General features: G+C 71.2%; 45 protein-coding genes. 22 read left to right on the plus strand and 23 right to left on the minus strand.

All coding sequences use genetic code 11. The features are described 5' to 3' along the window. Positions 1-120: 120 nt before the first annotated feature. The 4 genes from ACFP3V_RS25180 to ACFP3V_RS25195 are packed head-to-tail and all read right to left on the minus strand — an operon-like array spanning position 121 to position 3208. On the minus strand, positions 121-732 hold the full coding sequence (locus ACFP3V_RS25180; RefSeq protein ID WP_380587775.1) for a catalase family protein: 612 nt from the start codon (positions 730-732) through the stop codon (positions 121-123). A gap of 51 nt (positions 733-783) precedes the next feature. Further along, a complete protein-coding gene (locus tag ACFP3V_RS25185) occupies positions 784-1218 on the minus strand; it encodes a catalase family protein (protein WP_380587778.1) in 435 nt (144 codons plus the stop codon). Positions 1219-1242: 24 nt separating this feature from the next. Continuing rightward, on the minus strand, positions 1243-2586 hold the full coding sequence (locus tag ACFP3V_RS25190; RefSeq protein WP_380587781.1) for a Dyp-type peroxidase: 1344 nt from the start codon (positions 2584-2586) through the stop codon (positions 1243-1245). Between the two features lie 13 nt (positions 2587-2599). After that, positions 2600-3208, minus strand: coding sequence for a hypothetical protein (locus ACFP3V_RS25195; RefSeq protein WP_380587783.1), 609 nt, complete (start codon positions 3206-3208; stop codon positions 2600-2602). A gap of 209 nt (positions 3209-3417) precedes the next feature. Here ACFP3V_RS25195 and ACFP3V_RS25200 point away from each other — a divergent pair, with 209 nt between their 5' ends. From ACFP3V_RS25200 to ACFP3V_RS25220, 5 genes are all read left to right on the plus strand, one after another. Further along, positions 3418-4590 (plus strand): DUF4331 family protein, encoded by a 1173-nt coding sequence (locus ACFP3V_RS25200; RefSeq protein WP_380587786.1) that lies wholly within the window; start codon positions 3418-3420, stop codon positions 4588-4590. Then, complete coding sequence (locus tag ACFP3V_RS25205) at positions 4587-5639, plus strand: tetratricopeptide repeat protein (RefSeq protein WP_380587789.1); 1053 nt, start codon at positions 4587-4589, stop codon at positions 5637-5639. Before ACFP3V_RS25200 ends, ACFP3V_RS25205 begins: the two co-directional genes overlap by 4 nt. Positions 5640-5670: 31 nt before the next feature. Continuing rightward, complete coding sequence (locus tag ACFP3V_RS25210; protein WP_380587792.1) at positions 5671-6264, plus strand: TetR/AcrR family transcriptional regulator; 594 nt, start codon at positions 5671-5673, stop codon at positions 6262-6264. Between the two features lie 231 nt (positions 6265-6495). Beyond that, positions 6496-7245, plus strand: coding sequence for an LmeA family phospholipid-binding protein (locus tag ACFP3V_RS25215; protein ID WP_380587795.1), 750 nt, complete (start codon positions 6496-6498; stop codon positions 7243-7245). 47 nt (positions 7246-7292) lie between these two features. Then, positions 7293-7898, plus strand: coding sequence for a TetR/AcrR family transcriptional regulator (locus tag ACFP3V_RS25220; RefSeq protein ID WP_380587798.1), 606 nt, complete (start codon positions 7293-7295; stop codon positions 7896-7898). A gap of 166 nt (positions 7899-8064) precedes the next feature. Here ACFP3V_RS25220 and ACFP3V_RS25225 read toward each other — a convergent pair whose 3' ends face one another. Next, positions 8065-8703: a TetR/AcrR family transcriptional regulator gene (locus tag ACFP3V_RS25225; RefSeq protein ID WP_380587801.1), complete on the minus strand. Its 639-nt coding sequence runs from the start codon at positions 8701-8703 to the stop codon at positions 8065-8067. Positions 8704-8809: 106 nt separating this feature from the next. Between ACFP3V_RS25225 and ACFP3V_RS25230 the strand changes: the two genes are divergently transcribed. Further along, a complete protein-coding gene (locus ACFP3V_RS25230) occupies positions 8810-10414 on the plus strand; it encodes an MFS transporter (RefSeq protein WP_380587803.1) in 1605 nt (534 codons plus the stop codon). 197 nt (positions 10415-10611) lie between these two features. On the opposite strand, the gene ACFP3V_RS25235 is transcribed toward ACFP3V_RS25230, so the two are convergent. The 8 genes from ACFP3V_RS25235 to ACFP3V_RS25270 form a co-directional block, all read right to left on the minus strand. Beyond that, positions 10612-12081, minus strand: a complete 1470-nt coding sequence (locus ACFP3V_RS25235; protein ID WP_380587805.1) for an arabinofuranosidase catalytic domain-containing protein — start codon at positions 12079-12081, stop codon at positions 10612-10614. Positions 12082-12307: 226 nt separating this feature from the next. Beyond that, on the minus strand, positions 12308-14680 hold the full coding sequence (locus ACFP3V_RS25240) for an RICIN domain-containing protein (RefSeq protein WP_380587807.1): 2373 nt from the start codon (positions 14678-14680) through the stop codon (positions 12308-12310). 177 nt (positions 14681-14857) lie between these two features. After that, positions 14858-15193 (minus strand): L-rhamnose mutarotase, encoded by a 336-nt coding sequence (locus ACFP3V_RS25245; RefSeq protein WP_380587810.1) that lies wholly within the window; start codon positions 15191-15193, stop codon positions 14858-14860. Beyond that, positions 15190-16056 (minus strand): amidohydrolase family protein, encoded by an 867-nt coding sequence (locus ACFP3V_RS25250; protein WP_380587813.1) that lies wholly within the window; start codon positions 16054-16056, stop codon positions 15190-15192. Before ACFP3V_RS25250 ends, ACFP3V_RS25245 begins: the two co-directional genes overlap by 4 nt. After that, positions 16053-17996: a DUF8034 domain-containing protein gene (locus ACFP3V_RS25255; RefSeq protein WP_380587816.1), complete on the minus strand. Its 1944-nt coding sequence runs from the start codon at positions 17994-17996 to the stop codon at positions 16053-16055. The genes ACFP3V_RS25250 and ACFP3V_RS25255 overlap by 4 nt, the downstream gene beginning before the upstream one ends. A 95-nt stretch (positions 17997-18091) precedes the next feature. Beyond that, on the minus strand, positions 18092-19042 hold the full coding sequence (locus tag ACFP3V_RS25260) for a carbohydrate ABC transporter permease (RefSeq protein ID WP_380587818.1): 951 nt from the start codon (positions 19040-19042) through the stop codon (positions 18092-18094). Next, positions 19032-19946, minus strand: coding sequence for a carbohydrate ABC transporter permease (locus ACFP3V_RS25265; RefSeq protein ID WP_380587821.1), 915 nt, complete (start codon positions 19944-19946; stop codon positions 19032-19034). The genes ACFP3V_RS25260 and ACFP3V_RS25265 overlap by 11 nt, the downstream gene beginning before the upstream one ends. Then, positions 19943-21265, minus strand: coding sequence for an ABC transporter substrate-binding protein (locus tag ACFP3V_RS25270; protein ID WP_380587824.1), 1323 nt, complete (start codon positions 21263-21265; stop codon positions 19943-19945). The genes ACFP3V_RS25265 and ACFP3V_RS25270 overlap by 4 nt, the downstream gene beginning before the upstream one ends. A 347-nt stretch (positions 21266-21612) precedes the next feature. Here ACFP3V_RS25270 and ACFP3V_RS25275 point away from each other — a divergent pair, with 347 nt between their 5' ends. The 8 genes from ACFP3V_RS25275 to ACFP3V_RS25310 all read left to right on the plus strand — a co-directional run bounded on the left by ACFP3V_RS25275 (position 21613) and on the right by ACFP3V_RS25310 (position 28890). Then, on the plus strand, positions 21613-22434 hold the full coding sequence (locus tag ACFP3V_RS25275) for a FadR/GntR family transcriptional regulator (RefSeq protein WP_380587827.1): 822 nt from the start codon (positions 21613-21615) through the stop codon (positions 22432-22434). Between the two features lie 236 nt (positions 22435-22670). Continuing rightward, positions 22671-23717: a zinc-dependent alcohol dehydrogenase gene (locus ACFP3V_RS25280; protein ID WP_380587830.1), complete on the plus strand. Its 1047-nt coding sequence runs from the start codon at positions 22671-22673 to the stop codon at positions 23715-23717. Further along, on the plus strand, positions 23714-24475 hold the full coding sequence (gene kduD, locus ACFP3V_RS25285; protein WP_380587833.1) for a 2-dehydro-3-deoxy-D-gluconate 5-dehydrogenase KduD: 762 nt from the start codon (positions 23714-23716) through the stop codon (positions 24473-24475). Before ACFP3V_RS25280 ends, kduD begins: the two co-directional genes overlap by 4 nt. After that, the gene (locus ACFP3V_RS25290; RefSeq protein WP_380587836.1) at positions 24472-25101 is read left to right on the plus strand and encodes a bifunctional 4-hydroxy-2-oxoglutarate aldolase/2-dehydro-3-deoxy-phosphogluconate aldolase; all 630 of its coding nucleotides are present in this window, start codon (positions 24472-24474) and stop codon (positions 25099-25101) included. Before kduD ends, ACFP3V_RS25290 begins: the two co-directional genes overlap by 4 nt. 26 nt (positions 25102-25127) lie before the next feature. Continuing rightward, positions 25128-26165: a sugar kinase gene (locus ACFP3V_RS25295; protein ID WP_380588063.1), complete on the plus strand. Its 1038-nt coding sequence runs from the start codon at positions 25128-25130 to the stop codon at positions 26163-26165. Between the two features lie 33 nt (positions 26166-26198). After that, on the plus strand, positions 26199-27068 hold the full coding sequence (locus ACFP3V_RS25300; protein WP_380587839.1) for a fumarylacetoacetate hydrolase family protein: 870 nt from the start codon (positions 26199-26201) through the stop codon (positions 27066-27068). Between the two features lie 22 nt (positions 27069-27090). Further along, a complete protein-coding gene (locus ACFP3V_RS25305; protein WP_380587842.1) occupies positions 27091-27846 on the plus strand; it encodes an SDR family NAD(P)-dependent oxidoreductase in 756 nt (251 codons plus the stop codon). A 36-nt stretch (positions 27847-27882) separates the two neighbouring features. Next, positions 27883-28890: an aldo/keto reductase gene (locus tag ACFP3V_RS25310; protein WP_380587845.1), complete on the plus strand. Its 1008-nt coding sequence runs from the start codon at positions 27883-27885 to the stop codon at positions 28888-28890. A 506-nt stretch (positions 28891-29396) separates the two neighbouring features. On the opposite strand, the gene ACFP3V_RS25315 is transcribed toward ACFP3V_RS25310, so the two are convergent. Both ACFP3V_RS25315 and ACFP3V_RS25320 read right to left on the minus strand, forming a co-directional pair. Continuing rightward, on the minus strand, positions 29397-29648 hold the full coding sequence (locus tag ACFP3V_RS25315) for a tautomerase family protein (RefSeq protein ID WP_380587847.1): 252 nt from the start codon (positions 29646-29648) through the stop codon (positions 29397-29399). A gap of 188 nt (positions 29649-29836) precedes the next feature. Further along, complete coding sequence (locus tag ACFP3V_RS25320; protein WP_380587850.1) at positions 29837-30637, minus strand: SDR family oxidoreductase; 801 nt, start codon at positions 30635-30637, stop codon at positions 29837-29839. A gap of 133 nt (positions 30638-30770) precedes the next feature. Here ACFP3V_RS25320 and ACFP3V_RS25325 point away from each other — a divergent pair, with 133 nt between their 5' ends. Further along, on the plus strand, positions 30771-31628 hold the full coding sequence (locus ACFP3V_RS25325) for a helix-turn-helix domain-containing protein (RefSeq protein ID WP_380587853.1): 858 nt from the start codon (positions 30771-30773) through the stop codon (positions 31626-31628). 203 nt (positions 31629-31831) lie between these two features. On the opposite strand, the gene ACFP3V_RS25330 is transcribed toward ACFP3V_RS25325, so the two are convergent. The 4 genes from ACFP3V_RS25330 to ACFP3V_RS25345 all read right to left on the minus strand — a co-directional run bounded on the left by ACFP3V_RS25330 (position 31832) and on the right by ACFP3V_RS25345 (position 33969). Further along, positions 31832-32209, minus strand: a complete 378-nt coding sequence (locus ACFP3V_RS25330; protein ID WP_380587856.1) for a nuclear transport factor 2 family protein — start codon at positions 32207-32209, stop codon at positions 31832-31834. Positions 32210-32495: 286 nt separating this feature from the next. After that, positions 32496-32696, minus strand: coding sequence for a hypothetical protein (locus tag ACFP3V_RS25335; RefSeq protein ID WP_380587859.1), 201 nt, complete (start codon positions 32694-32696; stop codon positions 32496-32498). Positions 32697-32740: 44 nt separating this feature from the next. Then, positions 32741-33004, minus strand: a complete 264-nt coding sequence (locus ACFP3V_RS25340; protein ID WP_380587861.1) for a hypothetical protein — start codon at positions 33002-33004, stop codon at positions 32741-32743. A 386-nt stretch (positions 33005-33390) separates the two neighbouring features. Continuing rightward, positions 33391-33969 (minus strand): TetR/AcrR family transcriptional regulator, encoded by a 579-nt coding sequence (locus tag ACFP3V_RS25345; RefSeq protein ID WP_380587864.1) that lies wholly within the window; start codon positions 33967-33969, stop codon positions 33391-33393. A gap of 89 nt (positions 33970-34058) precedes the next feature. On the opposite strand from ACFP3V_RS25345, the gene ACFP3V_RS25350 reads away from it, so the two are divergent. Further along, positions 34059-34940 carry an SDR family oxidoreductase gene (locus ACFP3V_RS25350; protein ID WP_380587867.1) on the plus strand — a complete coding sequence of 294 codons (882 nt, stop codon included), beginning with the start codon at positions 34059-34061 and terminating at the stop codon, positions 34938-34940. A 164-nt stretch (positions 34941-35104) separates the two neighbouring features. Here ACFP3V_RS25350 and ACFP3V_RS25355 read toward each other — a convergent pair whose 3' ends face one another. The 3 genes from ACFP3V_RS25355 to ACFP3V_RS25365 all read right to left on the minus strand — a co-directional run bounded on the left by ACFP3V_RS25355 (position 35105) and on the right by ACFP3V_RS25365 (position 37577). Continuing rightward, positions 35105-35293 (minus strand): GNAT family N-acetyltransferase, encoded by a 189-nt coding sequence (locus ACFP3V_RS25355; protein WP_380587869.1) that lies wholly within the window; start codon positions 35291-35293, stop codon positions 35105-35107. 297 nt (positions 35294-35590) lie between these two features. After that, positions 35591-36436: an oxidoreductase gene (locus ACFP3V_RS25360; protein WP_380587872.1), complete on the minus strand. Its 846-nt coding sequence runs from the start codon at positions 36434-36436 to the stop codon at positions 35591-35593. 265 nt (positions 36437-36701) lie between these two features. Next, a complete protein-coding gene (locus tag ACFP3V_RS25365) occupies positions 36702-37577 on the minus strand; it encodes a LysR family transcriptional regulator (protein WP_380587875.1) in 876 nt (291 codons plus the stop codon). 92 nt (positions 37578-37669) lie between these two features. Between ACFP3V_RS25365 and ACFP3V_RS25370 the strand changes: the two genes are divergently transcribed. Next, on the plus strand, positions 37670-38407 hold the full coding sequence (locus tag ACFP3V_RS25370) for an SDR family oxidoreductase (protein WP_380587878.1): 738 nt from the start codon (positions 37670-37672) through the stop codon (positions 38405-38407). A 22-nt stretch (positions 38408-38429) separates the two neighbouring features. On the opposite strand, the gene ACFP3V_RS25375 is transcribed toward ACFP3V_RS25370, so the two are convergent. Beyond that, on the minus strand, positions 38430-38933 hold the full coding sequence (locus ACFP3V_RS25375) for an ArsI/CadI family heavy metal resistance metalloenzyme (protein ID WP_380587881.1): 504 nt from the start codon (positions 38931-38933) through the stop codon (positions 38430-38432). A gap of 92 nt (positions 38934-39025) precedes the next feature. On the opposite strand from ACFP3V_RS25375, the gene ACFP3V_RS25380 reads away from it, so the two are divergent. From ACFP3V_RS25380 to ACFP3V_RS25400, 5 genes are all read left to right on the plus strand, one after another. Next, positions 39026-39391 (plus strand): metalloregulator ArsR/SmtB family transcription factor, encoded by a 366-nt coding sequence (locus ACFP3V_RS25380; protein ID WP_380587884.1) that lies wholly within the window; start codon positions 39026-39028, stop codon positions 39389-39391. Next, a complete protein-coding gene (locus ACFP3V_RS25385; protein WP_380587886.1) occupies positions 39388-40140 on the plus strand; it encodes an aquaporin in 753 nt (250 codons plus the stop codon). Before ACFP3V_RS25380 ends, ACFP3V_RS25385 begins: the two co-directional genes overlap by 4 nt. Then, the gene (locus tag ACFP3V_RS25390; RefSeq protein ID WP_380587889.1) at positions 40137-40583 is read left to right on the plus strand and encodes an arsenate reductase ArsC; all 447 of its coding nucleotides are present in this window, start codon (positions 40137-40139) and stop codon (positions 40581-40583) included. Before ACFP3V_RS25385 ends, ACFP3V_RS25390 begins: the two co-directional genes overlap by 4 nt. A 168-nt stretch (positions 40584-40751) precedes the next feature. Next, positions 40752-41549: an SDR family oxidoreductase gene (locus ACFP3V_RS25395; protein ID WP_380587892.1), complete on the plus strand. Its 798-nt coding sequence runs from the start codon at positions 40752-40754 to the stop codon at positions 41547-41549. Positions 41550-41851: 302 nt separating this feature from the next. Beyond that, positions 41852-42682 (plus strand): GNAT family N-acetyltransferase, encoded by an 831-nt coding sequence (locus tag ACFP3V_RS25400; RefSeq protein WP_380588066.1) that lies wholly within the window; start codon positions 41852-41854, stop codon positions 42680-42682. Positions 42683-42771 lie beyond the last annotated feature (89 nt).

The raw sequence follows: 42771 nt of genomic DNA on the forward strand, positions 1-42771 counted from the left end.
CCCCTGAGGCGTATCCGTGGGAGAGCGCAGAAGCCGGAGGGCAACCCCGAGGTGATCCACGGGGTGGCCCTCCGGCTCCGGTGCGGGCAGGGGACTTGGGCGCAGGGCCCGGGCAGGGGCTCAGGCAGGCAGCTCCTTGATGTCGGACGGCTCCTGCGGCTCGACCCCGTTGAGGCGGTGGCGGAACTCGCTGGAGCTGGGGTAGGCGGCCCGCCGCGAGCGCATGATCGAGCCCAGCGGCCGGTGGGCCTCCAGCGCGTGCCACGGGCTGAAGGACAGCACGTCGTCGGCGTAGCGGCGGCGGGCGTCGCTGTACGCGTCCTGGGCGGGCAGGTGCAGGGTGGCGACGACCTGATGGGGTGACAGGTCCTCCGGCCACAGGACCGACGCGTCCTCCACGGGCATCCGCTCCTCGTCGACGCACAGTTGGGCCCGGAGGTCGTACTCGGCGCCCTCGTGGGCGAAGAAGTCGACGACGAGGTCGCGCAGGGCCGACTCGCCGGCCTTCCTGGGGACGGGCCGGCCGGTGAGGGCTTGGACGTTCGCCGAGCGGGGGGCGGCCGAGATCTTGGCCACGTACTCGCCGTAGCGGAGCGCGGCCATGGAGTGGAAGGTCTCGCCGAGGATGTGGTGGTTGGCTGCGGCCAGGGTCTCCACGGCCGGTGGGAGCGGACGTCCCACCCGGGTGAGGGCCTTGGCGGCGGCGCGGGCCGCCAGCCCGGTCAGCTGCACCTGCTGGTCGCTCTGGCGGGGTTGCTTCTCCAGCAGCCCCTGCAGCTTGGCCTATGCGGCGATGTCGCCGAACGGCAGGGTCGGGTGGTTGACCAGCAGGAAGTCCTGCGTCGTGAAGCCGTCGTCCAGCGCGCGCGGGCCGGGCGCGCCGATGACCTTGATCGCCATGCCGCGCTGGACGGCCACCTGGTCGGAGCGCAGGTCTCCCGGCGCGGAGGAGAACCTGACGATCACCGGGTACACGGCCGGCTCGGCGAACAGGCCCTGGGCGAGGGGGCCGGGAAGATCCGGCCGGACGTGCAGCTCTCCGGCGAGGACGCCGTGGCTCTTGGCGTGGGCGTCGCGCAGGCCGTGCCGGTGCTTGTCGGCGACCTGCTGGTTGGCCTTGCCCATGGCCGCGACGACCTGGCGGACCAGTTCGTCCTCGTCCGGGAAGGGGTGTTCGAGATCGGGGCGGTAGCGGACGTACGACGGGGTGGGGCTCATGGGGGCTCCCGCGGGGTGTGGGGGTCAGTGGGCGCTGCCGAGCCAGCGGATGGCGGAGAGGCTGGGCATGAAGAAGTACTCGCCGCCGAGCAGGGTGTTGAAGGACTGGATGTTCTGCACCCGCCGCGGCGGGGTGCCGGGCACGGTGAAGTAGGCGCCCTTGTCCTGGAGCGAGATCATCGGGTCCTTCTCCTTGCCCAGGCCCATGAAGTTGCCGGAGCTGACCCATTCGCTCTGCAGGAACTCGACGTTGTCGATGGCCCGGGCGCCGAGGGCGATGAAGTCCAGGCCGCGCGCCTGGCCGTCGTCCTTGAGGCGGTCCGGGGGCAGCGGGGTGCCGTAGGAGGTGCCGCGCCGGATGATCCGGCGGATGTTGACGTCGGTGAGGACCGTCAGCTTCGTGTCGCGCGGGTTCATCCGGCGGATGTGCGAACCCAGCGGTGTGCGCAGTCCGCGCGGGTCGGCGGAGTAGTCGAAGTCGTTGATCCGGCGGGGGTCTTCCCCGATCGCCGGGTTGTCGCGGTCCGGGGCCAGGGCCAGGGGTGCGCCGCTGCGCCAGCGGCCCACCAACTTGGCGGCCAGCAGCTCGCGTTCGGCCTCGGTGGAGGCGTTGTCGTGCAGCCACTTGTTGAAGGCGGCGACGTGGGAGTGGTACTTGCGGAAGACGACGTAGGTGCCGTTGCGGCCGAGGACGTCGGGAGCGGGGACGGGCAGCGGGACGCCCGTCTCGCTCGGGTGGCCGAGCACGAACTCGCCGGCCTTGATCGGCCTGCCGTCGCCGGGCAGCGGCTCGGCGCCGCTGCCCTCGACGACGGGCTGGCTGAACCCGTCCCGGTAGCCGAACACGTTGAAGCCGTCGGCGGCGAAGTCCTGGTGGGACAGCAGGTTCACGCCGGAGACGGTCTTCAACTCCTGCTCGTATCCCGCGACTTCGGCCTGCCAGTCGTCCTTGTTGTCGGCGTAGACGCTGACGGCGACGTGCACGCGCGGCGTGCCGAACGGGAACTCCCAGCGCTCCGGCGCGTTCGGGCCGGTGTCCCGCAACCGCTCGGCCCGGGCGGCCATCCCGGCACGGAAGTTGGCCGGGAAGGAGGCCAAGGAGGCCTCCGGCAGGCCCAGGGCCACCAGCCCCTGGTAGCTCAGGGCGAGCGCGAGCCAGGACGGCTGCGGTTCGTCCCAGCGGGCGGCCGAGGTCACCCGGGGGGCCAGGCGGCGCAGCAGCTCCCGGCCCGCCGCCGGGTCGGTGATCTCCAGGATCGCGTGGGTGCCGAAGTAGGGCTCGGGCCTGGCCCGCAGCAGCGTGGCCTGGATGTCGTCGAGGTCCAGGGTCGGGGGCCGGCGCAGCCGCCGGAACAGCGGGGAAGGCATGGTGGGCCTGCCTTCAGTTGAGGTCGGACAGGAAGCGCTGGACGGCCACCTCCTGCCGCTTGAGCCGGTCGGCCTCGGCGACGGTGAGGTTCGGGTGGGCGACGAACCAGGCCTCCGCCGGGATCTGGTACTTGACGATGAAGTCCTTGACGTCGGGCGAGGTGATGCCGGGCCAGCCCTCGACATTGCTGAACAGGTAGTCCATGAACTCGGGGATCTTGGTGGCGAAGTCGTCGATGTAGGGGTCCCACTCGCCGTCGAAGGCGGTCGCGAACAGCAGCTTCGTGTCGTTGTCCAGGAACACGAAGCGCATGTTGTGCAGCGTGCCGACCTGGCCGGCGCCCGCCAGGTTCCCGTCCACCAGCTTGAAGAACTTGCGCAGCCGCGCGGCCCCGTTGGGCTTCAGGGGCAGGATGGTCGTCAGCTCGGAGACCTCGCCGCTCTTGGCGCCGATCCGGCCGGCCCTGGTGACGGCGTGCTCGGCCATCTCCTGCTTGTCGGCCAGCAGTTCGGCGATGCGCAGCTTGAGCGCGATCTTGGCGTCCGCCAGCGCGGAATCGACCTTCTCGCGGACGGTCTCGGGCAGCTTCTGGAACCTGGCCTGCAGGTCGATCTCACTCATGGCATTTCTCCTTGGGATTCGGGGCGCACAGCCATTTCTGACGGCTTCAGCACAACTGATTACATCATCAGCTTGCCCACAGGGTGTGTCAACGCGCAGACGTACCCGCGGCACATGAGCCATATCACTATGAGACAGATTGACTCACAGTTGACTTGTGAGGCAGCGTGTCTCACAGATCGGCCCTTCTCATCCCCCAAGGAGCCCTCATGGCGGATCACTTCTCCGGACCGCGCATCCTCTTCGACCCCGCGTCCGACATCGCCGACGTCTTCGCCTTCCCGAGCCCGGAGCGGCCCGGCCACCTGGTCCTCGTCCTCGACGTGTTCCCGGCCGCCGCGCCCACCGCGCTGTTCTCGGACGCGATCCGCTACCGCCTCCGGATCCGCCCCGTCACCAGGGCGGCCGACGCCGCCGCGTTCACCGTCGACGAGACCGAGTACGCCTTCGACTTCACCTTCGGCACCCCTGGTCGGGTCCCCGACAGCGAGGAGCCGACGCAGATCGGCACCTGCACGGCGCCCAACGGCGACCAGGTCCTCTTCCAGGTCGGCGACGAGACGCACACCGGAGCCGACGGGCTGCGGATCTTCGCCGGACCGCGGCTCGACCCGTTCTTCATCAACCTCGCCGGCGTCCTCGCCGCCGACGCCACGGAGCAGCTGGCCTTCCATCCGGGCGCGGTAAACGTCCTCGAGGGCATGAACGTCCTGAGCATCGTCGTCGAGGTCGACATCGAGACGGTGTTCGGTCCGGGCTGGGGCCCGCTGCTCGGCATCGTCGGCGAGACCGTCACCTCCGGCGGCCGCCCCGTCCGCCTGGAACGCATGGGCCGCCCCGAGATCAAGAACGTCATCCTGGCGAGCAGGAAGTTCGACCCGGTCAACAGCGATCTGGAAATCCGCGACCTCTACAACGAGGAGGACGCCTTCGCCCTGCGACCGGACTACGCGGGGGCCTACCGGGCACGGTTCGACGCCAACCTGGCCTTCTTCGACCGCCTCGACGACGCGACGGTCTGGCCGTTGGACGACCGCGGCGCGCACCCGCTCACGGACTTGCTCCTGGCCGACTTCCTCGTCGTCGACACCTCCAAGCCGTTCAGCGAGGAGAGCTGCTGGGAGATCGAGACCGCCATGCTCGCCGGACGCGAGCACAGGACCTGCGGCGGCCGCGCGCCCAACGACGACATCGTGGACACCCTCTACACCCTCCTGGTGCACGGCGTCGACGGAGCCCGCATCAGCGACGGTGTCGACCGGGCGACCCTTCCGGCCACGCACCGGTTCCCCTACCTGGCCGAGCCCAACCTGAATCCGCCCGACCTGATGACCGTGCTCGCCGCCCTGACGGCGCCGGTGCCGGAGGAGGAGACGGCATGACCGTCCACGCGGTCCGCATCGCACATGAGCCGGTCACCACGGACGGCAGCATCGCCCTGCTGAACCTGTCGGCCCAGATCGACAGCATCGCAGCCCGGGCACGCACTGCCGTTTCCCCCACGCCCTTCGCCGTCGCCCGGCAGGCGGCCCTGGTCGACCTTCTCGTCCTGCGCGGACACCTCATGGGCTGGATCGCCGACTACGAGCGGGCCGCACAGCTCGCCGAACGACTGGCGCGTCACGCCCCCGAGGACGGCAACGCCCTGCTCGCCCGGGCCCGCGCACGCGCGACCCTGCACCGGTTCGCGGACGCCATGGCCGACCTCGACGCCGCCGGCCGCGCCGGTGCGGTACAGGCCGACCTGGACGCCGAGCGGGCCGCGATCCTGCAGGCCGTCGGCTGCCACTCGGAGGCCCGCGTGCTGCTGCGGAAGTCAGCCCCACGCCGCTCCGACTTCGCCGCCGTCGCAGCCTCGGCCGTCCTTCTCGCCGAGCAGGGTCGCACTGCCCACGCGGAGCACGAGTTCGACCGGGCCCGGCGTCTGCATCGCGGGGTGTCCCCCTTCCCGCTGGCCCAACTCGACTTCCGCCGTGGCCTGTTGTGGCTGCGCGAGGGCGATCTGCCCGCTGCCCGGACGTGGTTCGAAGCAGCCCGGCGCCGCCTCCCCGGCTACGCGCCCGCGACCGGCCACCTCGCCGAGGTCGACCTCCTGCTGGGGGACGCCCAGGCGGCGATCGACCGCCTGCGCCCACTGGCCGAGACGAGCGACGATCCCGAGTACGCCGCACAGCTGGTGTGCGCGCTGCGGGCCGCCGGCCGCGACCAGGAGGCACGGCCCTGGCGGGACCAGGCCGCACGGCGCTACGACGAGCTGGTGCTGCACCACCCGGAGGCGTACGCCGACCACGCCGCAGACTTCTGGCTCACCGCCGGAGGGGACGCCGAGCGCGGGCTGCACCTGGCGCTGCAGACCCTCGTCATGCGGCAGACCAACCGCTCGTACAGCCTGGTCCAGCGCGCCCACACGATCAGCGCGGCTAGCATCTGAGCCAGACTGTCTCACAGAAGAGGTGTGCCGCATGCCGGAGGAGCGAGCCGATCCGCGACAGGTGCGCAGCCGCGAGGCCATGGTCGGCGCCGCCACCGGACTCCTCGCGGAGGGCGGCCTCGAAGCGGTCACGCACCAGGCGGTGGCCGCCCGCGCCGGCGTCGGCCGCGCCACGGTCTACCGCCATTGGCCGGACCTGCTCGCCCTCCGCCTCGCCGCGCTCGAGGCCGGCATGCCCCCGTTGGAGCCGGCGCCGGAGGAGCTTCGGTCCGAGGCCGGCGTCGAGCCGCGTGCCGAACTGGTCCACTACCTGCGCCAGCTCGGCACCCGACTCGACGACGCCCAGGCAGGCGCCGTCCTGGCCGCCGTCCTGGGCGCGGCCCAGTACGACGAGGGCATGCAGCACCTGCGGCAGACACTGCTGGTCCAGATCGTCGACTCGCTGCGCCCGGCCGTCGCCGCAGCTGTCGAGCGCGGCCAGCTCCGCCCCGGCGTCACGGCCGAGGACATCGCCATGTCGACCGTCGGCCCGCTCGTCTACCAGCGCTTCCTCGTCGGCTCCCGACTGGGCCACGAAACGGTGGACGCCATCGCGGACGCGGCACTGCGAGCTTGGGCGCCGTAACCGTTCGGCGCAGTTCGCCTCACCCGGCCCCCTTTCACCCGGCCCCCTTCTCCCGGCCCGCCTCCTGGCGGCGAGGAGCTGACGTGTGCCGGTTGTTCCGGGCTTCGGGATGCCCTCAGCTCATACTTGCACTTTGGCATGCAAGTATCTAGCCTCCATGGTGGCTGCCCCGTCGCCCCCGGGCCTTCGCCGCCCCCGGGCGTGCGCCAACTCCCTTGAAAGGAAACGCAGATGAAGCTGCGTCAAATATCTGCCTCCGACGGCTCACGCCGGGCGCGCCTCCCCCTCGTGCTGTCCGGCGCGCTGCTGGCGTCCGCCCTGACCGTCCTCGGCGGCGACCGGCTGGTGGCCGCCTGGGCGGAGCACCGCGCCGCCCAGGCGTTCCAGCAGGCCACCGGGGCCGCCTCCGCCCCCGGCGTCCGCATCAGCGGGTTCCCGGTCACCGGCCAGGTCCTCGCCGGGCACCTGCACCGGGTGGACATCCACGCCGGGCACATCCCCGCCGCGGGCGACCACCCGGTCCCCCTCACCCGTCTCGACCTGAGCATGACCGACGTGCGCGCCTACGCGAACGCTCACACCGCCCGTGCGAGCACGGTCACCGGCACCGCCCTGCTCTCCTACGCGGACCTCTCCGACGCCCTGGGCGTCGGCATCAGCGCCGACACCGCACCCGGCCGGATCACCGCCCGCACGCTGATCCCCCTCCTCGGCGACGTCTCCGCCTCGGCCAGGCCCACCGTGGCCGGGCCGACCAGCATCGCGTTCCGCGACGTACGGCTGGACGCGCACCTTCCCGCCGCCGCCTACGACGCCGTCGTCCAGGCCCTGCAGCAGCCCGTCACGCTCCAGGACCTCCCGGCCGGCATGACATTGGCGGACATCCGCGTGGACGCGCGAGGCGTGCGCGGCGACGTGACCGGACAGGACGTCACCTTCGCCCCCGACCAGGCCGCGAACACGTCTTCCCGGAGCGTGTGATTCGGCGGCCCGGGCCCGCCGTGATCGCACAGCGAGGGAGCAGACCGATGAACACGACCACCGCCAAGCCGCCGGTCCCCCGGCGCGGCCGCCTGTCCGCGGACCGGGAGCGGGAGATCCTGGAGGCGGCCCTGGCCCTGGTCGCCGAGCGAGGGTACGCGCGCGTGACGATGCAGGACATCGCGACCGCCAGCCGGTCCTCGACCGCCACCCTGTACCGCCGGTGGAGCAACAAGGCCCATCTGGTCGCCGCCGCCCTGGAACGCGAGCGTCCGCTCGCCCCGCCGGAGGTGGACACCGGCACCCTGCGCAGCGACCTCGAGGTGCTGTGCCACCACATCCGGCAGTCACTCCACGGAATGGCGGCCGGCATCGGCACCCTCACCCACCAGGCCCTGGCCGAACCGGAGTTGGGCCAGGCCGTGCACCGGTCCCTCGTCGAGTCCGCGACCAGGTCCCTGCGGACCGTCCTCGCGCGCTACGTGCGGTCCGGCGTCATCGCGGCCGACAACCCCTCGCTCGACCTCGTCGACGGCATCCTGCTGGGCTCCGCCCTGACCGAGCAACTGCGCCTGCACCGCGACCCGGAGCTGTGCCGCCGGATCGTCCAGCACGTCCTGCTGCCGCTGCTGACACCCCAACAGAACCCGTGACGGGACACCGCCGCCTTCCCTGAACGAAACTCCCCTGTCCGCAGGACACTTCGTCGCCTCGTTTCGCGAAGGCCCTGGACGCGCTCCGGTACTCGGCGAGTTGGGCGGCCAGGCGCGAGCCGCGGCCGCCCTCGTGGCAGGTACGCGCACGGCGCATCCGCGCCGCCTACCCGGCTCGGCCCGCACTGTCGAGCACGGCTCGGACCAGATCGTGAGCCTTCGAGCGGGAGACCCCGGAGGCGATCAGGAGGGCGACGGCTACTGCTTCGCCCGAGGGGCTGGTCCAGTCCGGGCTGTCCTGCTCCTCGACAAGGGCCAGGGTCAGCGCTTCCAGCGCCCGGGACAGCACCGGGGCGGGGAGGACGTCGGCGAACACGCCGTCCTGCTGGCCGCGGCGGATGTTGGCGGTCGCCTCGGCGCGGGCCGGTTCGAGTGCGGCGCGGACGCCCTCCTCGCCGATGTCCCGGCGCGCGAGCGAGATCAGCATGCGGTAGCGGTCACCGACCGTCCACATCGCCAGGGTCATCCGGACCATGGCGGTCGCGGCGTCGTCCCCGGGGCGGCGGGCGGCGTCCACGGCCTCCTCGATCGACTGCGTCGCCTCCTCGGCGAGAGCCGCGATCAGGGCCTGCCGGTTCGGGAAATGGCCGAAGAGCGTGCGCCGGGCGACGCCGGCGGCCCGGGCCAGCTCGTCGAAGGTGGCGTCCGGGTTGCGTCCGAACTCCTCGCGGGCGGTGGCGAGGATCCGGGCCCGGTTGGAGCGGGCGTGGCTGCGCTGGGGGGCGGGCAGCTGGCTGGCGGTCATGGATGCGGCTCCCTGTCTCGCGGACGCACCCATACTTGCACGATCGCGTGCAGGTTTCTATTGTTGCACTCGTAAATGCAAGTTTCTCTGGCGGAGGTCTGCTGCCATGCCCCTGATCGCCTCGGTCCCGGTGGACCGGATGAAGACCCCTTATCCGCGCAGGTGGTGGGCGCTGCTGGTGCTCTGCCTCAGCCTCCTGATCGTCGTCATGGCGAACACCTCGCTGATCGTGGCCGCACCCGACATGACCCGGGACCTGTCGCTGAGCAGCGCGGATCTGCAGTGGGTCGTCGACGGCTACACGGTCCCCTACGCGGCGCTGATGCTGATCCTCGGCGCGGTCGGCGACAAGTACAGCCGCCGCGGCGCACTCATCGCAGGCCTGCTGGTCTTCGCCGGCGGGTCGGTGATGGGCAGCCTGGTGCACAGCGCCCACGCGGTGATAGCCGCGCGCGCCGTCATGGGCGTCGGCGCCGCGATCGTCATGCCGGCGACGCTGTCCCTGCTGGTGGCCTCCTTCCCGCGGGCCGAGCGCGCACGGGCGATCGTCGCCTGGTCCGCGACCTCGGGCCTGGGCATCGCCATGGGTCCGCTGCTGGCCGGCGTGCTGCTCAAGGACCACGCGTGGGGCTCCACCTTCCTGATCAACGTGCCCATCGCCGCGGTGGCCGTCCTCGCCTCGCTGGTGCTGGTGCCGCCGTCCCGCGCCGAGGGCATGGGCCGTCTCGACCTGGTGGGCGGACTGCTGTCCGTGGTCACCGTCGGCGCGCTCGTCTACGCCATCATCGAGGGCCCGCACTTCGGCTGGCACACCGCCGCGATCACGGCCGCGGCGATCGGCGCGGCCGGCATGGTCGCCTTCGTGGCCTGGGAACTGCGCCACCCCTCCCCGATCCTGAATGTCCGTAAGTTCCGCGACCGTGCCTTCAGCGGCTCCGTGCTGGCCGTCCTGCTCTTCTTCCTCGGCGCCTTCGGCACCGTCTACTACGCCACCCAGCACCTGCAGTTCGTCCTCGGCTACGACGCCCTCGCCACCGGCGTCCGGCTGCTGCCGCTGGCCGGCGGCACCTTCCTCGGCGCCGCGCTCACGGGCCTGTTGACGCCGAGGCTGGGCATGAAGCCCGTCGTGATCACCGGCATGGCCATCGGCACGGGGGCCATCCTGCTGCTGTCCCGTCTCGGCGACGGCTCCACCTACTCGGCCTTCGTGCCCACCCTGGCCCTGCTGGGCTTGGCCATCGGTCTCAGCACCTCGCCGTGCACCGACCTGATCATGGGCTCCTTCCCCGAGGCCGAACTCGGCGTCGGCGGCGGCATCAACGACACGGCCGTGGAGTTCGGCGGCTCGCTCGGCATCGCGGTCCTGGGCTCGATCCTGGCCACCAGCTACAAGACCAAGGTGGGGTCGGCCCTGGCCGGCCACCTGCCCACGCAGGCCCTCGACACCGCCAAGGACTCCGTCGGCGGCGCCCAGGCCGTGGCCGAGCAGGTCGCCCACAACCCCGCAGGCGGCGCCCAGCAGGCCCAGGCCCTGGTCGCGGCGGCCGACCACGCCTTCACCCACGCGGTCGCCCACACCAGCCTGATCGGCGGCATCGTCCTGGCCGTCGGAACCGTCCTCGTCGCCTTCATCCTCCCCAACCGCCGCCCGAACGCGGTCGCCGAGTCGCTGGACTCCGAGCCCGAGCCCGCCACCGCTTCGACGCGCTGATCCTCTGCGGCCCCAGGGGGCCACAGAGTTGACGCGACGCGAGACCGCGCCGTCGCCCTCACGGAAGAGCTCAGCGACAGCGCGGTCGGCAGCCACCTCCAGCTGATGGCGGATCAGCTCGACAAGGTGCGGTCCATCGCGATCCGGGGTGCCCTCGTCGGCCTTGCCGACGAGGGCACCCGCTGGTCAGGGGCGCGTCATTTGAGCGTCCACTGCTGGTTGCTGCCGCCGTTGCAGGTCCACAGTTCGACGGGGGCGCCATCGGCGGTGGAGGCTCCCGTGACATCCAGGCAGAGACCGGACTGGACGCCGGTCACGGTGCCGTCGGCGTTCAGGTTCCACTGCTGGTTGGCCTGCCCGTTGCAGGTCCAGGTGATCACCTTGGTGCCCGCGCTGGTGCCCCGTCCGCTGGCGTCCAGGCACAGGGTGGTCCCCGAGTCCGTGACGGTCAGCTGACCGGCGGCGGTGTGCGTCCAACTCTGGTTGGACTGGCCGGTGCAGGAGCGAATGTCCAGCTGCACCCCGGGCGTGGTCGAACTGTTCGGCACGTCCAGGCACTTGCCTGCGCCCGCGGCGTGCAGGGCTCCGGTGCCGCTGCCGGCCGTGCTGGTGGCGTAGCCGGCCGCGGTGATGTTGGCCTGGACGGCGTCCTCGGTGCTGTCGGAGGGGTAGCCGGAGGTCATGACGCCCTCGTAGAAGGTGCCGGCGGACCACTTGCTGTTGTCGCCGCCGATGCCGAGGATGATCGCGCCCTGCTTGCGCATCGGGTTGTAGCCGGTGTCGCTGGGGCGCACGCCGCTGTAGCCGGTGGTCAGGCCACCGGACTGGGCGTTGCCGGCGCGGATCGCCCACTGGTTCGGTCCGCCCTTGACGATGGCGGTCACGAACCGGTCGTTGACGGTGGGGTCGCCCGCGTTGTAGCCGCGGCCGGCCCCGGAGAAGAGGCCGTTCTCCAGGTCGGCCATCACCCAGGGGCCGTTGCCGCTGCCGTAGCCCCAGGTCTTGCTGTTGCCGAAGTAGATGGCCTCCATGGTGCCGTTGCCGTCGGCGGTGTTGTCGGTCTCGGCGTTGCCGTAGTCGAAGCAGCAGCCGTTGTTGAAGTGGGTGCCGTCGAAGATCGCGTACAAGCCCTCGGGCTGGTCCCCGGTGGCGATGCCGCTGGTGTGGTCGTCGCGGTAGCCGGTGCCGGGTGCGATGAAGACGCCGTACGCCTTGTGGCCGCCCACGGTGACGGGTGCGGCGGTGGCGTCGGCGAGGTTGTCCGGCCCGCCGGAGCGGCTGCCCGCAGGGGCCTGGGTGAGGTCGTTGCCCTTGCCGGACTGGTCGTAGATCACGGTGATCACGCACGACGTGCCGGCGCAGAACGTGTCCTGCGCGGCGGCGTCGGCGTAGCCGCCGGCGCTGAGTACCCCGATGTTGGCGGTGGCGCCGTCCGACGCGCGCTTCACCTGGTAGAGCGGACCGTTGTACGAGCCGTACAGCGCCCGGGTGGTGGAGTGGGCCGCGACGCACGGCGTGCCGCCGGCGGCGTAGAGGTCGCACGGGCCCTGGGCGGCCGCCTGCGAGGTGGTGGCCGTGGCGGTGAGCACGCCGGCGGCGAGCGCGGCGGTCGTGCCCGCGGCGAGGAGGGCGCGCCTGACGCGGCGAAAGACGGATCGGCTGAGCAAGGCGAACTCCTGACAGGGTGGAGGGTGGTGGGCCTCGCCGGGCCCGACGTCCGACAGAACGGGCCGCGCCTGGGAGCCGCCCGTCCGGTGGGTGGTGCGGGACGGTGCGGAGCCGGGCTGTGCGGGGCGGGCCCAGGCCGGCAGGATCCTGCCGGCGCGGTGGAGCGCGGATGTGGCCGATGGCCGGTGCCGTCGGCCACACCCGCGGCTCACTGTCGGCTGACGCTCAGCCCAGGTTCCACTGCTGGTTCGGCTGGTTGTTGCAGGTCCAGAGCTGGACCTTGGTGCCGTTGGCGGTGCCGGCGCCGCTTACGTCGAGGCAGAGGCCGGACTGCACTCCGGTGATGGTGCCGTCCGGGTTGAGCTTCCATTGCTGGTTGGTCCCGCCGGTGCAGGTCCAGATGACGACCGGGGTGCCGGCGGTGGTGCCCTGTCCGGAGGCGTCCAGGCACATCTGGCTGCCGCCGCTGAACAGGGTGATCTGGTTGGCCGAGTTGTGCGTCCAGGTCTGGTTGGTCTGGCCGGAGCCGCAGTCCCAGATCTGCTGCTGCGTTCCCGGCGTGGTGCTCCAGTTGTTGTCGTCCAGGCACTTGTTCGCGCCGACGGCGTGGATCACGGCGGTGCCGTTGCCGCCGTTGGTGGTGACTCCGGCCTGGGCGATGACCTCCTGGGCGCCTGCGGGCCAGTTCGTGCCGCTCACCTGGACGTTGCCGCTCAGCACGTTGTTGTGCGGGGATCCCGTCGCGACGTTGGTGGCGCCGCTGTTGTACCAGTTGTTCGCGAAGGTGCTGTCGTCGGTGTTGTTGTTGGCGTTGGCGTTGGTGAAGGCCCACACGCCGTTGTCCTGCAGGACGTTGTTCTGCAGCGTGAGGTAGCGCGAGCCCTCGTCGAGGTAGAGCCCGACGGTGTTGGCGTTGTCGTAGACGTAGTTGTCGGCGACGAAGCCGCCGGGGTTGGCGGACAGGTTGTAGATGCTGCCGCCGTCGTGGAAGACCTTCTTCGTGCCGTGCACCTTGTTGTAGGTGACGATGGTGTTCTTGAGCGTGGTCGGCGTGGTGTAGGTCGGCTGGTAGTTGTAGGTGCCGCGGTTGACGTAGTCCTGGCTGCCGCCCGGGTCGTTGATGCCCCAGCCCCAGCCGACGTCGATGCCGTCGTAGGCGAGGTTGGAGACCTCGTTGTGCGTGATCACGGCGTGCGTGACGTAGGTGGACAGGATGCCGGGCATGTCCTTGTAGTCCTGCGCGACGCCGGTCACCGTGTTGTTGCTGATGGTGATGTTCTGGTTGGTCATGGCGGCGTTGGAGGGGTGGTGTGCGTCGGGCTGGACGCCGCCCACGACGATGCCGCTGCCGGAGTCGTTGGTGAAGGTGTCGCCGTTGACGGTGATGTTCGAGGCGCCGAGACCGGTGCCGGAGGCGACGGCGTCGTTGTCCTGGCCGATGCCCAGGCCGACCTGACCGAGGTCGGTGAAGGTGTCGCCGCTGAAGCTGATCCCGCTCGCGGCGGAGACCTGGACGGCCGCGGGGGCCTCGCCCCAGCTGTTGCGGGTGGACTCGAAGGCAGGGCAGCCGGTGTTGCAGGCCGTCAGGAAGTTCGAGGGCTCCTTGGAGTAGCTCTGGTTGAGGAAGGTGCCGGTCTGCTGGTCGGCGTAGCCGATGTTGCTGCTGGGCGCCAGCCAGGTGGTGTGCTCGAAGGTGATGCCCTGGAAGGCGAGGTTGTGCGCGGGGCTGCTGTAGCTGCCGCTGATGTCCAGGAGCGAGGTGGTCTGCGGCAGTTCGACGTCGTGGGCGCTGGGGTTCCAGCCGGACGGCGCCTTGTAGTAGAGCTGTCCGGCGCTCGGGTCGAGGTACCACTGCCCGGCCGAGTTCAGGAAGGAGTAGGAGTTCTCCAGCTTGAGCGTCCCTCCGGCGAAGGGGCTCTCCATGGTGTCGTAGCCCCAGCCGTTGTTCTTCCAGGCCGGCTCCTGCATCGTGACGTTGGTGCCGCTGATGCTCTGCACCGGCGTGAAGCGGTCGGTGAAGGAGTTCTGGGCCTCCAGCTCGATCCGGTTCTGCTGCGGCAGGTTGGCGATCCAGTTGAGGCCGGAGTTCTGGATCGTCAGACCCGTGCTGGTGAAGGCGACGTCGCTGCGGGCGATGGAGAGCGAGGCGCGCGGTGCGAGGGCGCCGTCGACGAAGAGCTGACGCGAGTCGACGCCGGTGGGCACCGAGGCGGCGTAGATGTTGTTGGTCGAGTCGTGCAGGGTCCAGCCCGTGACCTGACGGCCGCCGGAGATCACCGGGGTCTGCCCGGGCGCGGCCTGCCAGTACACGGTGTGCCCGTTGCTGCCGGAGTCGGCGGTGCCGAGGCTGAGCGGCGCGGTCAGCCGGTAGGTCCCGCCGGCGAGCTGGACGACGATGTCGCCGCTCATGTTGCCGTCGATGGCCTCGACGTTCGCCTTGGCCTGGGTGAGTGAGCAGGGTGCGGCCGCGCTGCACGCCGTCCCGCCTCCGGTGGGGGAGGCGTAGACGGTGGTGGACACGGCGGCACGGGCCGTTGTGGGGACGGCGAGAGCCGCGGCGAACGTGATGACGGCCGTCGCCGCGATCCTTGCGGGCATGCGCGGGCGTCCCCGTCCTGGGAGCTGCGATGTCACTTTCTGTTGCCCTTTCGCTCGAGGTCTTCCTCTGGTGGCGGTGCGGGCGGTGCAGGGTGGTGCACCGCCGGCCGCGCGCGGTCGCGGCACGGCCGGCGGGGGCCGGGTGGGTGGGGTGCGCCGGGTGTCCCGGCGGTCAGGTCAGGACTGCGGCTCGCCGAGGTGCCAGATCTCCGGCAGGTCCGTCCAGCGGCTGCCTTCGGGGGCGTCCGGCCAGGGGTCCTGGCAGGGGTCGGTGAAGGTCCACCAGCGCTGCGTCTCCGGGTCGGCCTTGACGGTGGCGAGGTCGGCCTCGAAGTCGTCGCCGTGGTACTCGTAGTAGGCGAACAGGGTGTCGCCGTGCAGGAAGATGCTGTAGTTGCGGATCTGCGCGGCGTGCAGGGCGGCCTCCACGGCCGGCCAGACGGCGCGGTGCAGGGCCAGGTACTCCTCCCGGCGTTCGGGAACCAGGCGGGTGGTCTGGGCGATGCGCTTCATGGGGCTTCCTTCGGGGACGGGGCCGGTCGGTAGACGCGTTCCGCGGTGCCACGCAGCACCGCGTCGGTGGCGGCGGGCGGGTGCTCGGCGAGCGCCTCCCGGACCAGGTCGAGCCAGCTGCGGTAGTCGGTGGCGAGTTGCAGCAGCGGCCAGTCGCTGCCGAAGAGGCAGCGGTCGGGGCCGAACACCTCCAGTGCCTCGCGCAGCAGCCCGAGGCCGAACCCGGCCGGTGCGTGCGGTCCCAACTCCGTTGCCAGGCCGGAGAGTTTGCAGATCACGTTCGGCTGTTGCGCGACCTGGCGCAGGTCCTTCGACCATTGGTCCGTTGCCTCCGGCTGGGGCTTGCCGAGGTGGTCGAGGACGATCACGGTGTCCGGGCACGCGGCTGCCAGCCTTGCCAGTTCCGGGAGTTGATGCCGGCGCACGCAGGCGTCGAAGGGCAGGCCGGCCTCGCCGAGCAGCTGGAGGCCCGAGCGGAACCCGACGCCCTCGGTGAAGCCGGGGGCCTCGTCCTGGAGGTTGCGGCGCACCCCGACCACGAAGGGGTCGGCGGCGTACCGCCGGATCGCGTCCAGGGCCTCGGCAGGACGCTCGAGCGGGACGTGGGCGACGGCCCCGCGGATCCACGGGTGGTGTTCGGCCTGCGCGCGCACCCACGCGAGCTCGTCCTCGGCGTGCCGGTCCTCCCGCCCGGCCTCCATGAAGATCACCTCGACGGCCGCCGGGCGGACCTTCGCGAACTCCTCGGCGGTGAACGGGTGTTGGAGTGCGGGGAGCTCTGCCAGCCAGGGGTAGCTCAGCCTGCGCGGGTCCCAGAGATGGACGTGGCAGTCGAGGACCGCAGGGCCGGCGTCGGTGCTCACCGGACGTCCCCGTCGGCAGCCGCGTCGGCCGGGGCGTCGAAGGGGGTGCGGTAGGAGGCGGGCCGGGTGCGCAGGGCGAGTTCGAGGGTGAGCCGGATCCGGGTCGAGTGGGGCAGGTGCACGCGCAGCCAGGGCCCGTCCACCGCGTGGGCCTCGGAGGTCACCTCGACCGGCTCGGTGTGACCGTAGTCATAGAGGTCGCCGATCCAGGCGTCGTCGCGGCTGCGGGTGTGGCGGACGCTGCGGATGTCGTGCTCGGCGAACGCACCGGCCTGGACGATCACGGTGCGGTCCTCGGTCGGGTGCAGGTTCACCAGCTCCACCACCGTGGCCTGCGGGTCGATGCTGGAGACCAGTGCCGCGACGGAGGGCGGCAGGCCGGGGCGGCGGGAGTCGGCGTCGCAGTAGCGCACCCGCGCCTGCTGGAGCCCGCCGCCGTAGAGCACCTGCGGGCCGCCCCAGGTCAGCTGCACCAGCGCCTCGGTCACGACCGGGTTGGACAGCTGCCACAGGTGGATGTCGGCCTCCTCGACCTCCAGGCCGCGGTAGCGCTCCATCCGGCGCAGCCGGTGCCGCACCTGGGCCTGAGCGGTGGCGAGGATGCGCTCGGGGTAGTCCGGGTCGTCACCGGACAGGAAAGCGAACCAGGCCTCCTCGTGGTGCGCCTCCTCCTTGCTGCGGAAGGGCACCAGCGTGCGCCAGTCGATCCCGCTGGCCTCGCGCAACTGCTCGATCCGGGCGCGGTCGGCTGCGTCGGCGGTGTGGTGCCACAGCGCGACGGGCACCGGCAGCGTCATCGGGTTGTAGTCGAACCAGCCCTCGTCGCCGCGCCGGAAGGGGACGTGGAAGGTGGGTGTGTGCACGTTCTCGCGCAGCTGGGCTGTCCACTTGGAGCGCAGGCTGGAGTCGGCCTCGGTGAACGGCATCACCTTTCCGTGGGCGAACATCTCGTCCATGGCGGGCCGCACCAGGTCCAGGTAGGAGTCGTCGCCGGTCGCCTCGGCGGCGGCGAGTGCCGCGACCGCGGCCGCGTGGCCGACGCTGTGCCAGCCGTGCGGCCAGGACCAGCCGTAGTGGCCGCCGTAGGGGCGGCCTTCGTGCAGTCCGCCGACGGTGCCGTCCGGGGCGACGTTGTCCGGGAGCACGCCGCCGGCGGCCTCGGCGCGCTCGCGCCAGGCGCCGACGTACTCCGCGATCCAGTCCCGGTAGCGCTCGTCGCCGGACAGGATCAGGGCGTTCAGCACGAGCCCGGCGGCGGCGAGGTTGACCGCGGTGTCGCCCTGGCCCATGCGGCGGCGCATCTCCTCGCCCAGGCGCGGGTCGGCGTCCAGCGGCGGCTTCTCGCCGTCGGCGAGGATCCAGTTGAGCGGGAAGCCGTACATCTCGGCTTCCTTGGGCAGCCAGGGGTAGTACTCCCCGTCGGACAGGCCGGTGCGCTCAGGGTCGCTGCCGTTGTGCGGGCGGGTGATGATGCGGTGCTCGGGGTCGTAGTTGCCGTGCGCCGGGTCCACGTACAGCTCGGCGAAGCGCAGCGCGCGCTCCTTCCACCGCTCCGGGGCGGCCATGCACAGGAAGTAGAGCAGCAGCAGGCTCTCGCCCTGGTGGAACCAGTCGTAGCCGCGCTCGTACTCGTCCTTGAGCATGCCCAGCTCGGTGAGCTGGCGGGTCACGCCCTCCCAGTGCCGCTCCGACTGGGCCAGCAGGTCGTCGGCGCCGCCGAGCAGGTACAGCTGCGGCCAGTTGAAGAAGGTCTCGTAGAAGTCGTCCACGCCGTCACGTGTGGTCAGCCGGCCTTCGTAGTTCAGACGTCCGTCCGGACCGGTGAAGTCGCGGGCGAATTGCCGCCAGACCTGGTCGAGCAGGTCGAACAGCTGACGCTGCGCGATGGCCCAGCCGGGCGGTTCGAGCAGCGGCACCGAGGCTGTGAGGTCGGGGTCCATGGGACGGTTCTCCGTTTCGGGCAGTGCGGGGCCCACGCCCGGCGCAGCTGCGGGCGGGCGTGGTGACGCGGTGGCTGGTGTCGTGGTGGAGGCGGTCAGTCCTTGGTCGCGCCGGCGAGCATGCCTGCGACCAGGAAGCGCTGCGAGAAGAGGAACACCACGAGCACGGGGGTGATCGCGAGCAGGGTGGCGAGGGCGAGCTCCGGCCGCTCGACGGAGAGCGTGCCCACCGTCGGGTTGAACTGCGGCACGGAGTCGAGCAGGGTGCCGAGGCCCACCTGGACGGGGAACTGGTCGTCCTGCGGCAGCAGCACGTACGGCAGGAAGTAGTTGGTCCAGTTGGCGACGAAGCTGAAGAAGCCCACCAGCGCGACCACGGGCATGGCCAGTGGCAGGGCGACCCGGCGGAAGGTGCCGAACTCCGAGCAGCCGTCGAGCCGGGCCGCCTCCAGCAGGGACCGGGGGATGGCGGTGCTGAAGTAGATGTAGGCCAGGTAGACCCCGAAGGGGTAGAACGAGTACGGCAGGATGACCGACCACATCGAGCCGATCAGGTGCAGGGCGTTCATCTCCAGGAACAGCGGCACCACCAGCGTCGCGCTCGGCATCAGCATGACCACGAGCGTCGCCACCAGCAGTGCGTGCCGGCCCGGGAACTCGGTCAGCGCGAGCGCGTAGCCTGCGGGGATGACCACCACGAGGGTGATCAGCAGCGCCAGGAAGGTGTAGAGGGCGGAGTTGCGCAGCCACAGCATGATCGCGTCGCTCTGGTAGCCCGTCAGCGCGTCCCAGTTGGCCCGCAGGGCGTGCCAGGAGCCGAAGGAGAGCGGGTTGGCGTGCACGAGCTGGTCGTCGGTCTTCGTCGCGGCCAGCAGCAGCCAGATCACCGGCAGCACGAAGAAGACCGTGAACAGCAGCAGCACCAGGGCGGGCAGCGGGTTCTTCAGGCCGCGACGTGCGCGCCGGGTCGGCCCGCGGGGGGCCTTGACCGGTGCCGCGGCGGGCGCGGAGGCGGGCGGGGCGGGGCTGCGGAAGTCAGTCGGCATCGAAGAACCCCGATCGGGCGACGAACACGGCGGCGGCGACCAGTCCGAGCAGGAGCAGTTCGACCGAGACGGCGGCGGCGGTGTTGACGTTGTTGTTCTGGAAGGCGAAGTCGTAGGAGAGCTGGTTGAGCGAGTAGTCCCGCCCGGCCACTCCGTTGCTCGCCTGCGACAGCAGCTCCGGCTCGACGAACAGCTGCGTACCGCCCGCGAAGGCGAGGATGCACATGTAGACGATCCACTTGCGCAGCATGGGGATCTGGATCCGCCGGGCGATCTGCCAGGGACCGGCGCCGTCGATCCGCGCGGCCTCCAGGATGTCCGGGGAGATGTTGTTGAGCGCCCCGTACATCACTAGGATCCAGCCGCCCGCGCCGGTCCAGAAGGCGATCAGCGTGAACAGGATCGGCAGCCCGCCGGGGGCGACCACCTGGTCGAAGGTGGTCAGGCCCAGCGCCTTGAGCAGGAAGGCGACCGGACTGACCGTCGGGTCCAGGACGAACAGCCACACCATGACGCTCGCCGCCCCGGCCAGCGCGCCGGGGATGTAGAAGAGGAAGCGCAGGGTCTTGCTGACACCCCGGGACGCCAGCCGGTGCAGCAGCAGGGCCAGGCCCACGACGAAGACGACGAGGGAGGCGAGCCACAGGACCAGGTAGAGCGCCACGTGCCCGACGGCCGGCAGGAAGCGGAAGTCGGCAGCCGCGTCGGTGAAGTTGGCGAACCCGGCGAAGGTGTCGCCGGCGGTACTGAAGGCGAAGTAGATCGCGTAGACGGTCGGGACGACCCCGAAGGCGATCAGCAGCGCCACGTAGAGGGCGACGAAACCGTGTCCGGCCCGGCCGGGCCAGAGCGTGCGCCGTGTGGCGCGCTCCGACCCGGCCTGGTTGCGTGCGGAGATGCTCACTGGCTGACCTTGTATCCGTCGGACTGGGCGTAGTTCGCGATCGCGGTCTGCCAGGTCGGCAGCAGCGAGGCGATGCTCTTGCCCGCCGTCATGCCCGGGGTGACCTTGGCCGCCCAGATCGCCTCCTGGCTGAACTGGGGGTAGCCCCAGCCGGACCAGATCTGGTTGGCGGCGGCCTGGAGGGTCTGGGTGATGTCGCTGGCGTAGTAGCCGGAGCTGATCTGGCCCGACATCCAGGTCATGGCCGCGGCGGAGTAGGCCGGGTAGCCGGGGGCGAGCTTGCCCTGGTAGTCGTTGGAGGTCGTCACCCAGGTCAGGAACGCGGTCGCGGCCTTGAGGTTCTTGCTGTGGGAGGACAGCAGCCAGGTGCCGCCGCCGACATTGCCGACGGACGGGGTGTCGTCGCCGGCCCACTGCGGCATCGGCGCGACCGCGATCTGGCCCTTGGGGGTCTTGAAGCCGCCCTGGAAGAGGGCGCCGCCGAACCAGGACGGGCCGGGCATCATCAGGACCTTGCTCGCCAGGTTCTTGTTGAAGTCCGTGCTGAACACGCTGCTGGTGGCCATGGCCTTGGCCTTGATCAGGGTGTCCAGGAGCGAGGCCATCTTGGTGCAGCCGGGGCCGGAGGTGTTCACCGTGACCGCCTTGGGGCCGGTGACCTGGTTGGCGCCGCACTTGCTCGCCCACATGTAGATCTCCGGGGTGAAGGTGTCACCGGCGGAGCCGACCAGGTAGCCGGGGTGCTCGGTGGCGACCTTCAGGCCGAGCGCCTGGTACTGCTCCCAGGTGGTCGGGACCTGGTAGCCCCACTGCTTCATCAGCTTCGCGTTGTACCAGAGGACGGTCTGCGACAGGTCGTTGCGCAGGCAGTAGAGGGTGCCGTTGACAGTGCACGGCGCGTTGGCGCCGGTCGCCCAGCCGTCCAGGGTGGACTGCGGGATCAGGCCCTTGTTCAGCGGAGCGGTGAAGCCGGCCTGGACGGCCCAGCTGGTCTCGTTGTTCTGGGTGCTGAAGACCACGTCCGGCCAGCCGCTGCCGGTGCGGTTGAACAGGCTCACCTTGGTCTGCAGGTAGTTCGAGCCGTTGGCGTCGCCGTCGTAGGTGACGATCTTCATCTTCACCTGGGGGTTCTGCTGCTGGTACAGCTTCGCGGCGGCCAGCCGGGTGGCGTCCACCCACACGGTGATGGGGCCGTCGCCCTGTGCCGCGGGCTTGAAGCTGGCGGCCCCGCCTGCGGTCCCGGTGGTGCCACCGCCGCAGGCGGTGAGGGCGCCGAGCGTAAGAGCGGTGACCGCGGTGGCAAGGGTGATGCGTCTCATGGGGACTCCACTGCGTTGTGGGTGTGCACGTCTCCGACTGGAATGGCGGGCCGTGGCAGACAGAATGTGTATGACTTAATGTGCGCCCGCTGCTGCTGCCGCGGGGGCGGCTCCGACCGACCGCAGGCCAGCAGGTCACCGTGATGTGACATCAGACCCGGTGAGCCAGCCGTGCGTCAAGAGGATGAGCATGCCTATTTCCAGAACATTGCGGCCACATGTCCTCAGCTCGTGGCATCTGGCGAGGTCAAAGCCCATCACAGTCCCCCCTTGCTGAAATGAGTCTGACTTAATAGAGTCAGCCGCAGGCGGAGAGTACGCTCTTCCCCGGCGAAGGGAATCCGGTCATGCTGAACGTGGCCCAGACAGAGGAGGAGCATTCGGTGGACGGCGCGCCCGCACAGACGGCATCGGACCCGCGATCCGGGGAGACGGTGGCGAACGGCGCTCCCTACCGGCCCGGCTACGAGCTCGTCTCGGAGCAGATCCTCAAGCTCATCGCCGAGCGGCAACTGCGGCCCGGCGACCGGATGCCCACCGAGAACGAGCTGGCCGCGTCGCTCGGCACCAGCCGCACGGTCGTGCGCGAGGCGGTGAAGATCCTCTCGGCGATCGGCCGGGTCCGCGCCCAGAAGGGACGCGGGCTCTACGTCGCCGACGACGAGGGCATGCTCGGCGCCTCGCGCTGGGGCGGGTTTTTCATGCCCACGGACCTCGACCAGATCTACATGCTCTTCGAGTTCCGCCGGATCCAGGAGACCGCCGCCAGCCGGCTCGCCGCGACCCGGGCGACCCCGGCGCAGCTGAAGGCGATCAAGGACGGCATGGACCTGTGCCGCGAGGGCCACGAGACCGGCCGGAACCCGCTCTTCGAGCAGGGCGACGACGCCTTCCACCTCGGTATCGCCGAGGCCTCGCACAACCCCTTCCTGGTGGCCTCCGTCCGCGAGGCCCGGCGGCTGCAACGTCAGGCCAACACCATCGGCATGCACGGAGCCATCGGCGACCACGCCAGGGACGCGGTCGCGGAGCACGCCGCCATCTACGGCGCGATCCGGGACGGCGACGCGGAGGCCGCCGCCGAGGCGACCAGCGTGCACCTGGACAAGACCCTCGAGGAGTACCGGCGCGAGATCCAGCGCCGCGTCTTCGGCGCGGGCCAGCCGTAGGGCACGTCGCCGGCCGCCTTCACACCCGCACACCCGCACACCCGCACACCCGATCCGGGCGGCAGCCCGAGCACCAGTGAGGCCGCTCAGCCGTGCCCTGCGCACGGCGCCCCGGCCCGGCACCGAACGGGCCCCGGCCACACACCGGCGAGCCGCGCATGCCCGCATGCCCCGCCCCGGCCTCTCCCCCACCCCTTGCCAGCACCGCACGCACACAGAGAGGACCTCGAGTCCCCATGAGCACGATCGCGGTCTCCTACACCGCGGCCCGGACCCTGACCACAGGTCCGGCCGACACCGCCCCGCCCGGTCCGGGCGAGGTCGAGATCGAACCCGCCTACGTCGGAATCTGCGGCACCGACCTGCACATCTTCCACGGCGACATGGACGCGCGGGTCACCACGCCCGCCGTGCTCGGCCACGAGATGTCCGGCCGCGTCCTGCGCGTCGGCCCCGGCGTCCGGGGCTGGCAGCCGGGCGATCCGGTCACGGTGATGCCGCTGCGCTGGGACGGCACCTGCCCGGCCTGCCGGCGCGGCCACCAACACGTCTGCCAGAACCTGGACTTCATCGGCATCGACTCGCCGGGCGCCATGCAGCAGCGCTGGGTCGTCCCCGCCGAGACCCTGGTCGCACTCCCCTCCGGCCTCCCCCTGGACGAGGCCGCCCTCGTCGAACCGACGGCGGTCGCCGTCCACGACGTCGCGCGCGCCCAAGTCGCCGCCGGGGAAAGGGTGGTCGTCGTCGGCGGCGGCCCGGTCGGCGTCCTGATCGCACTCGTCGCCCGGGCGGCGGGAGCCGAGGTCCGGGTCGTCGAGGTATCGCCGAGCAGGCGGCGGATGGCCGGTGAACTGGGCCTGACCGCCTGGGACCCGACCGGCTCCGACATCGCCGAGCTGGTGTCCGCCTGGACCGAGGGCGCCGGAGCGGACGTCGCCTTCGAGGTCTCCGGCGCGGCGGCCGGCGTCACCACCGCCGTGGACGTCCTCGCCGTGCGCGGCCGGCTGTGCCAGGTGGCCATCCACCCGGCGCCCCGCGAGGTCAACCTGCACCGCTTCTTCTGGCGCGAGATCACCCTGGTCGGCGCACGCCTCTACGACCGCGGCGACTTCGAGCAGGCCGCGGCCCTGGTGGCCGAGGGCACAGTCCCCGCCAAGGCGCTGATCTCCTCGGTGGTGCCGCTCGGCGAGGCCGCCGCCGCCTTCGAAGAACTGGAAGCCGGCGGCGAGGTCATGAAGATCCTGCTGGACTGCTCCGACACGACGGCCGGAGGTGCGCGGTGAACCCCTTCGACCTCACCGGCAAGCAGGCGGTCGTGACCGGCGCCCGTCGCGGCATCGGCCGCGCCATGGCCCGCGCCCTGGCCGAGGCCGGCGCCGACGTCATCGGCGTCAGCGCCCAGCTGGAGGAGAGCGGCAGCGACGTCGAGAAGGACGTCACCGCCGCGGGCCGCTCCTTCGAAGCGATCCGGGCCGACCTCGCCGACCCGGCAGCCGTCGCGGCCCTGGTCGGCCAACTGGCCGAGCGCGACCGGCCGGTCGACATCCTGGTGAACAACGCCGGCACCATCCGCCGCTCCCCCGCCGCCGAACATCCTTCCGCGGACTGGGACTTGGTCCTGCAGGTCAACCTCACCGCCCAGTTCGCCCTGACCCAGGCGGTCGGCGGGGCCATGGTCCGACGCGGCCACGGAAAGATCATCTTCACGGCCTCGCTGCTGAGCTTCCAGGGCGGCATCACCGTGCCCGGCTACACCGCCGCCAAGCACGGCGTCGCCGGCCTCACCAAGGCGCTCGCCAACGAGTGGGCCGGACGCGGCGTCAACGTCAACGCGATCGCCCCCGGCTACATCGCCACCGACAACACCCAGGCCCTCCAGGACGATCCGGCGCGCAGCGCCGCCATCCTCGACCGCATCCCGGCCGGACGCTGGGGCCGGGCCGACGACCTCGCCGGCGCGACCGTGTTCCTCGCCTCGCCGGCGTCGGACTACGTCCACGGCACCGTCCTGCCGGTCGACGGCGGATGGCTGGGCCGATGAGCCGGGAGTTCGACGCCCTTCTGTCCGGGACGCGCATCATCCCGGTGATCACCCTGCACTCGGCGGCGTCCGCCCAGCCGCTCGCCCAGGCCCTGTCCGACGGGGGCATCAGGTGCGCGGAGGTGACCCTGCGCACCCCCGCCTCCGAGGACGCCCTGCGCGCCATGGCAGAGCACCCGGATCTGGTGGTGGGCGCGGGCACGGTGCTTGACGCGGCCCAGGCCGAACGGGCCGTCGAGGCAGGCGCCCGCTTCGTCGTCTCCCCCGGTCTCGACACCGGCATCGCCGATCGGTGCCGGTCCCTCGGCGTTCCGTACCTGCCCGGCACCGCCACCGCCGGCGAGCTGATGCACGCCCTCAAACTGGGGCGGACCGCCGTCAAACTCTTCCCCGCCGAGCAACTCGGCGGGCTGGACCTCCTCAACGCCCTGGCAGCGCCCTTCACACAGGCCCGCTTCATCCCCACGGGAGGAATCAGCCCCGAACGCATGCCGCACTACCTCGCCCACCCGGCGGTCCTGGCGGTCGGCGGCAGCTGGATCACCCCGGCCGCTCTGCTCGACAGCGGCGACTACGACGGCATCCGACGCCTCGCCGCGCAGGCGGTGGAACGGAGCCGACCATGACGACGCGCCCGCTCGCCACCCGACCCGTGGGCGACGTCATCGCCCTGGGCGAGGTGATGCTGCGCCTCGACCCCGGCGAGGGGCGCATCCGCACCGCCCGCAGCTTCCAGGTGTGGGAAGGCGGCGGCGAGTACAACGTCGCCCGAGGCCTGCGCCGCTGCTTCGGCCTGGAGACCGCGGTGGTCACCGCCCTGGTCGACAACGAGATCGGCCGACTGGTGGAAGACCTCATCCTGCAGGGCGGGGTGAACACCTCGCTCATCCGCTGGGAACCGGCCGACGGCGTCGGCCAGAAGGCGCGCAACGGTCTCAACTTCGTGGAACGCGGCTTCGGCGTGCGCGGGGCGCTCGGCGTCAGCGACCGGGCGAACACCGCCGTCTCCCAGCTGCGGCCCGGGCAGATCGACTGGGACTCGATCTTCGCCACGGGACCGCGCTGGCTGCACACCGGCGGCGTGTTCGCGGCCCTGTCCGACTCCACCGCGGAGGTGGCGGAGGAAGCGATGACCGCGGCGAAGCGCTGCGGCCTGACCGTCTCCTACGACCCCAACTACCGGCCCAGCCTGTGGCACGGGCGAGGCGGGGCGCCGCGGGCACGGGAGACCGACCTGCGCCTGGCCAGGCACGCCGACGTCGTGGTCGGCGCACTCCAGCTCGCCGACTCCCCCGCCGACGGGCCCCGCATCACCGCCGCCGAAGTCCCGGATGCGTTTGCCGAGATCGCCAAGCTCCTGCCCGACGCCCGCATACTGGCGACCACTTTGCGCACCGTCCGCTCGGCCGGCGTCAACGACTGGTCGGCGGCCGCCTGGTCGCCGGAGACCGGTTACCTCACCGGACCCGACCTGCGCGGACTGCAGGTCCTCGACCGGATCGGCTCGGGCGACGGCTTCGCCGCCGGCCTCATCTACGGGCTGATCACCGGTGCCGGTCTCGCTCGCGCACTCGCCTACGGCACGGCACACGGCGCGCTGGCGATGACCACGCCCGGCGACACCTCCATGGCCTCCCTCGCCGACGTCGAGGCCCTCATCACCCAGACGCCCAGCAGCGTCAGACGATGACCCACCCCCCATCTCCCGCGAAGAGGATGCTCGATGAAACTCCTGCGACTCGGGCCCCCCGGGGCTGAACGGCCCGCCGTACTGGACGCCGCCCCGGACGGACGCGACCGGTACCTCGGCCTCGACGGCATCACCGACGACATCGACGGCGCCTTCCTCGCCTCGGACGGACCCCGCCGCGTACGGGAGGCGCTCCCCGCGGGCTCCCTCCCTGAACTGGCCGCCCCCGCCGACGGCTGGCGGATCGGCGCTCCCGTGGCCCGGCCGGGCAAGGTGATCTGCATCGGTCTGAACTACCGCGACCACGCGGAGGAGACCGGGGCGACGATCCCCCAGCGGCCGGTGGTGTTCATGAAGGACCCCGCAACCGTGGTCGGCCCCTTTGACGACGTGCTCATCCCGCGCGGCTCCCGGAAGACCGACTGGGAGGTGGAGCTCGCGGTCGTGATCGGCCGACGAGCCCGGTACCTGGACTCCCGGCAGGACGCACTGGCCTGCGTGGCCGGCTACGCGATCAGCAACGACGTCTCCGAGCGCGAGTTCCAACTCGAGTTCTCCAGCCAGTGGGACCTGGGCAAGTCCTGCGAGACCTTCAACCCGCTGGGCCCCTGGCTGGTCACCGCGGACGAGATCGGCGACCCGCAGGCCCTCGGCCTGCGCCTGTCCGTCGACGGGGTGCCGCGGCAGGACGGACACACCAAGAACATGATCTTCGACGTCGCCGAGATCGTCCGCTATCTGAGCCAGTACCTGGTCCTGGAGCCCGGCGACGTCATCAACACCGGCACCCCCGCCGGCGTGGCCCTCGGCCTGCCCGACCGGCCCTATCTGCGTCCCGGTCAGACCGTCACGCTGGAGATCGAGCGGCTCGGTCACCAGCGCCAGACCTTCCGACAGGCCTGAACACCCAAGGGAGAGAGGACACATGAGCGAGCTCCAGGGCCTGCGCGCCGTCGTCACCGGTGGCGCCTCCGGGATCGGACTGGCCACCGCCCAACTGCTGCGTGCACGAGGCGCCGACGTCAGCGTGCTGGACCTCCACGGCAACGCCGTCGAACCACCGCTGCGCGGCTTCGTCGCGGACGTGGGCGACGACGACAGCGTCCGGGCCGGCCTCGGCGCTGCCGTCTCTTCGATGGGCGGGCTGGACATCCTGGTCAACTGCGCGGCCATCGGCGCCGTCGGAACGGTCGAGGACCAGGACGACGCCCAGTGGCACCGGATGCTGGACGTCAACGTCCTCGGCGTCGTGCGCTGCACCCGCGCCGCCCTCCCCCATCTGCGCGCCTCCGGCCAGGCCTCGGTGGTGAACGTCTGCTCGATCGCCGCGATCGCCGGCATCCCCCAACGGGCGGCCTACTCAGCAGCCAAGGGCGCCGTGCTCTCACTGACCCTGGCCATGGCCGCCGACCACGTCCGCGAGGGCATCCGGTTCAACTGCGTCACCCCGGGCACGGTCGACACCCCCTGGGTCGGCCGCCTCCTCGCCGCCAGCGAGGACCCGGCCGCCGAGCGCGCCGCGCTCAACGCCCGTCAGCCGCACGGGCGCCTGGTCAGGCCGGAGGAGGTCGCCGCCGCCATCGCCTACCTGGCGAGCCCGCTCGCCGGATCGACCACCGGCATCTCGCTCTCCGTCGACGGCGGCATGGCCGGACTACGCCTGCGCCCGGCAGACCGCTGAACCATCGCCGCCCCCTCACGAAAGGCAGCCCCACCCATGCGGACCACCAGGCTCGGGCGCACGGACGTCCGGATCAGCGAGCTGGCCTTCGGCGCCGCCGCGATCGGCAACCTCTTCACCCCGGTGACTGACGAGGAGGCCCTCGCCGCGGTCGACGCCGCCTGGGACTGCGGCATCCGCTACTTCGACACCGCGCCGCACTACGGCCTGGGCCTGTCCGAACGGCGTCTGGGAAGCGCCCTGCGCTCCCGCCCACGCGCGGAGTACGCCGTGTCCACCAAGGTCGGCCGCCTGCTGCTGCCCAAGGACGGCCCGGTCGGCAGCGACCTCGCAGACGGCTTCGATGTCCCGGCGACGCACGAGCGGGTCTGGGACTTCAGCGCCGACGGCGTGCGCCGCAGTATCGAGGAGAGCCTCGACCGGCTGGGCCTCGACCGGATCGACGTCGTCTACCTGCACGATCCCGACCACCACGAGAAGGAGGCCTTCGGTACCGCCTATCCCGAGCTGGAACGCCTTCGTTCGGAGGGGATGGTCGGCGCGATCGGCGCGGGCATGAACCAGACGCGGATGCTGGACCGCTTCGTGCGGGAAACGGACGTGGACGTGGTCCTGCTGGCCGGACGCTACTCCCTGCTGGACCAGACCGGCCTCGACTCGCTCCTTCCGGCGGCCGCCCGGCGCGGGGTCTCCGTGGTGGTCGGAGGTGTCTTCAACTCCGGTCTGCTGGCCGACCCCAGGCCCGGCGCGACCTTCGAGTACGCCCCCGTCTCCCCCGAGCTCCTGGAACGCGCCCTGCGACTCAAGGAGCTGTGCGAGGACGACGGCGTACCGCTGCGGGCGGCAGCGCTGCAGTTCCCTCTCGGCCACCCGGCCGTCGCCGGCGTGCTGGTCGGCGCGCGCAGCGCGGTGGAGGTCCGCGACGCGGCGGCGATGGCCGCGGTGGACATCCCGGCGCGGCTGTGGCGCAGACTCCGCGCCGAGGGCCACCTGCCCGACGACGCACCGCTCCTGGCGCCTGCGCAGACCAGCGAGGGCGTCTGACGCGAATCGCGCAGGCCATGGCGCTCGGTCATGGCTTTGCGCCGGTACGTGGTGACGCAACCAAGTGGACGTGGAGGTTGTCGACGACGTGTCGGCCCGTGCGGGTACGACGTCGGGATTCGGGTTCCATCGAGGTGACATCAACCTCAGGCAGAGTCGTGATCAAGAGTGGGGAACTCGCGTAAGAGCAGCGGCAGTTCAGGCACCGCGCCCGGCTGTCGCCGACTCCTGCGCAGGTCCGGCTCATGGACGACCAGGGCCACGCCGCACGCACGACCTGGAACCTGCTGCACGATTTCTGGACGATGACGCCGAAGGGCCGCCGCAGTCTCAAAGCGGCGGACGAGGCGATCCGGCAGGCCCGCAAGGAGATCGACTGGCTCGGCGTAAGCCGGCGGGCCTCGCGGCCAGCCGGGCCAGTGCCGGTTCGACCCGACCGTCGACGGCACGCCGACGCGGGCGGCGAGAAGGGTTCGCCGCCCGCCGCGTTGCTCCGATCCCCGCCGCTATTCCTCACCCTCGGTCGGGACGTCCGGCCTGCCGCCCCCCTCCGCACCGCCCTGCAGCACGGCAAGTGTCAGCACCTGGTCGGCGATGCCCCAGCCGCCGTCGGCGACCTCTTCGACCAGCACCATCGTGCCGCCCCGCGCCCGTTCTCCGTAGATCTCGACATACAACTCGGTCGTGCGGTGGATGATCTTCTCCTTCTGCTCGGCGTCGAGAGTGCCGGCAGGGACCTTGAAGTTCGCGAATGGCATCGTGCGGTTCCGCTTCTCTCTGTCGTGGTTGTGTCAGTGGCTGGTGGGATTGGGCCAGCAGGTCTGCCGCTCCGATGCAGCAGCAGGGGCTCTCCGCGGATGCGGTCATGGGCGGCGGACGTGACGCCCGGCGCTTCCCAGCGTCCGACGGCCGGGGGCGCCAATCCGGTTGGCAGGCCGTTCCGCCCTCAGATCATGCCGCCGTTCGCGCGCACGACCTGCCCGTTGACCCAGTGACCTGCCGGCCCGGCCAAGAACGCCACCACCTCGGCGATGTCCTCCGGCGTGCCCAGGCGCTCCAGAGGTGACTGCGCGGCCAACTGGTTGACGAGTTCCTCGCTCTTGCCCTCCAGGAACATGTCCGTGGCGGTCGGGCCGGGTGCGATGGTGTTGACGGTGATGTTCCGGCCGCGAAGCTCCCGCGCCAGGATCAGCGTCAGTGCCTCCACAGCGCCTTTGCTCGCCGCGTAGGCGCCGTAGGTGGGGAACTGCGTGCCGACCACCGACGTGGAGAAGGTGATCAGCGATCCGCCGGGGCGCAGCCGCCGTGCCGCTTGCTGCGCGACGACGAACGTGCCGCGGATGTTGGTGCGATGCACCGCGTCCAGCACGGCCAGGTCCAGGTCCGCCACGGTGGACAGCGCCATCCGGCCGGCTGCGTTGACCACGGCGTCGACCCCGCCGAAGCGGGTCTCGGCCTGGTCGAAGAGCTGGGCCATCGCAGTCTCGTCGGCGACGTCGGCCTGGAAGGCCAGGGCTTGGCCCCCGGCCTCGGTGATCTCCTCGACGGCACGCTCGGCCAGGTCGGCACGGCCTGCGTAGCCGATCGCGACGGCGTACCCGTCGGCGGCCAGCCGGTCGGCCACCGCGCGGCCGATGCCGCGGCTGCCGCCGGTGACGACCGCGACCCGTCGCGTCCCGGCCGTCTGCCGCGACGCCTCACCGACTGCGGGCTCCTGCTCGGCGCCGGGTCCGGTTTGCGTAGTCATGGTGCACTCCGTTGCTTTGCTCGTTCGCTGGACGTCTTCAACCCTGAGGTCGGTGCGCCTGCGGAACCAGTGGCCGTTTACCCAGGGGTCGGGACCCCCTGGCTCAGGGCGCCGCCGTGGTGGACACTGAGGCGTGGATCTTGTGGAGCTGGGTGGTTTCCTCAAATCGCGCCGGGACCGGATCCGGCCGTCGGATGTGGGACTGCCGACCGGTCCCCGACGCCGGGTTCCCGGGCTGCGCCGTGATGAGGTGGCGCAGCTGGCCGGTGCGTCGGTGGACTACTACATCGAGCTGGAGCGCGGGCGGGCACAGCCTTCGGAGCAGATGCTTGCCGCGATTGCGCGGGCGTTGCGGTTGACGCGCGACGAGCGTGACCACCTGTACCACCTGGCCGGGCGCCCGGTTCCGGCGGCGGGCAGCGCAGTCGCGCACGTGCACCCTGGGATGCTGGATCTCCTGGACCGACTTGTCGGGACACCGGCGCGGGTCATCACGGACCTGCATGTGGTCCTGGTTCAGAACTCGCTGGCGCAGGCGCTTCTTGGGGCGGTACCGCCCGGAACGGGGCCGCAGGCCGGTTTCGTGTACCGGTGGTTCACTGATCCGGAGTCCCGGGCGCTGTATCCGGCGGAGGATCATTCCCGGCACTCCGAGAATTTCGTCGCGGACCTGCGTGCCGCCGTGGCGCGCCGGGGTCCCAAGGACCTGGAGTCGGCCGCGATGGTGGCTGAGTTGCTGCGGCGCAGTGCCGAGTTCGCCGAGTTGTGGGGCCGGCACGATGTGGCGGTGCGCCGGATGGATGCCAAGCGCATCGTGCATCCGGTGCTCGGCGTCGTCGAAGTCAACTGTTTGAACTTGCTTGCCGAGGACGGGAGTCAGCGATTGTTGTGGTTCAGTCCTGTGGCCGGTACCGATGCGGCGGAGAAGCTGGAGTTGTTGTCGGTTCTGGGAGTGCAGGATTGGGCTTCGTCAGGGGCGGGGGCCGAGTAGTGCGACGGTTCGACGCCGAAGAACGCACGGCTCGGTCGAAGCGTCCTGGGGACCGGGGCAGGCTTTTGACGACGCGCCCGGCGTCCGTCGGCGACGATGGTGCGGCCCGGGAGGGCCAGGCACCGCCGTAACGGCCGACGTTTGGGATCCTGGGCTCGATCATCCCGCCGGAGTTTGCCGTCGACCGGTGGTCGACGGATGACTCAGGCGGTGACCGGCTCGATCTCCCCCGCGAAGACGATGACCTGGTCGATGAGGCTCCGTCGCAGGTGGACGACGTCCGTTCCCGCCAGGCGGGGGCCTCCCTCAGGCGTGGTGAAGACCCACTGGTACCGCGCCCATTCGTCAGGCATGTCCACAGACGAGCAGCGCACCATCGTGCCGGTTCCCGCCGGGTGGCGCCGGATGTCCAGCACGAACTGCTCGACCGCTCCGATTCCTTCGCTGCGACCCAACGGCCCCCAGAAGACCACGTCCGAGGTCAGGGCCTGGGAGAGCAGCGCAGGCACATGGCTGTCGTCCGAGGCGTTGAACGCGGAGATGAACATGTCGATCGCGAAGCGTGCGGTCTCTTCCTGCATGTCCCAGTAATACCAGCAGCTCCCTGGCGTCGAGGCCGCGAGCTGCGATCGCCCGGTGGGACCGGCTGCCGCTGGCGGCCGGCACCACGCGCATCAACGGGGCGAGGGCTGTCCGGTTCCCCAGGAGTTCGGGAGCGTCCAGGAGGGCGACGGCCGGGCGGTGACCGCAGTCCGGACCGCGGGACCGGACGACCGTACAGGCTCAGAGCCTCGGGTGCGTCCCACAGTGGGGTGGCGCACGTTCACGCCGCTTGCTCTGGGAGCCGCTGTGGCTCAGCCAGTCGGTTCAACCGTGGCGACCGCGTCGCCGGGCGAGCCGCTGCGCCCGGCGTGCCCGCGCCCGCTCCAACACCTCCGGGTGGCGCACCATCCAGAGCTGATAGCTGACCGAGCCGGCAACCAGTGCCACAGCCGCCGTGGCTGCTGTCCCCAGCGACCAGCGGAACATCAGCCACCACACCAGCCCGACCACCAGATCCGTCGCCACGCCGCGATGTGACCGCAGGAGAGCGGTCTTGATCTCCGTACCAGTCACTCGTCTCCGCCGCCCGGTCGGCGACGCGCCTGCTTCGCCGCGTACCTCGCCTCAGCACGCTGCCGAAACGCGGGGTTCCGCTCCCACCACACCGTGTACGCCGCCATCGCCACCGCGAGGACGAAGAAGAAGCCGGTCACCGTCAGGGTCGACGACCACGACCGCTGCCCCACGAACCGCCACATGACGAACACCATGACGTCGAGGGCGAACAGCCGGCCGAACACCGACAACGCCCTCTTGATCTCCGAAGCAGACATGGCCGGACCGTAGCCCTCCGCCAAGGGACAGCACAGGTCCAGCGGCTCATGGAGACCCAACCGTGATCCACAAGCCACCCAAACCGGCAACAACCACCGGCCAACCAAGCTGAAGGCCACCCGGCCGGTCCGCCGCCCCCTGAGAGCCGCGTTCCCCGTAGGTCAGCTCAAGGCATCGACGCTGCAGACGCCTTGGTAGGGCCGTGTCTCCCGGTTGGGTAGGCGCGTGCCACCGACGACGGCGGTGGCCAGGACGCAACACCCCTCATTCGTTGCCCATCCTGCCTGCGCGGATGGGCGGCGCCTTTCCGGACTGCGGTCTGGCCATGTTCTGCCTGGCTTCGCCTGATCTCCTGAGCTTTCACTTGCTGGATCGGGGGCACGGGTCAGCCCAGCGACGCGGTCGCCACCCGCAGCTCTTCCAGGGCCGCCAGGGCGTACGGCGCGAGCGGCTCCTCGTTGTCGCGATCGCTTGCGGACCAGTGCGCGTAGCCCCGTTTGAAGGCCAGGACCCCCAGTTCGCCGGCGAGTTGCGCGGTCGCGGCGGGGACACCGCGGGCGATGAGGGCGTCGGTCATGGCGGCGGCGAGGCCGACGCTCTTCAAGGCGTCGCGTTCTTGCAGTTCGGTGCTGGCCGCGATGGCTGCCTGGAGGCGCGGGCCGAGTTCGCGGTTCACCGGCCCCATGGCGCCCGACGCGCGCTCGAGACCGGCGGCGACCGCCTGCAAGGGGCTGGCGCCGGCGGGGGCTTCGGTGATGCCGTCGGCGAGCAGCCTGCTGAGCGTCTCCTGGCCGGCGACCAGCAGCTCGCGCTTGTCGGAGAAGTGCCGGAAGAAGGTGCTCTTGGTGACGCCGGCGCGCTCGGCGATCTGCGCCACCGTGGTGGCGTCGTAACCCTGCTCGGTGAACAGGTCGACGGCCGCAACGACGAGTCGCTGGGCCGCCCCCGGTTGCCATCTAGCCATGGGAACAGGATAGGTGATGGGACTTTGGTCCCGTCGGCATGTAGAGTCAGTGATGGGACAAGAGTCCCATCACCTTTCAGGGAGACCTCATGCACGTCTTCATCACCGGCGGCACCGGCACCATCGGCTCCGCCGTCGTCGCCGAACTCCTCGGCAACGGCCACACCGTCCTCGCACTGGCCCGCTCGGACCACTCCGCACAGGCGCTGGAGAGCGCCGGCGCCAAGGCGCTGCGCGGAGACCTGTCGGACCTCGACGTCCTGCGGTCCGGCGCCGCCCAGGCCGACGGGGTCATCAGCCTGGCCTTCGGACGCGACTACAACAGCCCGGATGCGCTCGCCCACGCCATCGCCGAAGAGGGCGCCGCTCTCGCCGCACTGGGACAGGAACTCCTCGGAAGCGACCGCCCGATCGTCACTGTCTCGGGCACGCCCTGGGTGCCGGGGCGCCCTGCCACCGAGGCCGATCCGCTGCCGACCGACGGACCCGTCGGCGGTCGAAGCCGCTCGGTCACGGCACTGCTGGATCTCGCCTCCCGCGGCGTGCGCAGCACGGCGGTGCGCATGCCGCGCACGGTCCACAACGAGGGCCGGGGAGGATTCGCCGGCCTGCTGGTCGATGCAGCGCGCCGCACCGGAGTGGCCGGTTACCCGGGCGACGGCGCCCAGCGTTGGCCGGCCGTGCACGCGCTGGACGCAGCCGTCCTGTTCCGCCTGGTTCTCGAATCGGCGCCGGCAGGAACGGCCTGGCACGCCGTCGCCGACGAAGGCGACGCCGTGCGGGACATCGCGACCGTCATCGGCCGACGACTCAACCTGCCGGTCGAGGAAGTCCCGCAAGAGAACTTCGGCCCCTTCGGCCCCATCTTCGCCATGGACCAGCCGGCATCCAGCGCCCACACCCGCAAGGCCCTCGGATGGCAGCCCACGCACCCCAGCCTGATGGAAGACCTGGAGAACATTCAGCCCTGACGCCACTCGACACAGACCAGAGTGAGGTCGGCTGCTTCCCACCGCGCCATCGGTGCCCGTCCGGTCGTCACCCCGGCGCCTTCCGGGTCACGCACCAGCATGTCGCAGCGACTTCGCCGGATGCCTGCTCGACTGCGGTCACTCGGGAGCGGTAGCCGGTCTGGTCAGGCCAGGCGCAGGTCGATATAGGCGACGGTGTCGCCCGGGAGGACGTAGCGGTCGAACTCGACGAAGCCGTGGGCCTCGGCGAAGCCCAGGCCGTCCTCGTTGGAAGCCAGGACCACGGTCTCGATGGTGGTGGCACCCTGCCCGTGCGCATGCTCCAGTGCACGTCGGTAGAGCTGCTCGCCCAAGCCCGGCGGCGGTGCTCGGGGAGGATCCGGGCGATCACGGTGGCGGTGGACGGCCTATCGGTGGCGGGTGGGCGTACCGTGTGCAGCCCACCGGCTCGCCGTGCCGCGCACCGAAGGCCTCCCGGTGCCTCACTCGTCCAAATCGCCAGCCCAGGCAGCGTCCTGAGGCTCCGCCAGCAACCCTTACGTCTCGAGTCATCACGAGGGCCATCACGCGCGCTCCTGCCCGAAGCCGCCCCTTCGGGGCCGCCGCTTCCCCTGCGGCGGCCCCGTTGGTTCCACCTCGCGGCGCCGGCTTCACTGCGTGTCGAAGTCCGTCCCCCGGGAGACTTTCTCCCATGCGGCGAGTTCGGCCCGCACCGCGTCCAGGTGCCGGACGAGGAAGTCCACCGCATCGCCTCCCAGAGCGAGTCGCAGCGGGGTGTTCTCGGCTTCCAGGGCCAGCCGGATCGCCGCTGCCGCCTTTGCCGGGTCCCCGGGCTGGGTTCCGTCGCCCTCCTGCACCAGCTTCCGGGTGGCGCCGACTTTCTCCTCGTACGCGGGGTGCTCCTTGGAGAAGTAGGCTGCGCCCTTGCCGAACAAGTTGGTGCGGAACGCGCCGGGCTCCACGATCAGCACCCTGATGCCGAACGGCCCCACCTCGTCCGCCAGCCCCTCCGACAGCTGCTCCAGCGCCGCCTTGGTCGCGCTGTACGCGGAGAACCCGGCGAACGACAACTGCCCACCGAAACTGCTGATGTTCACGATCGCTCCGCTGCCCCGCTCCCGCATCTGCGGCAACAGCGCCCGCGTCAGCCGCGCCGGGCCGAACACATGCAGCTCGAACAAGTCGCGCAACTCCTGGTCGGTGGTTTCCTCGAACGCCCCGACCTGCGTGCGGCCGGCGTTGTTCACCAGCACATCCACCCGGCCGTAGCGGGCCAGGACATCGGAAGCCACCGCGTCGATCCGCTCGCCATCGGTGACATCCAGGCCGACTGCCTCCATCCGGTCGGGGTACTCGGCGACCAGGTCAGCCAACCCCTCGACGCGTCGTGCCGTGCCGATCACCGTGTCTCCGGCGGTGACCGCGGCCTGGGCGATGGCCCGCCCGAATCCGCTGCTCGCGCCGGTGACCAGCCAGACCTTGCCCTTGTCAGTCATCTGTCCTTCTCCGTCATCCACGACTGTCCGGGGCCCTCCCCCGACGGGTCCCACCTTCCTCGGGATCCGGGACCATGTCCAAGACCTGTCCGCGGCAGAACGCTGCTTGTTCACTCCTGGCGCGACCTCCCTCCGGCTCCGGGGACTCCGGAGCAGGGCTGTGGCCCGTGCAACTGGTGGCGGGGGCACGGGTTCCGTGAAGGCGTGCCGTGGAGGTGCGGCCAACTGCTCGGCCGCGCACGGACGGTGGCCGCTGCCTGGCCCGTCAGAGCCGCGCGGCCGTGCGGACCAGGCTGGCCAGCGCGAGGGAGCGGCTGTGCGCGGGCCAGGCGATGTGGGTCACGACGAGCGGCGCGTCGGTCAACGGGATGGCTGCGTGCTCGGCCCACAGCCAGGAGCGGGCGGAGTCGGGGACGACCGCCACGGTGCGTCCGAGGGCGATCAGTTGGGCCAGTTGCGTCTGGTTGTGGATCTCGGGGCCAGGGCCGGGGGCGTAGGTTCCGTGGCTGGGCCAGCGGGCGAGCGGCAGATCGGGGATGTCCGTGATGTCGGCCAGGGACAGCGTCTCGCGGGCGGCCAGCGGGTGCCCGGCGGGCAGGAGGGCGACCTGCCCCTCGGTCATCAGTGCCTCGCTGTCGAATCCGGCGAGGGAGTTCCACGGCGTGTGCATCAGCGCGACATCGGCGCGCCCGTCGCGGAGCAGCTCCTCCTGCTCGCACATGCCGCACAGCAGCACCTCGACCTCTGCGGCGCCTGGTTCGGCCGCGTAGGCGTCGAGGAGCTTGCGCAGCAGGTCATGGGACGCGGCGGCCTTCACCGCGAGGATCAGCCGGTCGCGGGCACCGGCCGGGCTGTCGGCACCGCCTGCGCGGCGGGTGCGGCGGGCCGCGGCAGCGGTCGCGTCGAGGGCTGCCCGGCCCTCCTGCAAGAGCACTTCGCCGGCATTGGTCAGGCGGACTCCATGGCGATTGCGCTCCAGCAGGCGGACCCCGAGGCGTCGTTCGAGCTGCTGGATCGCTCGCGACAGCGGCGGCTGGGCCATGTCGAGGCGCTGGGCGGCGCGCCCGAAGTGCAGCTCTTCGGCAACGGCCACGAAGTACCTCAACTCGCGTGTTTCCAGGCGGGTTTCGAGGGTTTCCATCAGCGCAGCATACGCGGTGATACCCGGGAGGTATGACAGGGCACCGTATCGGTGTTGGCCGCGTCGCTGGGCCGCGGGCCACCATCCTCAGCATGAGCGAAACGAGGATCGCGCTGGTGACGGGCGCGAACAAGGGAATCGGGTACGAGATCGCGGCCGGGTTGGGGAGCCTCGGGTACCGCGTGGGCGTGGGAGCTCGTGACGCGGCCCGACGCGAAACCGCCGTCGCAAAGCTACGCGCCGCGGGAGTGGACGCCTTCGCGGTACCGCTGGACGTGACCGACGACCGGAGCGTCACCGGGGCCGCGGAACTGGTCGAACGGCTGGCCGGACGCCTTGACGCCCTGGTCAACAACGCCGGCATCTCGGGAGAGATGGGCCCGGGGTGGGTGCAGGACCCGACCGTGCTCGACCTGGAGGTGCTCCGCACGGTCGTGGAGACCAACGTGATGGGTGTCGTCCGGGTGACCAACGCGATGCTGCCACTGCTGCGGCGCTCGGCCTCGCCGCGCATCGTCAATGTCTCCAGTAGCGTCGGCTCCTTGACGCGGCAGGCGGATCCGGACGTCGACGTCGGCCCGATCATGGCGGCCTACGCGCCGTCGAAGACCTTTCTCAACGCCCTCACATTGCAGTACGCGCGACAGTTCGCCGGTACCAACATCCTGATCAACGCCACCTGCCCGGGCCTGGTCGCCACCGACTTCACCGGGTTCCAAGGCCCTCGCACCCCCGAGCAGGGCGCGGCCACGGCGATCCGGCTCGCCACACTGCCCGACGGGGGCCCGAGCGGTGGGTTCTTCGAGGACGAGGGCGTCGTGCCCTGGTGATCCACTGCTGCCTTCCCTGCCGTCAGCTGCCGCAGGCGCATCCGGCGGCGGTCTTGGCCTCGGCGGGAGTGCGGGTGGCGTCGAGGGCCTGCTCGTCGCTGGTGCAGCAGGCGGCGGTGCCGCAGCAGGAGCCGGCGGGCTGGGCCTTGGTCAGGGTGTCGGCGTCGGCCTTGACGACGTAGACCTCCCAGGGCTCCTTGCCGGGGCCGTGGACCCATACCTTGTCCTGCAGGGCGTAGCAGCAGGCGGTGTCGTTCTCTTCGAACGCGGCCAGGCCCGCGTCCTTGAGCCGGGCGGTGGCCGCGGTGACGTCGTCGGTGGTGGCGACTTCGACGCCGAGGTGGTCAAGTCGGGTGTCCTGGCCGGGCTGGCCCTCGATGAGGACGAGCTTGAGCGGCGGCTCGGTGATGGCGAAGTTCGCGTAGCCGGGGCGGCGCTTGGTCGGCTCGGTGCCGAACAGCTTGGAGTAGAAGGCGATCGAGCCTTCCAGGTCGGCGACGTTGAGGGCGAGCTGGACGCGGGACATGGCGGTGCCTCCGGAATCGCAGGGCGACTGTATCGACATCTGTCGATGTAAGGGAGCTTGCCCCCGGATTCGACGTCTGTCAATATCGATCCATGTCGAAGTCAGAGCTTCCGGTGATCCAAGCCGACGCGGTGTGCTGCTCGCCGATGGTCCGCGAGCCGCTGGACGAGCCGGCCGCGCAGGATCTGGCCCGGATGTTCAAGGCCCTCGCGGACCCGGTGCGGCTGCGGCTGCTGTCGCTGATCGCCTCGCACGAGGGCGGCGAGGCCTGCGTGTGCGATCTGACCGGGCCGTTCGACGTGTCCCAGCCGACGATCTCCCACCACCTGAAGGTGCTGCGCGAGGCCGGACTCGTCGGCTCCGAGCGCCGCGGGACGTGGGTGTACTACTGGGTGCTGCCCGCCGCGCTCGGCAAACTGTCCAGCCTCCTCGACATCCCGGCCCAGGTGACGGCATGACCGCAACCCTCCCCCTCGGCAGGCGCGCGACGGCCGAGTTCGTCGGGACGGCCGCGCTGGTCGCGATCGTGGTCGGCTCCGGCATCCAGGCCACCTCGCTTTCCCGCGACGTCGGCGTGCAGCTGCTGGCCAACTCGCTCGCGACGGTGTTCGGCCTCGGCGTGCTGATCGCGCTGCTCGGCCCGGTCTCCGGCGCCCACTTCAACCCGGCCGTCACCCTGGCCAGTTGGTGGACCGGCCGCCGCCACGGCGACGGCCTGAGCCTGCGTGAGACCGGCGTGTACGCCCTCGCCCAGACCGTCGGCGCGATCACTGGTTCGGTTGTCGCGGACGGCATGTTCGCCCAGCCGCTGGTGCGCTTCTCCGGCCATGACCGCTCGGCCCCGCATCTGTGGCTGGGCGAACTGGTGGCGACCGCCGGCCTGGTCGCGCTGGTCTTCGGCCTGGCCCGGATCCGGCGCGACCGCTTCGCCCCGGTCGCGGTCGCCGCCTGGATCGGCGCCGCCTACTGGTTCACCTCCTCCACCAGCTTCGCCAACCCGGCGGTGACCATCGGCCGCGCGTTCACCGACAGCTTCGCCGGGATCGCCCCCGCCTCCGTCCCCGGCTTCCTCATCGCTCAACTCGCCGGGGCTGCCGCGGGCCTGGGCCTGGTCGCGGTTGTGTTCGCCCGCCCCGCGGACAAGCCGGCCACCGACTCGGTTCCCGACGACACCGACGCTCAGCGCGAGCTGACCGTCGCCTTGTGACCACCCCTGTGAAGGACCTGCCTGCTGTGAGTGCCGACCGCCCGTCCGTGTTGTTCGTCTGCGTGCACAACGCGGGCCGGTCCCAGATGGCCGCCGCGTTCCTGACCCACCTCGCCGGCGACCAGGTCGAGGTCCGCTCGGCCGGCTCCGCTCCCGCCGACACCGTCAACCCGGCCGTCGTGGAGGCGATGAAGGAGATCGGCGTCGACATCTCCGCCGAGATCCCGAAGGTGCTGACTACCGAGGCCGTCCAGGCATCCGACGTCGTCATCACCATGGGCTGCGGCGACGCCTGCCCGATCCTCCCCGGCAAGAAGTACCTCGACTGGCAGTTGGAGGACCCCGCCGGCCACGGCCTCGACGCCGTCCGGCCGATCCGCGACGCCATCGAAACGAGGATCCGCGAGCTGATCACCACCCTCGGTGCGAAGGCCCGGACCTGACGGCTTCGCGGTAGCCGCAGCGCGAGCCGCGGGCCCAACGGCACCAGGCGCGGCACGGCGTACTCCCCAACGACCCGGTCGACGCCCGGACGCGGGGTATGTCACAACAGAACTGCCGCGACTGTCCTTCTTCGTGACAGCGAAGCCGCGAGAAGGGAAGACCTCCAGATGGCGACGGAAGCGATCCTGGTCACCGGAGCAACGGGCGTCCTGGGCCGCCACGTGCTGGAGCGGGTACGCGCCACCGGCCGCCCGGCCCGGGCACTCACCCGCCGGACCGCACTGCCGGACGACCCCGCCGTGACCTGGTTCACCGGCGACCTGGCCGCCGGTACGGGTCTCGACGCGGCGTTCGCCGGTGTGGGCACGGTCATCCACTGTGCCGGCGACGCACGCCACTACAAGAACGACCTCCCCGCCTTCCGCCACTTGCTGGAAGCTGCCGAGCGGGCCGGAGTCGGACACGTCGTCAACATCTCGATCGTCGGGATCGACCGCATCCCCCTGCCCTACTACCGGATCAAGCTGGAGGGCGAACGGCTGCTGGCCGCCTCCGGAACGGGCTGGAGCAACCTGCGCGCGACGCAGTTCCCCTCCCTGCTGGACGCTGTGTTCAGCGCGCTGGCCAAATTTCCGGTCCTGCCGATGCTCTCCAAGACCCCGTGCCAGCCGGTCGATCCGGGCGAGGTGGCCGACCGGCTCGTCGAACTCGCCCTGGGCGACCCTGTCGGACACGCCCCGGATGTCGCCGGCCCCGACATCCTGCCCCTCACCGCCCTCGCCCAGCAGTGGCTGCAGGCCGCCGGCCGGCACCGACCCGTCCTGCCGGTACGGGTCCCCGGCCGCCTCGGCGCGGCACTGCGTGCCGGGCACCTGACCGCGCCGGAGCGGGCCGTCGGCACCCGTACCTGGCAGCAGTTCCTGGCCACCAAGAAGACCAACAGCGTTCCGGGCCGCGCGGACTGAGCACCTCGGCCGGCCCGGCACCAGGTCACGGCGCCCCGGGGCTCGCGCGCCCAGCCCCCGGGCAACTCGCCCACCCGCAGCCGCGGGCCCGGCCAGGAACTGCCCCGCTGCGGCGAACTGCCCAAGGACGTCGCGCAGTTGCGGGTGCCTCCCCCACCCTCGTGCCGGCCAGAGCGAGGCGGCCCTGGAGAGCGTCCGGATAGGCGGGCCGAGAGGGACGGTAAATCGGTTGCCGGCCACGGAGGCGGGGTGTCTGATTCCGGGCTGTGACGATTCTGCTGAGTACGCCGACGCCCGACGTCATGCCCGGGGTCATGGCCGCGCTGCGGGAGTGGCAGCACGACGAAGCGCCGATGCAGCTGCATTCCGGGGACATCGGCTGGAACTACCGGTTCGGAACCGCCGCGACGGCCGAGGTGACCCGGGCCTGGAGCCGGGACGGACGGATCGTCGCGGTCGGGATGCTCGACTCGCCGACGCTGGTGCGGCTGGCGGCCGCCCCCGACGTCTCCCGGGACGCGGACCTGGCGCGGCGGCTCGTCGAGGACCTCTCGCGGCCCGAGCGCGGCGTGCTCCCCGAAGGAGCCGTGTCCGTCGAGGCGCCCCAGGGCCTGCTGCTGCACGACCTGTTGACCGAGGAGGGCTGGGACGTCGACGAGCCGTGGACGCCGCTCTTCCGCGACCTCACCGACCCGGTGGAGGACGCAGGCGTGAGGATCCGGGAGATGGGCCTGGAGCAGGCACAGGACTTCGCCGACGTGCTGCGGTCCGCTTTCAACTCCACCAGGCCCACGGCGGCTTACCTGCACGAGTTGTCCGCGGGACCTTTCTCCGCCGATGCCCGGTGTCTGGGTGTCTGCGACGAGCAGGGTGCCTGCGTGGCCGTGGTCACCGTCTGGTCGGCCGGCCCGGGGAGGCCGGGCCTGGTCGAGCCGATGGGCGTCCACGCGGACCACCGCGGTCGCGGCTACGGCCGGGCGATCACCCTCGCCGGGGCCGCCGCGCTGCGGGAGATGGGCTCGTCGAGCGTGCGCGTGTGCACGCCGAGCGCGAACGTCGGCGGCGTCGCCACGTACAAGGCGGCGGGGTTCGTCGCGCAGCCGGAGGTCGCCGACCGGATCCGGAAGGTCTGACGCCGGTCCCCGGGCCTGGCACCTGCGATGCGCCGGCCTCTACGGGTGGACCGTCCAGGCGGCTCCGCCGGGTCGGGACAGGGGCGCCC

Origin of the sequence: Streptacidiphilus monticola (genome assembly GCF_042658505.1) — a bacterium.
GTDB lineage: Bacteria > Actinomycetota > Actinomycetes > Streptomycetales > Streptomycetaceae > Streptacidiphilus > Streptacidiphilus monticola.

What these genes read in the sequence shown, in the direction of transcription:
- ACFP3V_RS25185 (WP_380587778.1), bottom strand. Translation starts at nt 1,218, where the DNA reads ATGAGCCCCACCCCGTCGTACGTCCGCTACCGCCCCGATCTCGAACAC.
- ACFP3V_RS25190 (WP_380587781.1), bottom strand. Translation starts at nt 2,586, where the DNA reads ATGCCTTCCCCGCTGTTCCGGCGGCTGCGCCGGCCCCCGACCCTGGAC.
- ACFP3V_RS25195 (WP_380587783.1), bottom strand. Translation starts at nt 3,208, where the DNA reads ATGAGTGAGATCGACCTGCAGGCCAGGTTCCAGAAGCTGCCCGAGACC.
- ACFP3V_RS25200 (WP_380587786.1), top strand. Translation starts at nt 3,418, where the DNA reads ATGGCGGATCACTTCTCCGGACCGCGCATCCTCTTCGACCCCGCGTCC.
- ACFP3V_RS25205 (WP_380587789.1), top strand. Translation starts at nt 4,587, where the DNA reads ATGACCGTCCACGCGGTCCGCATCGCACATGAGCCGGTCACCACGGAC.
- ACFP3V_RS25210 (WP_380587792.1), top strand. Translation starts at nt 5,671, where the DNA reads ATGCCGGAGGAGCGAGCCGATCCGCGACAGGTGCGCAGCCGCGAGGCC.
- ACFP3V_RS25215 (WP_380587795.1), top strand. Translation starts at nt 6,496, where the DNA reads ATGAAGCTGCGTCAAATATCTGCCTCCGACGGCTCACGCCGGGCGCGC.
- ACFP3V_RS25220 (WP_380587798.1), top strand. Translation starts at nt 7,293, where the DNA reads ATGAACACGACCACCGCCAAGCCGCCGGTCCCCCGGCGCGGCCGCCTG.
- ACFP3V_RS25225 (WP_380587801.1), bottom strand. Translation starts at nt 8,703, where the DNA reads ATGACCGCCAGCCAGCTGCCCGCCCCCCAGCGCAGCCACGCCCGCTCC.
- ACFP3V_RS25230 (WP_380587803.1), top strand. Translation starts at nt 8,810, where the DNA reads ATGCCCCTGATCGCCTCGGTCCCGGTGGACCGGATGAAGACCCCTTAT.
- ACFP3V_RS25240 (WP_380587807.1), bottom strand. Translation starts at nt 14,680, where the DNA reads ATGCCCGCAAGGATCGCGGCGACGGCCGTCATCACGTTCGCCGCGGCT.
- ACFP3V_RS25245 (WP_380587810.1), bottom strand. Translation starts at nt 15,193, where the DNA reads ATGAAGCGCATCGCCCAGACCACCCGCCTGGTTCCCGAACGCCGGGAG.
- ACFP3V_RS25255 (WP_380587816.1), bottom strand. Translation starts at nt 17,996, where the DNA reads ATGGACCCCGACCTCACAGCCTCGGTGCCGCTGCTCGAACCGCCCGGC.
- ACFP3V_RS25260 (WP_380587818.1), bottom strand. Translation starts at nt 19,042, where the DNA reads ATGCCGACTGACTTCCGCAGCCCCGCCCCGCCCGCCTCCGCGCCCGCC.
- ACFP3V_RS25270 (WP_380587824.1), bottom strand. Translation starts at nt 21,265, where the DNA reads ATGAGACGCATCACCCTTGCCACCGCGGTCACCGCTCTTACGCTCGGC.
- ACFP3V_RS25275 (WP_380587827.1), top strand. Translation starts at nt 21,613, where the DNA reads ATGCTGAACGTGGCCCAGACAGAGGAGGAGCATTCGGTGGACGGCGCG.
- ACFP3V_RS25280 (WP_380587830.1), top strand. Translation starts at nt 22,671, where the DNA reads ATGAGCACGATCGCGGTCTCCTACACCGCGGCCCGGACCCTGACCACA.
- ACFP3V_RS25290 (WP_380587836.1), top strand. Translation starts at nt 24,472, where the DNA reads ATGAGCCGGGAGTTCGACGCCCTTCTGTCCGGGACGCGCATCATCCCG.
- ACFP3V_RS25300 (WP_380587839.1), top strand. Translation starts at nt 26,199, where the DNA reads ATGAAACTCCTGCGACTCGGGCCCCCCGGGGCTGAACGGCCCGCCGTA.
- ACFP3V_RS25305 (WP_380587842.1), top strand. Translation starts at nt 27,091, where the DNA reads ATGAGCGAGCTCCAGGGCCTGCGCGCCGTCGTCACCGGTGGCGCCTCC.
- ACFP3V_RS25310 (WP_380587845.1), top strand. Translation starts at nt 27,883, where the DNA reads ATGCGGACCACCAGGCTCGGGCGCACGGACGTCCGGATCAGCGAGCTG.
- ACFP3V_RS25315 (WP_380587847.1), bottom strand. Translation starts at nt 29,648, where the DNA reads ATGCCATTCGCGAACTTCAAGGTCCCTGCCGGCACTCTCGACGCCGAG.
- ACFP3V_RS25320 (WP_380587850.1), bottom strand. Translation starts at nt 30,637, where the DNA reads ATGACTACGCAAACCGGACCCGGCGCCGAGCAGGAGCCCGCAGTCGGT.
- ACFP3V_RS25330 (WP_380587856.1), bottom strand. Translation starts at nt 32,209, where the DNA reads ATGCAGGAAGAGACCGCACGCTTCGCGATCGACATGTTCATCTCCGCG.
- ACFP3V_RS25340 (WP_380587861.1), bottom strand. Translation starts at nt 33,004, where the DNA reads ATGTCTGCTTCGGAGATCAAGAGGGCGTTGTCGGTGTTCGGCCGGCTG.
- ACFP3V_RS25345 (WP_380587864.1), bottom strand. Translation starts at nt 33,969, where the DNA reads ATGGCTAGATGGCAACCGGGGGCGGCCCAGCGACTCGTCGTTGCGGCC.
- ACFP3V_RS25350 (WP_380587867.1), top strand. Translation starts at nt 34,059, where the DNA reads ATGCACGTCTTCATCACCGGCGGCACCGGCACCATCGGCTCCGCCGTC.
- ACFP3V_RS25360 (WP_380587872.1), bottom strand. Translation starts at nt 36,436, where the DNA reads ATGACTGACAAGGGCAAGGTCTGGCTGGTCACCGGCGCGAGCAGCGGA.
- ACFP3V_RS25365 (WP_380587875.1), bottom strand. Translation starts at nt 37,577, where the DNA reads ATGGAAACCCTCGAAACCCGCCTGGAAACACGCGAGTTGAGGTACTTC.
- ACFP3V_RS25370 (WP_380587878.1), top strand. Translation starts at nt 37,670, where the DNA reads ATGAGCGAAACGAGGATCGCGCTGGTGACGGGCGCGAACAAGGGAATC.
- ACFP3V_RS25375 (WP_380587881.1), bottom strand. Translation starts at nt 38,933, where the DNA reads ATGTCCCGCGTCCAGCTCGCCCTCAACGTCGCCGACCTGGAAGGCTCG.
- ACFP3V_RS25380 (WP_380587884.1), top strand. Translation starts at nt 39,026, where the DNA reads ATGTCGAAGTCAGAGCTTCCGGTGATCCAAGCCGACGCGGTGTGCTGC.
- ACFP3V_RS25385 (WP_380587886.1), top strand. Translation starts at nt 39,388, where the DNA reads ATGACCGCAACCCTCCCCCTCGGCAGGCGCGCGACGGCCGAGTTCGTC.
- ACFP3V_RS25395 (WP_380587892.1), top strand. Translation starts at nt 40,752, where the DNA reads ATGGCGACGGAAGCGATCCTGGTCACCGGAGCAACGGGCGTCCTGGGC.
- ACFP3V_RS25400 (WP_380588066.1), top strand. Translation starts at nt 41,852, where the DNA reads ATGCCCGGGGTCATGGCCGCGCTGCGGGAGTGGCAGCACGACGAAGCG.